Annotated in this window: 51 protein-coding genes and 1 pseudogene; 29 read left to right on the top strand and 23 right to left on the bottom strand. The window is 60.4% G+C overall.

The features are described 5' to 3' along the window. Positions 1 to 66 precede the first annotated feature (66 nt). On the top strand, positions 67 to 1,404 hold the full coding sequence (locus WAO69_RS05940; protein WP_422177133.1) for a helix-turn-helix domain-containing protein: 1,338 nt from the start codon (positions 67 to 69) through the stop codon (positions 1,402 to 1,404). 138 nt (positions 1,405 to 1,542) lie between these two features. Then, complete coding sequence (locus WAO69_RS05935; RefSeq protein WP_422177134.1) at positions 1,543 to 2,577, top strand: pyridoxal phosphate-dependent aminotransferase; 1,035 nt, start codon at positions 1,543 to 1,545, stop codon at positions 2,575 to 2,577. Positions 2,578 to 2,628: 51 nt separating this feature from the next. Here the strand turns inward: WAO69_RS05935 and WAO69_RS05930 are convergent, their stop codons facing one another. Both WAO69_RS05930 and WAO69_RS05925 read right to left on the bottom strand, forming a co-directional pair. Beyond that, positions 2,629 to 3,609, bottom strand: coding sequence for a 3-hydroxybutyryl-CoA dehydrogenase (locus WAO69_RS05930; RefSeq protein WP_422177132.1), 981 nt, complete (start codon positions 3,607 to 3,609; stop codon positions 2,629 to 2,631). A 1-nt stretch (position 3,610) separates the two neighbouring features. Next, positions 3,611 to 4,696, bottom strand: a complete 1,086-nt coding sequence (locus WAO69_RS05925) for an NAD/NADP octopine/nopaline dehydrogenase family protein (protein WP_422177131.1) — start codon at positions 4,694 to 4,696, stop codon at positions 3,611 to 3,613. A 248-nt stretch (positions 4,697 to 4,944) separates the two neighbouring features. On the opposite strand from WAO69_RS05925, the gene dctP reads away from it, so the two are divergent. The 3 genes from dctP (at position 4,945) to WAO69_RS05910 (ending at position 7,923) form a co-directional block, all read left to right on the top strand. Beyond that, positions 4,945 to 5,982, top strand: a complete 1,038-nt coding sequence (gene dctP, locus WAO69_RS05920) for a TRAP transporter substrate-binding protein DctP (RefSeq protein WP_422177130.1) — start codon at positions 4,945 to 4,947, stop codon at positions 5,980 to 5,982. 84 nt (positions 5,983 to 6,066) lie between these two features. After that, positions 6,067 to 6,567, top strand: coding sequence for a TRAP transporter small permease (locus WAO69_RS05915; protein WP_422177129.1), 501 nt, complete (start codon positions 6,067 to 6,069; stop codon positions 6,565 to 6,567). Between the two features lie 18 nt (positions 6,568 to 6,585). Further along, the gene (locus WAO69_RS05910; RefSeq protein ID WP_422177128.1) at positions 6,586 to 7,923 is read left to right on the top strand and encodes a TRAP transporter large permease; all 1,338 of its coding nucleotides are present in this window, start codon (positions 6,586 to 6,588) and stop codon (positions 7,921 to 7,923) included. On the opposite strand, the gene WAO69_RS05905 is transcribed toward WAO69_RS05910, so the two are convergent. Further along, complete coding sequence (locus WAO69_RS05905) at positions 7,920 to 8,693, bottom strand: aspartate/glutamate racemase family protein (RefSeq protein WP_422177127.1); 774 nt, start codon at positions 8,691 to 8,693, stop codon at positions 7,920 to 7,922. The genes WAO69_RS05910 and WAO69_RS05905 overlap by 4 nt on opposite strands. 266 nt (positions 8,694 to 8,959) lie before the next feature. Here WAO69_RS05905 and WAO69_RS05900 point away from each other — a divergent pair, with 266 nt between their 5' ends. Next, positions 8,960 to 9,910: a 2-hydroxyacid dehydrogenase gene (locus WAO69_RS05900; RefSeq protein ID WP_422177126.1), complete on the top strand. Its 951-nt coding sequence runs from the start codon at positions 8,960 to 8,962 to the stop codon at positions 9,908 to 9,910. On the opposite strand, the gene WAO69_RS05895 is transcribed toward WAO69_RS05900, so the two are convergent. Then, complete coding sequence (locus WAO69_RS05895) at positions 9,901 to 10,389, bottom strand: MarR family winged helix-turn-helix transcriptional regulator (protein WP_422177125.1); 489 nt, start codon at positions 10,387 to 10,389, stop codon at positions 9,901 to 9,903. The genes WAO69_RS05900 and WAO69_RS05895 overlap by 10 nt on opposite strands. Positions 10,390 to 10,468: 79 nt before the next feature. On the opposite strand from WAO69_RS05895, the gene WAO69_RS05890 reads away from it, so the two are divergent. The 11 genes from WAO69_RS05890 to WAO69_RS05840 all read left to right on the top strand — a co-directional run bounded on the left by WAO69_RS05890 (position 10,469) and on the right by WAO69_RS05840 (position 21,717). Continuing rightward, positions 10,469 to 11,410, top strand: coding sequence for a PDR/VanB family oxidoreductase (locus WAO69_RS05890; RefSeq protein WP_422177124.1), 942 nt, complete (start codon positions 10,469 to 10,471; stop codon positions 11,408 to 11,410). Positions 11,411 to 11,422: 12 nt separating this feature from the next. Further along, positions 11,423 to 12,757 (top strand): aromatic ring-hydroxylating dioxygenase subunit alpha, encoded by a 1,335-nt coding sequence (locus tag WAO69_RS05885; protein WP_422177123.1) that lies wholly within the window; start codon positions 11,423 to 11,425, stop codon positions 12,755 to 12,757. Further along, positions 12,754 to 13,236, top strand: a complete 483-nt coding sequence (locus WAO69_RS05880) for an aromatic-ring-hydroxylating dioxygenase subunit beta (RefSeq protein ID WP_422177122.1) — start codon at positions 12,754 to 12,756, stop codon at positions 13,234 to 13,236. Before WAO69_RS05885 ends, WAO69_RS05880 begins: the two co-directional genes overlap by 4 nt. Then, positions 13,233 to 14,855, top strand: coding sequence for an AMP-binding protein (locus tag WAO69_RS05875; protein ID WP_422177121.1), 1,623 nt, complete (start codon positions 13,233 to 13,235; stop codon positions 14,853 to 14,855). Before WAO69_RS05880 ends, WAO69_RS05875 begins: the two co-directional genes overlap by 4 nt. Next, positions 14,852 to 16,024 (top strand): thiolase family protein, encoded by a 1,173-nt coding sequence (locus WAO69_RS05870; protein ID WP_422177120.1) that lies wholly within the window; start codon positions 14,852 to 14,854, stop codon positions 16,022 to 16,024. Before WAO69_RS05875 ends, WAO69_RS05870 begins: the two co-directional genes overlap by 4 nt. A 44-nt stretch (positions 16,025 to 16,068) precedes the next feature. Beyond that, a complete protein-coding gene (locus WAO69_RS05865) occupies positions 16,069 to 17,274 on the top strand; it encodes an SDR family NAD(P)-dependent oxidoreductase (protein WP_422177119.1) in 1,206 nt (401 codons plus the stop codon). Beyond that, positions 17,271 to 18,044 carry a cyclase family protein gene (locus tag WAO69_RS05860; protein ID WP_422177118.1) on the top strand — a complete coding sequence of 258 codons (774 nt, stop codon included), beginning with the start codon at positions 17,271 to 17,273 and terminating at the stop codon, positions 18,042 to 18,044. The genes WAO69_RS05865 and WAO69_RS05860 overlap by 4 nt, the downstream gene beginning before the upstream one ends. Continuing rightward, a complete protein-coding gene (locus tag WAO69_RS05855) occupies positions 18,041 to 18,757 on the top strand; it encodes an SDR family NAD(P)-dependent oxidoreductase (RefSeq protein WP_422177117.1) in 717 nt (238 codons plus the stop codon). The genes WAO69_RS05860 and WAO69_RS05855 overlap by 4 nt, the downstream gene beginning before the upstream one ends. 107 nt (positions 18,758 to 18,864) lie before the next feature. Continuing rightward, a complete protein-coding gene (locus WAO69_RS05850; protein WP_422177116.1) occupies positions 18,865 to 19,896 on the top strand; it encodes a TRAP transporter substrate-binding protein in 1,032 nt (343 codons plus the stop codon). A gap of 6 nt (positions 19,897 to 19,902) precedes the next feature. Further along, positions 19,903 to 20,418 (top strand): TRAP transporter small permease, encoded by a 516-nt coding sequence (locus WAO69_RS05845; RefSeq protein WP_422177115.1) that lies wholly within the window; start codon positions 19,903 to 19,905, stop codon positions 20,416 to 20,418. A 6-nt stretch (positions 20,419 to 20,424) separates the two neighbouring features. Beyond that, the gene (locus WAO69_RS05840; RefSeq protein WP_422177114.1) at positions 20,425 to 21,717 is read left to right on the top strand and encodes a TRAP transporter large permease; all 1,293 of its coding nucleotides are present in this window, start codon (positions 20,425 to 20,427) and stop codon (positions 21,715 to 21,717) included. A 5-nt stretch (positions 21,718 to 21,722) separates the two neighbouring features. Here the strand turns inward: WAO69_RS05840 and WAO69_RS05835 are convergent, their stop codons facing one another. Beyond that, entirely contained in the window at positions 21,723 to 22,484 is a 762-nt protein-coding gene (locus WAO69_RS05835) for a 2-keto-4-pentenoate hydratase (RefSeq protein WP_422177113.1), read from the bottom strand. Positions 22,485 to 22,560: 76 nt separating this feature from the next. Between WAO69_RS05835 and WAO69_RS05830 the strand changes: the two genes are divergently transcribed. The 3 genes from WAO69_RS05830 to WAO69_RS05820 are packed head-to-tail and all read left to right on the top strand — an operon-like array spanning position 22,561 to position 25,848. Continuing rightward, the gene (locus tag WAO69_RS05830) at positions 22,561 to 24,282 is read left to right on the top strand and encodes a dihydroxy-acid dehydratase (RefSeq protein WP_422177112.1); all 1,722 of its coding nucleotides are present in this window, start codon (positions 22,561 to 22,563) and stop codon (positions 24,280 to 24,282) included. Further along, positions 24,275 to 25,150: an NAD(P)-dependent oxidoreductase gene (locus WAO69_RS05825; protein ID WP_422177111.1), complete on the top strand. Its 876-nt coding sequence runs from the start codon at positions 24,275 to 24,277 to the stop codon at positions 25,148 to 25,150. The genes WAO69_RS05830 and WAO69_RS05825 overlap by 8 nt, the downstream gene beginning before the upstream one ends. Further along, a complete protein-coding gene (locus WAO69_RS05820) occupies positions 25,147 to 25,848 on the top strand; it encodes an aspartate/glutamate racemase family protein (RefSeq protein ID WP_422177110.1) in 702 nt (233 codons plus the stop codon). Before WAO69_RS05825 ends, WAO69_RS05820 begins: the two co-directional genes overlap by 4 nt. 52 nt (positions 25,849 to 25,900) lie before the next feature. Here the strand turns inward: WAO69_RS05820 and WAO69_RS05815 are convergent. Next, positions 25,901 to 26,196, bottom strand: a pseudogene (locus tag WAO69_RS05815) (NAD-binding protein); the annotation flags it as partial. Positions 26,197 to 26,382: 186 nt separating this feature from the next. On the opposite strand from WAO69_RS05815, the gene WAO69_RS05810 reads away from it, so the two are divergent. Together WAO69_RS05810 and WAO69_RS05805 are read left to right on the top strand one after the other, a co-directional pair. Next, positions 26,383 to 28,848: a penicillin acylase family protein gene (locus WAO69_RS05810; RefSeq protein ID WP_422177109.1), complete on the top strand. Its 2,466-nt coding sequence runs from the start codon at positions 26,383 to 26,385 to the stop codon at positions 28,846 to 28,848. Next, positions 28,845 to 29,303: a DUF3237 domain-containing protein gene (locus WAO69_RS05805; protein WP_422177108.1), complete on the top strand. Its 459-nt coding sequence runs from the start codon at positions 28,845 to 28,847 to the stop codon at positions 29,301 to 29,303. The genes WAO69_RS05810 and WAO69_RS05805 overlap by 4 nt, the downstream gene beginning before the upstream one ends. Positions 29,304 to 29,363: 60 nt before the next feature. Here the strand turns inward: WAO69_RS05805 and hflX are convergent, their stop codons facing one another. From hflX to trkA, 4 genes are all read right to left on the bottom strand, one after another. Further along, positions 29,364 to 30,638 (bottom strand): GTPase HflX, encoded by a 1,275-nt coding sequence (gene hflX / locus WAO69_RS05800; RefSeq protein WP_422177107.1) that lies wholly within the window; start codon positions 30,636 to 30,638, stop codon positions 29,364 to 29,366. Further along, on the bottom strand, positions 30,638 to 30,877 hold the full coding sequence (hfq, locus tag WAO69_RS05795; RefSeq protein WP_008204623.1) for an RNA chaperone Hfq: 240 nt from the start codon (positions 30,875 to 30,877) through the stop codon (positions 30,638 to 30,640). Before hfq ends, hflX begins: the two co-directional genes overlap by 1 nt. Positions 30,878 to 31,032: 155 nt before the next feature. Further along, positions 31,033 to 32,568, bottom strand: a complete 1,536-nt coding sequence (locus WAO69_RS05790) for a TrkH family potassium uptake protein (RefSeq protein WP_422177106.1) — start codon at positions 32,566 to 32,568, stop codon at positions 31,033 to 31,035. A gap of 3 nt (positions 32,569 to 32,571) precedes the next feature. Continuing rightward, on the bottom strand, positions 32,572 to 33,948 hold the full coding sequence (gene trkA, locus WAO69_RS05785; RefSeq protein WP_422177105.1) for a Trk system potassium transporter TrkA: 1,377 nt from the start codon (positions 33,946 to 33,948) through the stop codon (positions 32,572 to 32,574). A 114-nt stretch (positions 33,949 to 34,062) separates the two neighbouring features. On the opposite strand from trkA, the gene WAO69_RS05780 reads away from it, so the two are divergent. Further along, a complete protein-coding gene (locus WAO69_RS05780) occupies positions 34,063 to 34,524 on the top strand; it encodes a hypothetical protein (protein ID WP_422177104.1) in 462 nt (153 codons plus the stop codon). A 32-nt stretch (positions 34,525 to 34,556) separates the two neighbouring features. On the opposite strand, the gene WAO69_RS05775 is transcribed toward WAO69_RS05780, so the two are convergent. The 5 genes from WAO69_RS05775 to dusB all read right to left on the bottom strand — a co-directional run bounded on the left by WAO69_RS05775 (position 34,557) and on the right by dusB (position 41,806). Then, positions 34,557 to 35,969 (bottom strand): sigma-54-dependent transcriptional regulator, encoded by a 1,413-nt coding sequence (locus tag WAO69_RS05775; RefSeq protein ID WP_422177103.1) that lies wholly within the window; start codon positions 35,967 to 35,969, stop codon positions 34,557 to 34,559. Next, positions 35,962 to 38,208 (bottom strand): ATP-binding protein, encoded by a 2,247-nt coding sequence (locus tag WAO69_RS05770; RefSeq protein WP_422177102.1) that lies wholly within the window; start codon positions 38,206 to 38,208, stop codon positions 35,962 to 35,964. The genes WAO69_RS05775 and WAO69_RS05770 overlap by 8 nt, the downstream gene beginning before the upstream one ends. Positions 38,209 to 38,372: 164 nt before the next feature. Beyond that, positions 38,373 to 39,740: a response regulator gene (locus WAO69_RS05765; protein WP_422177101.1), complete on the bottom strand. Its 1,368-nt coding sequence runs from the start codon at positions 39,738 to 39,740 to the stop codon at positions 38,373 to 38,375. Between the two features lie 6 nt (positions 39,741 to 39,746). After that, positions 39,747 to 40,826, bottom strand: a complete 1,080-nt coding sequence (locus WAO69_RS05760; protein WP_422177100.1) for a two-component system sensor histidine kinase NtrB — start codon at positions 40,824 to 40,826, stop codon at positions 39,747 to 39,749. Further along, positions 40,823 to 41,806: a tRNA dihydrouridine synthase DusB gene (dusB, locus tag WAO69_RS05755; protein WP_422177099.1), complete on the bottom strand. Its 984-nt coding sequence runs from the start codon at positions 41,804 to 41,806 to the stop codon at positions 40,823 to 40,825. Before dusB ends, WAO69_RS05760 begins: the two co-directional genes overlap by 4 nt. Before the next feature lie 180 nt (positions 41,807 to 41,986). On the opposite strand from dusB, the gene WAO69_RS05750 reads away from it, so the two are divergent. Genes WAO69_RS05750 through WAO69_RS05740 form a run of 3 tightly spaced genes read left to right on the top strand, consistent with a single transcriptional unit; the run spans position 41,987 to position 44,087 of the window. After that, positions 41,987 to 43,126, top strand: a complete 1,140-nt coding sequence (locus WAO69_RS05750) for a bifunctional 2-C-methyl-D-erythritol 4-phosphate cytidylyltransferase/2-C-methyl-D-erythritol 2,4-cyclodiphosphate synthase (RefSeq protein ID WP_422177098.1) — start codon at positions 41,987 to 41,989, stop codon at positions 43,124 to 43,126. After that, a complete protein-coding gene (locus tag WAO69_RS05745; protein WP_422177097.1) occupies positions 43,123 to 43,617 on the top strand; it encodes a phosphatidylglycerophosphatase A in 495 nt (164 codons plus the stop codon). Before WAO69_RS05750 ends, WAO69_RS05745 begins: the two co-directional genes overlap by 4 nt. Next, entirely contained in the window at positions 43,614 to 44,087 is a 474-nt protein-coding gene (locus WAO69_RS05740) for a CinA family protein (RefSeq protein ID WP_422177096.1), read from the top strand. Before WAO69_RS05745 ends, WAO69_RS05740 begins: the two co-directional genes overlap by 4 nt. On the opposite strand, the gene WAO69_RS05735 is transcribed toward WAO69_RS05740, so the two are convergent. Then, complete coding sequence (locus WAO69_RS05735) at positions 44,084 to 44,539, bottom strand: type II toxin-antitoxin system RatA family toxin (RefSeq protein ID WP_422177095.1); 456 nt, start codon at positions 44,537 to 44,539, stop codon at positions 44,084 to 44,086. The genes WAO69_RS05740 and WAO69_RS05735 overlap by 4 nt on opposite strands. A gap of 76 nt (positions 44,540 to 44,615) precedes the next feature. Here WAO69_RS05735 and hpt point away from each other — a divergent pair, with 76 nt between their 5' ends. After that, positions 44,616 to 45,158, top strand: a complete 543-nt coding sequence (gene hpt, locus WAO69_RS05730; RefSeq protein ID WP_422177094.1) for a hypoxanthine phosphoribosyltransferase — start codon at positions 44,616 to 44,618, stop codon at positions 45,156 to 45,158. Between the two features lie 17 nt (positions 45,159 to 45,175). Here the strand turns inward: hpt and WAO69_RS05725 are convergent, their stop codons facing one another. The 3 genes from WAO69_RS05725 to prfA form a co-directional block, all read right to left on the bottom strand. After that, positions 45,176 to 45,739, bottom strand: coding sequence for a DUF4167 domain-containing protein (locus WAO69_RS05725; protein WP_422177093.1), 564 nt, complete (start codon positions 45,737 to 45,739; stop codon positions 45,176 to 45,178). Between the two features lie 226 nt (positions 45,740 to 45,965). Beyond that, positions 45,966 to 46,814, bottom strand: coding sequence for a peptide chain release factor N(5)-glutamine methyltransferase (prmC, locus tag WAO69_RS05720; RefSeq protein WP_422177092.1), 849 nt, complete (start codon positions 46,812 to 46,814; stop codon positions 45,966 to 45,968). Further along, positions 46,811 to 47,866, bottom strand: coding sequence for a peptide chain release factor 1 (gene prfA, locus WAO69_RS05715; RefSeq protein ID WP_422177091.1), 1,056 nt, complete (start codon positions 47,864 to 47,866; stop codon positions 46,811 to 46,813). The genes prmC and prfA overlap by 4 nt, the downstream gene beginning before the upstream one ends. Positions 47,867 to 47,927: 61 nt before the next feature. Here prfA and WAO69_RS05710 point away from each other — a divergent pair, with 61 nt between their 5' ends. Next, positions 47,928 to 48,245, top strand: a complete 318-nt coding sequence (locus tag WAO69_RS05710; protein ID WP_422177090.1) for a hypothetical protein — start codon at positions 47,928 to 47,930, stop codon at positions 48,243 to 48,245. Here WAO69_RS05710 and WAO69_RS05705 read toward each other — a convergent pair. From WAO69_RS05705 to WAO69_RS05690, 4 genes are read right to left on the bottom strand one after another with little or no spacing between them, the layout of a single operon-like run. Then, the gene (locus WAO69_RS05705) at positions 48,171 to 48,587 is read right to left on the bottom strand and encodes a DUF1499 domain-containing protein (RefSeq protein WP_422177089.1); all 417 of its coding nucleotides are present in this window, start codon (positions 48,585 to 48,587) and stop codon (positions 48,171 to 48,173) included. The genes WAO69_RS05710 and WAO69_RS05705 overlap by 75 nt on opposite strands. Positions 48,588 to 48,641: 54 nt before the next feature. Beyond that, positions 48,642 to 49,589 carry an agmatinase gene (speB, locus tag WAO69_RS05700; RefSeq protein WP_422177088.1) on the bottom strand — a complete coding sequence of 316 codons (948 nt, stop codon included), beginning with the start codon at positions 49,587 to 49,589 and terminating at the stop codon, positions 48,642 to 48,644. Then, a complete protein-coding gene (speB, locus tag WAO69_RS05695) occupies positions 49,586 to 50,545 on the bottom strand; it encodes an agmatinase (protein ID WP_422177087.1) in 960 nt (319 codons plus the stop codon). Before speB (WAO69_RS05695) ends, speB (WAO69_RS05700) begins: the two co-directional genes overlap by 4 nt. Before the next feature lie 46 nt (positions 50,546 to 50,591). Beyond that, complete coding sequence (locus WAO69_RS05690) at positions 50,592 to 51,755, bottom strand: M20 aminoacylase family protein (protein ID WP_422177086.1); 1,164 nt, start codon at positions 51,753 to 51,755, stop codon at positions 50,592 to 50,594. A gap of 63 nt (positions 51,756 to 51,818) precedes the next feature. Between WAO69_RS05690 and mazG the strand changes: the two genes are divergently transcribed. After that, positions 51,819 to 52,643 (top strand): nucleoside triphosphate pyrophosphohydrolase, encoded by an 825-nt coding sequence (gene mazG, locus WAO69_RS05685; protein WP_422177085.1) that lies wholly within the window; start codon positions 51,819 to 51,821, stop codon positions 52,641 to 52,643. The last annotated feature ends 390 nt before the right edge of the window (positions 52,644 to 53,033 follow it).

The following is a 53,033-nucleotide window of genomic DNA, read 5'->3' as shown; positions in this document are numbered from 1 at the left end:
CGCCTACTTCAGACCATCACCAACTTTCGGGCATAACTCCGCACGCATCGCGAGACACAGGCTCGCATGGCGGAAAGACTGGGCATCAGCCCGGCCTATGTAAATCTTCTTGAAAGCAATCAGCGCTCACTCTCCGTTCCCGTTCTTGTTGCCATTACAGAGACTTACGGCGTGGACTGGCGAGATCTCCTGCGCGACGGCGAGGAAAATCGCGTGCCCGAGCTGCGCGCGGCCATGCGCGATCCGATCTTTCCCGGCGAGCCACCAGACATACAGGAATTGCGCGCAGCCCTTGATCACGCACCGCGCGTGACCGAACGGTTCTTGCAGCTGTATCAAAGCCACACCTCCCTTACGGATCGCTTGAACCGCATGTCCGGCAGCTCGGAAGCGGCAGATTTTTTCGCCACGACGCCAGAGACCGCAATTCACGACGTGTTTCGCGATCACGGCAATCACTTCAATTCGCTGGAGCGGGTGGCCGAGGATTTCCGCGGACGGATCGGAGGGGCGGCAGATGACATGTATGCCTCGCTCAAACGATTTCTGCGCATCGAAATGGGGCTGTCCGCACAGGTGGTGCCCCCTGAACAAATGCCTGACAGCCTGCGTGTCTTTGATCGTGAAAGGGGCGAGGTCTTGCTCTCTCAGGCGCTGGATCACACCAATCGCGTGTTTCAGCTGGCCCATGTGCTGGGCTTGCTGGTGTGCACCGATCATGTGGATGCCATCGTAAACGCAGCCCCCATCCGCGACCCGGACACCAAAGCCCGCCTGGCGGTTGAACTCACGAACTACTTCGCCGGCGCGCTGCTGATGCCTTATGACGCCTTCCTCGAATCAGCCGAGACCACACGCTATGATCTAGACCGGCTGGCAGCGAGTTTCGGAGTAAGTTTCGAGCAGGTCTGTCATCGTCTGACCACCCTGCACCGTGAAGGCCGGCGCGGGATTCCCTTCTTTTTGCTGAGAGTGGATCGTGCCGGCAACGTGACCAAACGGTTCAACGCTACACCCTTTACCCTGGCCGAACGCGGCGGCTCATGCCCTGTCTGGGATATTCATCATGCCCTGCGCACGCCCGGCGACATCATCCCGCGGTTCGTCGAGCTTCCCGATGGCGGGCAGTTCTTTACGCTGTGCCGTTCGGCAAATCGCCCCGTCTTCAGCCGTGACACGCAGGACAGGCGTATGGCCCTGGCACTGGGGTGTGAGCGCGCGCATGCGGACAAGATCTGCTACGCCGAACCGTTCAACACGACCGACCCCGCCATCTTCCGCCAGATCGGGATTTCCTGCCATGTCTGCCCGCGCAAAGCCTGTTCGCAACGCGCCCACCAGCCGCTGAATATTCAGTTGGGCATTCATGCGGACCGGCGCGGGCGCACCCGATACGAAAGCTGACTTGCGCGTCGCCGCGATTTGCGACCAACTGCGCACAAGACGAAAGGGACAGTGATGCGACCACAGGCTTATCTCGAACCGATGCAGATCCGCGGGCGCATTGCCCGTGCGCAACCGCTGGGCCTGCCCGTTGTGAACATGGGTTTCAACGAACTGCCCTACGGCCCCTCTCCTGCTGTTGGCGAGGCTTTGCACAACGCAGCCGGCCGCGTGCAATCCTATGGCAGTCCACATTGCGACGGTTTGCGGGATGCGATCGGCGCATCAAACGGAATTGATCCCGAACATGTCATCTGCGGCAATGGTTCGGAAGAATTGCTGGACGTGATCGCCCGCGTCTTTGCCCGTCCGGGCGATGAGATCCTGATCACCGAATATGGCTATATCCAATTCGCCCTGACCGCCAACCGGGTCGGTGCCGACCTTGTCAAAGCTCCCGAGCAGGATTTCACCACGGATGTGGATGCCCTGCTTTCGGCGGTGACGGCGCGCACGCGGGTGCTGTTTCTGGCCAATCCGAACAATCCGACAGGAACTCTGGTGGACACCAGGGAATTGGCACGTCTGGCGGATGCGCTGCCGCCACAGGTCCTGCTTGTTCTGGACCTGGCCTACGGCGAGTTTGCGACCCCCGAGTATTGCGCCGGGGTTCATGCGCTGGTGCAAGGTCGCGAGAATGTGGTTGTCACGCGCACCTTCTCAAAGGCCTACGGTTTGGCGGGCGCGCGCGTGGGGTGGTGTCATGGGCCAGACTGGATGATTCCGCTGCTCTATGCGGCGCGCGGGATGGGTACGGTGAATGCGCTGGCGCAGGCCGCAGCGATTGCAGCGCTGGGGGATATGGCAACGGTGCAAACCCGGGTAAGCGAAATCAAGGCCGAGCGTGCCCGGATGAGCGCCACGATGCAGGCGCTTGGGTGCAGCGTTTTGCCCAGCCATACGAACTTCCTGCTGCTCAGCCCACCAGATCAGAACCCCGATACCACCGAGGCGATCGTGGAGCATGTCTTTGACACGGCCGGCATCATCGTGAACCGCACCCGCGAGGCAGGTCTGGAGCATTTCCTGAGGGTGTCGGTCTCACTGCCTGCGCATAACGATCTGTTTCTTGGCGCCTTGGAGGCGTTTCTTGCCGGCGCATCGCCCGGGACAGCCACCGCAACAGGCTCTTGACGGCAAGCACACCTGTTCGATCCCAGGCGAAGCAGCGTCAAGAACCGCCTGTCACCCTTTGACCGGCATTTTGTCCAGATGGCGCAGCATGGAGGCAAAGGCATCCAGCCGGCCGCGCTGATAAGCGGCAACATCCATGCCTTCATAGTCAAGAAACCCCTGTCCGTCGCGCAGACCTGTCCGCCCTTCGGCCATATTGGCCTCGATGATATCCGGAGCCTTGAAACGATCTGCGCCAGTAGCTCCGGCCATATAGCGGCTGGCGTAATACAGGATGTCACCACCGCCCCAGTCAATGAACTCCAACAGCCCCAGCACCGCAAAGCGAAACCCAAAGCCGTATTTGGTCGCCTTGTCGATGTCTTCGGCGCTGGCCACCCCCTCCTCGACCATGCGCGCGGCTTCGTTCATCGCAAGGATCTGAATGCGCGGAACGATGTATCCGGGGCTTGCGGCACAGATAACCGGAACCTTGCCGATACGCTCAAGCAATTCCTTGAGAGCGGCGGTGGTTTGCGGCGCAGTTGCATCGCCCGGAGACAATTCGACCAGTGGCACCAGAAAGGCCGGGTTCAGCCAATGCGCGTTCAGGAACCGTTCTGGATGGCTCACCAGAGGCTGGAGATCATTGGACAGGATCGTTGAGGTGGTCGAGGCGATGATCGCATCCGCAGCCGCAACAGCGCAAACGCGTGCAAAGGCATCTGTCTTGGCCTCCATCGTTTCAGGCACGCCTTCAAAGATAACGCGCACGCCAGCCAGAGCTGTTTCAAGCGCGTCATTCGAGAAATACCGGACGCGGGCAGCCATCTCGTCGATTTCTGTTTCTTCCAGCAACCCGAACCCTGCCATCATGCCAAGCGTGGCGCGAATTTCGGCCCCCGCCTCCTGCGCCAGTCGTGCGGCGTCTTCCGGCGTGCGTGGCTTGGCGTCGATCAGATGGACAGGGTGCCCCGCATAGGCAAAGGCAACCGCCATGCCGCGCCCCATCCGCCCGGCGCCAACGGCTGCGATAATCTCTCTTTCAGCCATATCAGAGTCCGTCGCGCAGCATGGTCTGCAACTCGAACCGGCTCATGCCGGACAGGCCTAGTGATTCAAGCGTCCGGCCGGATTGGCGAAAATCATCGTCACAGATTGCTGACCCCATCGCCAGGATGCCCGTCGCGGTCGGTGCCGCCACTCCGGCCCAGTCGGCGACCGACACCAGAAATGCCAGCCCCATTGCCACATCCTCGCGCATGTAACGATGTTCGGTCAGGACCAGATACTCGCGCCAGTCCCCGCTATCGGTCAGCTTTTCATGCGCGGCGTTCCCATACATCCACTCTTCGGCATCGTTGTCATAATGATCCGCAAGCGGAAAATGCGGCGCGCCATATCCCAGCGCTTCGCGCACCGCGATCCTCTCCTGATCAAGCCGCGTGGTGACGCGGCGAATCGCAGGCTGTGTGCCCTCATTGTGGATATCCCAGTGATCGAAATGTTCGATCGGACCGGCGTTCATCGTGATCAGCGGCGGGTGAATGATCGGCCCAGCATTCATCAGAGCCCCGGACAGCGCATCATCGGCGCGCTCGACCGAAGGATAGGCCGATGCCAGAACCGCGTGAGCGTGATCTGCATTGCGATACGGATAGACCCCGGTGGGCAAGCGCGTGGCGCGCGTCGTGATTGCGACGGTATCAACGCCGTGCATGCGCGTGAGATAGGGCAATGTCCCCGCCTCGGCCCAGCTGACATCAGCCGGATTGCCCGCGCGGCGCACGATATCGGCCATGATCCAGCTGCCAAAACTGCCCGGCGGAAGGAAAACAACTTGTCCATCGCTCAGATACGGAGCCATCGCGCGGGCAATATCCTCCTGAGCAGTTGCAGGAGTCGGACACACAATCAGATCAGCCCCCTGCAGAGCCTCGGCGATATCCGAGGTGACCACGCCAATACGAATGGGCCGTTCGCCCTTGGCATCCTTCAGCGTCAACATGTTGTCACGCGCCCGCAACGCCTCCTGCGCCTGGGCATTGCGGCGCCAGAAACGCACATGATGGCCCTGCTCAGTCAGATCTACGGCTGCGGCGGTCGATCCATTGCCGCCACCCAGAACAGCTATTTGCATGGTTTACCCTTCCCGGATCTGTGCAAACGATGCCAAACCCAATTACATGAAATTTCATGTAATCAGATTTTCATCGCTTTTGTGACATGGTCAAGCTTTTCATATGCAAATGCATAGAAATTTTGATAGGGTCCCTTGCAACCCCTGCAGAGGGGTGCAAGATGCCTGCGTCAAAACTGCCTTTTTTGGCGACGTTTGGTCACGATAAACGTTTGGTCACAATAAGAAGACACACAGGGAGACGACGAATGTCCTTTTTCACCCGCCTTTCCACCAAGGCAACTACCGTCCTGCCCGCGATCGGCCTTGCGCTGTCGCTGGGTGTAACATCGGCCCAGGCCGAAGACCGCGTGAGCGCGGTTCACGCCTTCCCCGAATTCCTGGTTTACACCAAGACCTTCCTTGCGATGGTCGCAGACATCAACGAACGCGGCAAAGGCATCGTTCAGATTGATGTGCGTGGTGGTCCCGAAGCCATCGGCATGTTCCAGCAACCCGCAGCCGTGCGCGATGGTGTCATCGACATGGTGCATACGCCGGGCTCGTTTTACGGAGCCAACGTTCCTGAGATCGACGCGATGGTCGCAGCCCGCGTCACCCCGATGGAAGCGCGTGCCAACGGCGGTGCTGCCATCATGGACGCAGCCCACCAGGAGCGCTTCAACGTTCGCCATCTGGGTTGGATCGATGGGGGCATCAAGTTCCACATCTTCATGAACTCCGAACCCAAGTTTGACGAAAACGGCGTTCTCGATCTGACCGGTGTCAAACTGCGCGACAACCCGATCTACAACGCGTTTTTCACTGCGCTGAACGCCACCACCGCATCCATGCCGGCCACCGAAGTGTATTCGGCGCTGGAAAAGGGCGTGGTTGACTCTGCTGCCTGGACGGAGATCGGCATTCCCCAGCTGAAATGGAACGAGTTCCTCTCCTACCGTGTTGATCCGATGTTCTACAACACGGATATCGGCGTGATCTTCAACGTTGATGCCTGGAACGCCCTGAGCCCGGAAAGCCAGGAACTGATCCAGAGCGTGGTGATCGAGTGGGAAGAGAAATCCTTCAATGATCGTCAGGCCGACGTTGTATCCGACAACCAGATCCTGCTGGATGGCGGCATGACATTCGTCAGCCACCCAACCGAAGAAGCCGGTGCTGCCTATCAGAAACTGGCTGATGATGCGGCCTGGGCGCGTATGTACGAGCGCATTGACGGTGCAGGTGCAGGTGCGGAAACATACCGCCTTCTGCGCCAGTACTACGCGCTGGACAACGGATCCTGATCACACAGAGCGCGCCACCCTGTTGCGGGGTGGCGCGGCACGCCCCCGACAAGAGGGGCCTGAGGCAACCGCAGGGGAAACCAGATGCGCGTGATTGATCGCATATGTGATTTTCTGGCCATCCTGGCCGGGATTTATTTGGTTGCGATCATGCTTGGGATCGTAATCAGCGCGGTGGCGCGCAGCGTGAACCTGTCCGGGCAATGGTCGAGCCATGTGTTCACATTCGCCGAGTTCGGCCTGCTGTATATCGTGATGGCAGCCTCCCCCTGGCTGGTACGTCACAAAGGCCATGTGTTCATCGAACTTCTGAGTGCCGCCCTGCCTAAATCCGTGCAACGCCCATTCAGCCGGGCTGTATCGGGTCTGTGCGTGGTGATCTGCGCGATCCTCGTCTGGTACACCTTTCAGGGCACGCTAAAAGCCTATCAATTCGGCGATGCGGAAATGCGCAGCCTCGATATGCCCAAATGGCTGCTGTTGGGCGCGATGCCCATCGGGTTCGGACTGATGGGCATTCAGTTTGCCCGCTTCGTCTTTGGCCCGGAAACCCTGCATTCCGGCCAAGCCGGCGTGTATGAATAAGCGTTAGGTAGCATCGCGATGGAATGGTTCGAAGCGCTTTTCTTCCTGCTGGGAATGATCTTGTTTTTCATGGTGCTCGGCGTACCCGTGGCTCTGGCCTTTCTGGCCGCCAACGTCATCGGTGCTGCCTATTTCATGGGGGGACGGGGCGATATCCTTGACCAGATGGCGCGCGGCATAGGCCAGTTGGCCAATAACGCGATCCCCACGATCACATCCTTCAACCTCATGCCGGTGCCGATGTTCCTGTTGATGGGCGAGATATTCTTTCACACGGGGTTGGCAAACCGCATGTTTGGGGCGGTCGATCGTCTGATGGGCAAATTGCCCGCACGGCTGTCATTTGTCACCGTTGCCGGCGGTACGGCTTTTGCGACGTTGTCGGGCTCATCCATGGGATCCACGGCACTTTTGGGCTCGCTGATGGTGCCTGAGATGCAAAAGCGCGGATACAAGAAACATATGTCGATCGGCCCGATTCTGGGGACCGGGGGCCTGGCAATGCTGATCCCGCCCTCGGCGCTGGCGGTTCTTCTGGCAACGCTGGCCGAACTGGATATCGGAGAGCTGCTGATTGCAGGCATTCTGCCGGGTCTGTTGCTGGCGATCATGTATGCGGTGATGATCCTTGGCATGGCGCTGTATGATCCGTCCGCAGCCCCTGCCTACGAGCTGGAAAGCACCTCCTGGCGCGAGAAACTGCGGCTGTTCTTTTTTGATATCCTGCCCATGGTCTCGATCGTGATCGGTGTGATCCTGGTGATCATGTTCGGCATTGCGACCCCGTCCGAAAGTGCGGCGTTTGGATGCCTTGGCGTGGTTGTCCTTGCGGCTCTCTACCGCTCGCTCACATGGGAGGGGATCGTCAAATCCGTGACCGGTGCGCTCAAGGTCACGACGATGGCGCTGTTGATCATCTTCGGATCGGCAACATTCTCGGCGCTGCTGGCCTTTTCGGGGGCCTCTTCCGGCCTGATCCGCTGGGCCACCGGGTTTGATCTGGATCCGATCACCATGCTGCTGATCATGTTTGGCATCCTGCTGGTACTGGGCATGTTCATGGACCAGTTGTCGATGATGCTGCTGACGGTTCCGATCTTCTTCCCGCTGGCACAAACGCTGGGCTTTGATCTGATCTGGTTTGCGGTGATCGTCCTGCTGGCTTTGGAGATCAGCTTTACCACGCCGCCGTTCGGACTTTTGTTGTTCGTGATGAAGGGCGTCTCTCCGCCCGACACCAAGATGCGTGATATCTATCTGGCCGCCCTGCCCTTTATCGGCTGTTCGATCTTTCTGGTCGTCATGCTGATCTTCATTCCGGGCATTGCGACCTGGCTGCCAAGCCTTGGAAACTAAAGCCCTTTGGGGTGGGTGAGGAACTCTTCGATCACCTCAGGGGGAGCTTTGGCATAATCTCCCACGCGGCTCACGCCCTGACCGGTGTGGCGCTTGAGATTGACCGCCATCTCGGCCATCTGCACGGCGATGGGTATACCGTTCACAACCGGAGCCCCGTCGATCTGATGGTCATGAAACTGTGAGAACAAAAGCATCGGAATGCCGCCGCCGGGAATGAGCACATCTGTTCCCTCGGCAACCATGGGGCGTCCTTGTTCTTCAAACAGCTTCTTGACCTCGGCCGCCTTTGCAGGATCGCCATAGGCACCGAGGATCTGACCGGGTTCGAAACTCATCGAGTGGACACCGCTGACACGATCGCGCAATCCATACTTGCCGATCTGATGGTGAAACCATGGGATAAAGCGCGGGTTGATCGTCACGATTCCCAGACGCTGGCCCATCTGGCAACACCACAGCATCGTCGCTTCGCCCAGTCCGATCACCGGGATATCGACGACCGAGCGCGCCTCATAAAGACCGGCATCCTGAAAGTGGCCGACGATGAACGCGTCATAGCCTTCGCGCTCGGCCTGGATCGCATTGCAGATCATCTCGCGTGCGCAGCGAAACTCCACCAGAGGGTGCGCGTAGCTGTCATAGGGCGTGATCCCGCGAATATCCACCTGCGTATCCGGGGAGGACACCGTATCAAGATGCGGTTGCAGCATATCCCAGTAAGATGCGCCGTTTTCGTAATCAACGTATGATTGGTACCAGAGTTTCATGGCTTGTTCTCCGTTTTGTAGGGGGGCTTTGGCCCCTCACCTGCCGCGCCGCGCCACGGTTCTGACAACCCGAAGACGAAAAAGAGAGGTCCTGTTGGCGGCAGATGTGCTGTGCTGGCGCGCCGGTTCAAAGCAAGTGTGAGATTCGAGGCCGCGCTTGAATTTTCATATGCAAATGCAAGTAATCTGTCCAGCACCTGTTGCCCACTGGAAGACAGGTCCGGAATATGTCACCCCTAGCCCATCACGCCGAGGAGCCAAATCCCATGACCATCCGCGTTCTTGCCCTGCGCCAACCTCCCCCACCGGTTGTCACTGCATTGCCAAAGGATATCACCCTGGAGGTGATCGATGATCCGTCTGCGGACTGGCAGATCGACAGGCCAGAAGACATTCGCGGGGTGATCAATTTTGCCGGTGCCCTCAGCGCAGATGTCATGGACAGGCTGCCCAATCTGGAGATCATCTCGCATATGGGGGTCGGCTATGACGGGGTGGATGTGCAGGCTGCCCGGGCGCGCGGCATCGTCATCACGCATACCCGCGACGTGCTGAACGCGGATGTGGCGAATTTTGCCTTCCTGATGCTTTTGGCGGCAAGCCGGGAATATGTGCGTCAGGACAGGCATGTGCGCAGCGGAGCCTGGGAGAGTGGGCAGACACCGCTGACATGGTCGATCGAAGGACAGACCGTGGGCATCGTCGGCCTTGGGCGGATCGGTCGCAATCTGGCGAAAAAGCTCGAGGCGTTCAATGTCACCGTGCTTTATCATGGTCGCAGCCGTCAGGATGTAGCCTATGAATTCTGCGCCGACCTCGAAGAGATGGCGCGCAGGTGCAGGGCGCTTGTGCTGCTGTTGCCTGGCGGCTCGGACACCGATGGGCTGATCACCGCATCGGTGATTGACGCGCTTGGACCTGAATCCGGCCTGATCAACGCGGCGCGCGGGTCCGTGGTGGATCAGGCGGCGTTGATCGCGGCGCTTGAGGCGGGGCGGCTGGGCTGGGCCGCTCTGGATGTGTTCGAGGACGAACCGCATGTCCCGCAAAGCCTGCGCGATATGCAGAATGTTCTTTTGAGCCCACATGCGGCCAGCGCCACGCGCGAGACGCGCGGTGCCATGTTCGCGCTGGTGGCCGAGAACATCCGCGCGCATTTTCACGATGGGGCCGCTGTTACCCCGATCCCGGAATGCGCGGATATGGTTCAGCGCTGATCGTCTTCCAGCCGCGCAAGCAGCGCCTTGAGAACCGGTTTGAGCACGGCTGCCTCCTGCTCGGTCAGCAAAGCCAGCAGGCCTTTTTCATGGGCCTGCGCGTCATCGACAAGGCGCGTGGCCAGCGCGCGGCCGTGCCGGGTCAAAAATACCCGCACGCGGCGCGCATCGGCGGGATCGGCCCCACGACTGACCAGCCCTTTGGCGGCCATCTGGTCGATGATCCTGGTCAGACGCGATTGCTCAAGCAGGGACAGCCTGGCCAGTTCGGTGACCATCGCGCCGTCCTCGTCGCTCAGGCAGGCAAGGACCCGCCATTCAGGTACCCGCAGGCCGTCCAAGCGCACATGGTCGTGAAACTGGCCACTGGCCCGGTCACTGACAGCCGCCAACAGATACAGCAGATAATCGCCAACAAAACTGGGCGAGTCCTGCACGGACGGTTCATGCCTCAGGGGCTGAACGGCATTGTCTGACATGCGGCGCTGACCTTTCAAGATTTCACTTGACCCAGTTTATATGAAATTTCATGTTAATGCCAACAGGGGGAAAGCACCGATGACTCTTTCGCTGAGTGTTACGGCGATCCGGGACGAAACCGATCACATCCGCGTCTTCGAACTGACCGCGTCGGATGGTTCGGCGCTGCCTGCCTATACCGCCGGGGCGCATCTGGTGTTTGATCTGGGTGAAACCGGCACGCGGTCCTACTCGCTCATCGACTGGCCGGGTGAAAACGATGCAAAGACCTATACCATCGCCGTTCAGCGTGAAGATGCCGGCGATGGTGGATCGCGCCAGATGCACAGGCTGCGTGTCGGAGACGTGGTGAAGGCGCAGGCCCCCAAAAACGATTTCGAACTGCGCGATCACGGCGGTCCTGCGCTTTTGCTGGCCGGAGGGATCGGCGTCACACCGATGATCTCCATGGCGACAGAGCTTCAGAAAGCCGGTCGCGCCTATCGCTTTGTCTACAGCGCCCGCTCGGCACAGGTCATGGGTTTTGGCAAGGCCCTGAAGGGCGCGTTTGAAGACATCGCCCTGCATCATGACGACACCAACCCGCTGGATCTGACCGCGCTCATGTCCACCCTCGGTGCCGACACGCATGTCTACATTTGCGGACCCAAGGGCATGATCGACGCGGCCCGCGCGGCTGCCATTCAGGCGGGTATGAGCGAAGACCAGATTCACATCGAACTGTTCACCTCGGCGGCCGTGGCGGATGGCGATACGGCCTTTGAGGTCGAAATTCACGACACCGGCGAAGTCTATATGATCCCGCCGGGCAAAACGATCATCGAGGTGCTGGAAGGGGCCGGTCTTGATCTGATGTATGATTGCCAACGCGGCGATTGCGGAATTTGCCAGACAGATGTGATCGCAGGCACGCCAGACCACCGCGATGTGGTGTTGTCGGATGCGGAGCGCGCAGCCGGTGAGGTCATGCAAATCTGCGTCAGCCGCTCCAAGACACCCCGCCTTGTGCTCGATCTGTAGAGAGGAACGCCAATGCCCGCCTACACCTTGGACACCGCCCGCGCTCTGGTTCAGGGCCATCAGGTCCACCGGGATATCTATACCAGTGAAGACGTCTACCGGCTGGAAATGCGCCATGTGTTTCGCAACACCTGGGTGTTTGTCGGTCATGACAGCCAGACACCCAACAAGGGCGATTACTTTACCACGCAGGTTGCCGATCAACCCGTGATTCAGGTGCGCCATTCGGATGGCGAGATCCATGTGCTCTATAATCGCTGCCCACACAAAGGGACCAAGATCGCCATCGACCGGCAAGGCAATACCGGCAAGTTCTTTCGCTGCCCGTATCATGCGTGGTCGTTCAAGACGGATGGCTGTCTTTTGGCCATCCCGCTGAAGAAAGGGTACAAGGATACAGGTCTTGATCAGACCGAGAACGCACGGGGCATGAAGGCTGTGGGGGCCGTCGTGAACTATCGTGGTTTCGTGTTCGCGCGCCTGGCCGAGACCGGTATCTCGTTTGAGGACTTTTTTGGCGACAGCCTGTCGTCGATCGACAACATGGTCGACCGGGCACCTGAAGGGCGGATGGAGGTCGCAGGCCCGCCGCTGCGCTACATGCACCAATGCAACTGGAAGATGCTGGTCGAGAACCAGACCGATACATGCCATCCGATGGTGGCCCATGAATCAAGTGCCGGCACCGCCGTGCGCCTGTGGGGCGAGATGGGCAATCCCGAACCCCGCCCCGCAGCCATGCAGATCATCGCGCCCTTCATGTCGGCCTATGAGTTCTTCGAAGACATCGGCATCCGCACCTGGCCCAACGGACACGGTCACACCGGTGTCAAAGGTTCGATCCATTCCGATTACGACGGCATTCCGGGTTATTTCGAAGCCATGACAGAGGCTTACGGAGAGGAGCGCGCCAAAGCGATCCTGGATGAGAACCGCCACAACACGGTCTATTTCCCCAACATCATGGTCAAGGCTCCGCTGGGCCAGCTGCGTAACTTCATCCCGCTGGGTGCAAACAAGACATTGGTGGAATCCTACGTTTATCACCCCGTGGGCGCACCGCGTGAGCTGACCGCGCGCTCGGCCATGTACAACCGCATGATCAACGCGCCCACCTCGATCGTCGGGCATGATGATCTCGAGATGTATGAACGCGCGCAGGAAGGTCTGATGTCGGATGGTCTGGAATGGGTGAACATCCAGCGTCTGTATCAGGATGACGAAGACTTTGATTTGGAAGCGGTCGAGAACGGCACCACCGAGCGTCAGATGCGCAATCAGTTTCATGCCTGGGCCAAGTTCATGCATGAAGAGCCAGAACCCGCGCGCGCCGAGGCTGCCGAATGAGTGTTCCTTCAAAAGACGATCTGATCGATTTCATCTATGCCGAGGCACGTATGCTGGATGAAGGACGCTTTGGCGAATGGCTGGCGCTGTGGATGCCCGAGGGGCATTACTGGATGCCGCTGGATTACAAGCAGGATGATCCGGTCATGACCACATCTTTGCTGTATGAAGACAATTTCATGCTGCGCCTCAGGGTCGAACGGCTGGAGGGCGAGCGGACATTCTCGCAGAAACCCAAAAGCCGATGCAGCCATGTGATCCAACGCCCCTTTGTGGATGGATACGATCCCGAGGCGAACCGCTATGTCACCAATACATCCATGCATTATGTCGAGACCCGGCTGGATGATCAGCAATTGCTGGCGCTGACGGCGCGCCATGAGCTGACGGTGGTGGATGGTGCGATCCGCATCGCCAACAAACGTGTCGACCTTCTCAACTGTGATGCCGCGTTCGGCAACATACAGCTTTTGCCATGAGCCTGACCGATCTCCCCTCGATCCACGATGCCTTTCTGGCCGCCGCGCGGCGCTGGCCGGAACGCGCCATTCTGAACGTGCTGCCGGGCACGGCGGATGTCTATGGTATCGATCCGGGGGAAATCACCTATGGCGCGGCCGAAGCCAAGATCGCCTGGATGGCAGAGGTGTTTTCCGAAGCAGGCTATGAACCGGGCATGCGCGTGGCGCTGCTGCTGGAGAACCGCCCGCGGTTTTTCCTGATCTGGCTGGCGTTGAACCGCCTCGGGCTGTCGGTGGTGCCGATCAACCCCGACCTGCGCGCCTCGGAACTTGAGTATCTTCTTGGCCATTCCGAGCCCGCGCTGGTCATGTCGATCGCGTCGCGTTTGGCAGATCTTGCCGGTGCCGCGCGGGCAGCAGGCCTTGATGTCCCCGTTATCGGTGAAGACGATACGGTGCCGGCACCGCGACCTCACTCCATCGTTGCCGAACCGCTCGAGGGCTCTGCGCGCGAGGCGGCCGTGCTTTATACGTCGGGCACCACCGGCAAACCCAAGGGATGTGTGCTGTCCAACACCTATTTCCTGATGGCGGGGGACTGGTACCGCGATCTGGGCGGCATTGCCGATCTGAGCGATGAGGGCGACAGGATGATCACGCCCCTGCCCGTCTTTCACATGAATGCGATGGCGGCCTCGTTCATGGGCATACTGTCGGTGGGCGGGTCCTTGACGGTCCTGGACCGCTTTCATCCCAAGACCTGGTGGCAGGATGTGCGCGATGCCAAGGCGACCTGTCTGCATTATCTGGGCGTGATGCCCTCGATCCTGATGAAGATGCCCGAAGCCCCTGAGGACCGCAGCCATTTTGTCCGTTTCGGTTTTGGCGCGGGCGTTGATCCGAAGCTGCATGCGGCCTTTGAGGCGCGGTTCGGCTTTCCGCTGTGTGAAGGCTGGGCGATGACCGAAACAGGTCTTGCGACGGCCATCACCAATAATGCGCCGGACCGACTGATCGGACAGTCCAGCCTTGGCCGACCCGGACCAGAGATGGAACTGCGCATCCTGACCGATGCCGGCAAGGATGCAGCACCCGGCGAGCAAGGCGAATTGCTGGTGCGGCGCAGCGGAACGACTCCCCGCGCCGGCTTCTTCACGCAGTATTACAAGGACCCGGCTGCCACCGATGAGGCCTGGAAGGACGGCTGGTTTCATACCGGCGACATCGTGCGCCGCGACGCCGAGGGCCGCGTGTTCTTTGTGGATCGCAAGAAGAATGTGATCCGCCGCTCTGGCGAAAACATCGCGGCCGTCGATGTTGAATCGGTGCTGATGAACCATCCCGATATCACCGCAGCCGGTGTTGCCCCGGTGCCTGACCCGATCCGGGGCGATGAGGTCTTTGCCTGTCTGACGGTCGCCAATCCGTCAGCTGAAACCGCGCTGGCCATTACCCGCTGGGCGTTGGATCAGATGGCGTATTACAAGGTGCCCGGCTATATCGCTTTTGTCGACGCCCTGCCCCTCACCCCGACCCAGAAGATCCAACGCGCCTCGCTCAAGGAGATGGCGGCGACTCTGCTGGCCAGCGGCAAGGCCTTCGATGTCACCCATCTCAAGAAACGGCAGGTGACATGATGGGGCGCGCTCGGCAAAGCTATGACGGCGTTGTGCTGACCTGCCCGATCTCGGTGCCTTATCAGCGCTATTCCATCGACACGGCCCACTGGTGGATCGCCACCGCGCTGCGCCAGGCACTGAAGGCGGCAGGCGTCTTGCCAAAGGAACTGGACGGGTTCTCGGTGTCGTCCTTCACGCTGTTTCCCGACACGCCTGTGGGTCTGACCCAGCATCTGGGCCTGTCGCCGCGCTGGCTGGACATAATCCCCATGGGCGGCGCTTCGGGGGTGGTCGCGCTGAGACGTGCGGCGCGCGCCGTGCAGGCGGGTGATGCCGATATCGTGGCCTGCGTGGCCGGAGACACCAATCACATCGACAGTTTCCGCAGCCTGCTGTCGTCCTTCTCGCGCTTTGCGATGGATGCGTCCTATCCCTACGGTTACGGCGGACCAAATGCGAATTTCGCTTTGCTGACGGACCGGTACATGCAGGAATACGGCGCGACCCGCGCCGATTTCGGACGCATATGCGTCGCACAGCGCGCCAATGCGCTGAACTATCCCGCGGCGATCATGAAAAAGCCCCTCACATTGGAGGCCTATCTCGAAGCCCGCCCGATCGCGGATCCCATCGCGTTGTTTGACTGCGTGATGCCTGTGGCCGGGGCCGAGGCTTTCCTCGTGATGACCGAAGACGATGCGGTCAGGCGCAACCTGCCCTTTGCCCGTATTGGCGGTGCCATCGAGCGCCACAACGCCCATTCGGAAGATCCCATTCAACTGCGCGGCGGCTGGACCGTGGATCTGGACCAGCTTTACGGCATGGCCGGATCCGCGCCCGAAGACATGGACCTTGTGCAGACCTATGATGACTATCCGGTCATCTCGATGATGCAGATCGAGGATCTGGGTTTTTGCGCCAAGGGCGAAGGTGCCGATTTCCTGCGCAACAAGGACATGACCATCACCGGGGACTTTCCGCATAACACAAATGGCGGGCAACTGTCGGCCGGTCAGGCCGGTGCGGCAGGCGGGTTCATCGGTCTGGTCGAAGCACTGCGGCAAGTCACGCAACAGGCCGGGCCAACGCAGGTCAAAGGTGCCCGAAAGGCGCTTGTTTCAGGCTTTGGCATGATTAACTATGACCGGGGCGTGTGTTCATCTGCCGCCATATTGGAGGCCGCATGACGCAGCCCCTTCAGCCCCCACCGAAGAAAGATCCCCAAAAGCGCATGGACACGCCGACGCGCCCGCCCGAGAGGCGCTCGCGCGCCTCGCTTGGTCTGAGTGCCGCGGCTGCCGAGGGGCGCTTTGCGCTGCAAACCTGCGCCGAATGCCGGACCGTGCAATATCCCCCGCGCGATGCCTGCCAGACCTGTCTGTCCACCGATCTGCCCTGGAAAGATGTCTCGCCCAAAGGCAGGCTTTTGGCCGAAACGACGATCCGCACCTCGACCAACCTGTTTTTCCGCGCGCGCATGCCCTGGCGCACCGGCACGGTCCAGTTGGATGCCGGGCCGATCATCATCTGCCATGTGCACGGAGATTGCGCGCCGCGATCCCCTGTCATGCTCTGGAACCTGCTGGATCGGGCAGGCCAGGCCACCCTGCTTGCCGTTCCGCAAGAAAGAACCCCACTTATGGAAGACGACCCGCAATTGCGACAGATGACAGCCGACCCCAAGCACCGCCGCGTGATGATCACCGATGGCCGACACCCCGGCACGCCAGCGCTGGTCAAGGCGCTCAAAGATGCAGGGGCGGCCCAGATTCATGTCGGAGAGGCCGAGACATGGCGCCCCTACCCCGGACGCGCGGCGTTGGAAAATCTGGGCGTTGATCTTCAGCCGCTGGATCTGACCGACACGGCCAGCGTGCAGAAACTTGCCGCGGAATATGGTGGCAAGACCGACATCATGATCAACAACGCCCGTTTCATGCGCCCGGGCGGCGTGTTGGCGCGCGGCGATACGGCCTTTGCGCGCGATGAGATCGACGTCAATTATCTTGGTCTGATGCGCCTTGCCCAGGCCTTTGGACCGGCCATGTGCGCGCGCGCATCCGATGGTGTGAATTCAGCCGTTGCATGGGTGAACATCCTGGCTGTCGAAGCGCTGTCAAACGCCCCCGATTACGGCTGTTTCAACGCCTCGAACGCGGCGGCCTATGCGCTGAGCCTGTCCTTGCGCGCCGAGTTCCGCGCTTCGGGGCTGCGGGTGATGAACGTCTTTACCGGCCCGACGGAGGATGACTGGTATGAGCCTTTGCCGCCGCCCAAGGTGACGGATACGGCGCTGGCCAAGTCCATCGTCAGCGGGCTGCAACGGGGTCTCGAAGACGTTTATTGTGGCGATATCGCCCAGGATCTGTACGAACGCTTTCGGCGCGACCCCAAGGTTCTGGAGCGCGAACGCACGATGGCCGGAGACATGGCATGAGCACGCTGGCAAATCTGGCCAGCGCTCTGGCTGCGGGCCGGATCGAGGTGATTGACCTCACCCATACGCTGGATCCGGATTTTCCGGTGATCATCCTGCCGCCCGAGTTCGGCCAATGCGCGCGTTTCCGCATGGAGGAAGTCAGCGCCTATGACCATCGCGGTCCGGCATGGAAATGGAACAATATCTCGATGTCCGAGCACACCGGCACGCATTTTGACGCGCCATCGCATTGGATTTCGGGGCGCGATGTGCCGCTGGGTTCGGTTGACGAAATCCCGGCTGAAAACTTCGTGGGCCCGGTTTGCGTCATCGACTGTTCCGCCGAAACCGCCCAGGACGAGGATTTCCTGATGACCCCTGCGCATATCGAGGCCTGGGAAGCAAAACATGGTCCGATCCCGGCAGGGGCATGGGTGCTGATGCGCACGGATTGGTCCAAACGCTCGGGCGCGGCCTATCTGAACATGGCGCAAGACGGCCCCCATTCTCCCGGTCCAAGCGCCGAGGCGATCCGCTTCTTGATCGACGCGCGCGATATCACGGGCTTTGGTACCGAATGCGTCGGCACGGACGCCGGGCAAGGCATGCATCTGTCGCCGCCGTATCCTGCGCATTTCATCCTGCATGGCGCGGGCAAATACGGCCTTCAATGCCTGGCCAATCTGGACAGGCTGCCCCCTACGGGCGCAGTGCTGATCGCGGCACCATTGAAAATCAAGAATGGCACCGGCAGCCCCTTGCGCGTGCTGGCGATGGTCGAGACATGACCCTGACAGCCGTCATAACAGGTGCCAACAAGGGCATTGGCGCGGATCTTGCCGGATGCCTTCTGGATCGCGGGTATCGTGTGATCAACATCTCGCGCACGACCTCGGATAATCCGAGCATTCACAATGTTTTGTGCGATCTTCTTGATGCAAGCGCAACGGCTGAAGCCGCCGCCGAGATTGCCGCCGCTCATGAGGTTACGCATTTCATCCACAATGCAGGCCTGATCTGGCCCAACCTCGTGGAAGAGGTCAGACCAGAAGATCTGGCCGGGCTGACCCAGTTGCACCTCGCGGCCCCCTTGACTCTGTTGCAAGCCTTTCTGCCCGCGATGAAGGCGCGCCAGTTCGGTCGCGTTCTGTTTAATGGTTCACGCGCAGCCCTGGGCGTGCCCACACGCACCGCCTATTCCGCGACCAAGGCCGGGATCATCGGCATGGCGCGCACATGGGCGCTGGAGCTTGCTGCGCATGGGATAACCGTCAATGTCGTGGCTCCGGGACCGGTGCGAACGGATAACTTCTGGTCCATCATCGAGAAAGACAGCGATCAGGAGGCCGCTCTGGCCAAACGCATTCCCGTGGGCCGCCTTGGAGAGACCCGCGACATATCGAATGCCTTTCTCTATTTTTGTGACCCCGAGAACGGCTTTGTCACCGGACAGACGCTCTATGTCTGCGGTGGCGCAAGTATCGGGACCTTGCAGCTGTGAGTGGCCCGGGGATGCATTGAAAGACAACAGTTTAACGAGAGGCGAGAGTGTGCAACGGTGAAACAAAAAAAGATCACAGCAACAGATCAACCAAAAGGGAGACCAACATGTTTCAAAAATTGATCACCACCACGGCTGCAGGTGTTACTGCCGTCGCCATGACTGCTTCGGTCGCATGGGCCGAAGTCGAACTGACATATTCAAGCTGGCTGCCCTGGTCGCACCCGGTGAACGAAAACATCTACATCCCGTGGATGGACGCGATCGAGGCTGAAAGCGAAGGCCGCATCAAGTTCAACCGGCTGCCCAAACCTGTCGCAGCACCCCCCGCACACCTGGATGCGGTCCGCACGGGCCAGGCCGATGTGGCGTTTTCGGTTCACGGGTATACGCGCAACCAGTTCACACCCTATCTGTTCGGGGAATTCCCCTTCCTTGGCGAAAGCGCCGAAGCGACTTCGGTGGCCTTCCAGCGCACCCATGACAAGTTCATGGCCGATCTGGACCTCTACAAAGGTGTCCTCGTAATCGGTGTGAACCTGCACGGCCCCGGTCAGGTGCACCATTCCTCGAAGACCATGCAAACACCTGCCGATTTCGAGGGTCAGAAGTTCCGGACCGGCGGTCCGATCCCTCTGGCGATCGTCGAGGCCTGGGGCGGTGTGTCGATCCGCCAGCCCGCGCCCAAATCGTTCGAGATCCTGTCTTCGGGCATCGCGGACGGCATTCTGTTTGTCTGGGAAAGCCTGCCCTCGTTCAAGATCACCGAACTGGTGCCCTATTCGACAACGATGCCGGGCGGCTGGTACAACTCCTCGCATTACCTTGTCATGAATGCGCGGGCCTATGACAACCTACCTGACGATCTCAAAGCGATCATCGACAAGCACTCGGGCGAAGCCTATGCGCGTATGGCCGGTCAGGGTTGGGATACCATCAACAAATGGGGTTATGAAACGGCCCTCGCTGCTGGCAACACCGTTGTCGAAGCCTCGCCCGAATTGCAGGCCGCATTGCAAGAGCTGAACACCCAGTTCACTGCCGACTATATCGAAGCCGCCAAGGAATTCGGTGTTGACGGCCAAGAGGTCATCGACTTCTTCATGGGCGAGGCGAAAAAAGCCGCCTCGTCGATGTAAAGTCGGATGGATCCGGTTCCAGCAACCTCGGCCGCGGTGCATATCCGCGGCCTTACCCCGGCCAGCAATGTGCTGGCCGGGATTGCCTGCATCGTTCTTTTTTCCATGATGCTGTTGACCTTTATCGACGTGATGGGCCGCTATGTATTTCTGGCCCCTTTGCCTGCAGCCTATGAGATGATTTCCCTGATGATGCCCGCCATCATCTTTTGCGCGCTACCAATGAGCATGCTGCGCGAGACCCATGTAACAGTTGATCTGCTGGATTCCTTTGTCCCGAGCGCTCTGGTGCGGGTGCAGGGTGTGGTCGTCAATCTGGTGAGTGCGGCGGCGCTTGCGCTGGTGACATGGCGGCTGGCCATCAAGACCCGCGACGATTTCGAATTCGAATCCGTCACAGATGAATTGTTGCTGCTTTTATGGCCCTTTGGGTTGGGCATGACGGTGCTGTGCGCCATTGCCACTTTTGCAGCTGTGATCAACGCCTGGACCTATGCGTCCGGTGCCAAGACAAGGGCATAACCTGACATGATCGAAGCTTTGGTTGGCCTTGCTGCCCTTTTGATCCTTGCATTCATGCGGATCCCGATTGCGATGGTGATGATCATTGTCGGCTTTCTGGGCATGACTTACGTGCTCAACCCCATCGGGGCACTTTACAACGTGGGCCAAACCGCGTTTGACGCAGCGATCAATTATGAGCTGTCCGTTGTGCCGTTGTTCGTGCTGATGGGCAACCTTGTGGCCCGCGCCCGGCTTGCCTCGGAACTCTACAACGCCTCCAACGCCTTTCTTGGTCACCGCAAGGGCGGGTTGGCCATGGCCACGGTCGTTGCCTGCGGAGGCTTTTCGGCGATCTGTGGCTCGTCTCTGGCAACGGCCGCGACCATGTCGAAGGTCGCCATGCCGTCGATGCGCAAGTTCAATTATTCCGACACGCTGGCTACAGGCTCGATCGCCGCGGGCGGCACGCTTGGCATCCTGATCCCGCCGTCGGTCATTCTGGTGATCTACGGCATCCTGACCCAGCAAAGCATCGGCAAATTGTTCGCAGCCGGTCTGATCCCCGGCCTGCTGGGTGTGCTTTTGTACCTGGCCGCTGTGCGCTATGTCACATGGCGTAACCCGGCCGCCGGCCCCGCGGCCGAGCGTCAGGACTGGAGCCAGCGCCTGTATGCGCTGCGCAACGTCTGGGGGGTGTTGGTGCTTTTCGGCATCGTGATGGGCGGTATCTATGGCGGTGTCTTTTCCCCCACCGAAGCTGCCGGCATCGGGGCTTTCGGTGCCTTCCTCTTTGCGCTGTTTCGGGGCGCTCTGACCTGGAAGGTCATGATGGAGGTGCTGATCGAAAGCGTCGAAACAACCGCGATGCTGTTCACCGTTCTGATCGGTGCGCTGCTGTTTGCAAACTTCATCAATTACACCGATTTCCCGCAGGCCCTGCTTGGCTTTGCTCAGCAGTTTTCCGACACGCCCTGGCTGGTGATCCTGGCGATCCTGGCAATCTATGTCGTGCTTGGCTGCGTGTTCGAGAGCCTGTCAATGATCCTGCTGACGGTGCCGATCTTCTTTCCGCTGGTGCGGGATCTTGGCTATGATCCGATCTGGTTCGGCATCGTGGTTGTTGTCGTCACCGAGATCAGCCTGATCACGCCGCCGGTCGGCCTGAACGTCTTTGTTCTGAGGGGCGTGTTGCCGGATGTGAAGACAAGCACGATCTTCAAAGGCGTCACGCCCTTCTGGTGCGCGGATCTGGTGCGACTGGCGCTGATTGTGGCCATACCCGCGCTTTCGCTGTGGTTGCCAAGCTTTGTCGTCTAGCGATGCTATGCGCCAAGCGAAAACGACACCGCGCCCAAGCCCGACATGGTGATGGTGATGTCGCGCACATGGTCTTCCAGATGGCGGATCGGAATATGTGTGCCGCACATCACCACCATGCCGGGGCTCAGTGGCACACCGCGCGCTTGCAGATGATTGACCAGCCACATAACCGCCTCGACCGGATCCTGCGGCGGCGTGCCGGTGGTTTCGCTCACCACAGCGCCGTCCAGCTCCAGCGTTACATGCATGTTGGGAAGATCAAGCTGATCGGGCGCGACAGAGGTCTCTCCCAGAACGATACCGGCATTGAACACGTTCAGCGCGACCGCCTGAGACAGTTTGAGCGTCGGCATCGCGACCCCGCGCTGGTCGATCACTTCGATCGAGGCGTGAAACCTGTCGATCAGCGCCATGGCACCGGCGCGGTCCACGGGCCCGCTCAGATCGCCCACTGCTTCGCCCAGAATGGCGCAGAGCTCAGGCTCGACAGACACGGACATGAAGCCCGCCAAGGGCAGAACCACACCGGTCTGATAAATCTCATCAGCAAGGATTCGGGCACAAACCGGCTCGGTCACGGCGAAATGCGCCATCTGAGGCGCGCCGTTCACCGCCAGTTTGAAGCCGCCCACAATGCCCGGAACTCCGGCGATGTAGGCGTCCTGCAAGCGATAGGCCTCGGCCATCTCGGTCACTTCAGGCATGTCGAAAACGCCCACACCAGCCCGCGCGCCAACCACGGCGTCTACCCAATCCTGATCCATCTTCACTCTCCTGTGCATCTGCCGGCGCACCTTGGCAAAGCGCGCGGGGGAAATCCACACCTCAAAGGAGCTTACCATGGCTGACCGCAAGAAACTGAGATCGCGTATCACGACGGACGGGCTTGACCGTGTGCCGCACCGCGCTTTCATGCGCGGCCAGGGTCTTGACGATGATGCGATTGCGCGTCCGATGATCTGTGTGGTCTCGACCCAATCGGAAACCTCGCCCTGCAACATGGGCCTCGGGGCACAGGCGCAACATGCCTATAAAGGCGTGCAGGAAGCAGGCGGCACCCCGCGCGAAAGCACGACGATATCGGTGTCCGACGGTCTCAGCATGAACCATCAGGGCATGAAGGCTTCGCTCATGTCGCGCGAGTTGATCGCAGATAGCGTAGAGCTGCTGATGCGCGGACATGCCTATGACGGCATCATCGGCTATGGCGGCTGCGACAAGAACCTGCCTGCGATGATCATGGGCATGGTGCGCATGAACGCGCCTTCGGTGTTTGTATTTGGCGGCTCGACCCTGCCGGGCATGTACAAAGGCAAGACGATCTCGATCCTTGATACCTACGAAGGTGCCGGGGCCGTCATGTCAGGAGATCTGTCGCACGAAGAACTGGATGAGATGGAGCGCGCCGCGATGCCCACCATCGGCGCCTGCCCCGGCCAGTTCACCGCCAATACAATGGGCATGATCTCGGAAGTGCTTGGCATCGCGCCGCTCGGCTCGTCCCTGATCCCGGCGGTCTATTCCGAACGGGCCGCACTTGGTCGCAAGGCGGGCCATCTGGTGATGGAGATTCTCGAGCGCGGCGGCCCGCTTCCCCGGGACCTCGTGACACGCGAGAGCCTTGAGAATGCCTGTGCCATCCTCGCCGCCACGGGCGGGTCGACCAATGCCGGGATGCACATCTGCGCCATCGCCAATGAGGCGGGAATTCCCTTTACGATGGATGATGTGGGCACAGTGTTCGAGCGCACCCCGCTGATCGGCAATCTGCGCCCGGGTGGGCAGTACTACGCGCTGGACGTGCACCGACTGGGCGGCGTGCCGGTGATCATCAAGGAACTGATCAAGTCGGGGCATATGCACGGGCATACATTGACACTGACCGGAGAGACGCTGGAAGACGCAACACGGGATGCTCCTGACCCGGACGGTGACGTGATCCGACCTGTGTCGAATGCCATAGACAGCTCTGGCGGCGTGATCGTGATCAAGGGCAACCTTGCCCCCCAAGGGGCCTTCATCAAGGTCGCCGGTCTCAAGCGCCGCATCCACGAAGGCCCGGCCCGCGTGTTTGACAGCGAGGAAGAGGCCATGGCCGTCATCCGCAAGCGCGGCTATCACGAGGGCGAAGTTCTGATCATCCGCAATGAAGGCCCCAAAGGCGGACCGGGAATGCGCGAAATGCTTGGCCCGACCGCCGTGATCTATGGCCAGGGCATGGGGGAAAAGGTGGCGCTGGTCACCGATGGCCGCTTCTCGGGAGCGACGCGCGGCATGTGCATCGGCTATCTCTCGCCCGAAGCCGGGGCGGGTGGCCCGCTGGCGCTGGTGGAAACCGGTGACATCATCCGCATCGACACCACGGAAGGCGTGCGCGCGATCGATCTGCATGTCGATGACGAGACGCTTGCCAGACGCAGGGCGGCCCTTGCGGCAGCCCCGGCCCGCAAACTGTCGGGCGCGATGGAGAAATATGCAAACGCGGTCCAGTCGGCCTATTTCGGCGCAATCACGCATTCGGGAAATGCCGAATGGCCGTTCGAGGATGCTCAGGATGACTAAGCCTCGCATCGGGTACCTGGGTACGGGCCTGATGGGCCTGCCCATGGTGATGAACCTGCTGAAGGCTGGCTATTGCGTCACGGTCTGGAACCGGACCGCCGACAAGGCCGCCCCGGCGGTCGATGCAGGGGCGACGCTGGCCGCCACCCCCGCGGAACTGGCGCGCACATCCGATATCGTCATGTGCTGCCTGACCAGCGCACCGGCTGTCGAAGCGGTCGTGTTTGGTGCAGACGGCATAGCCTCGGTCACCGGTCCGCAGATCCTGATCGACTTTTCCTCGATGGATCCGGGGCTTACCATCACTTATGGCGAACGACTGCGCGCCGCCAATGGCATAGGGTGGATCGATGCCCCCGTATCAGGCGGCACGCCCGCGGCGAGTGCAGGCACGCTCACCGTCATGACCGGTGGCACCGAAGAGGACTTCAAGACCGCAGCCCCGCATATCGAGCCGCTGTCCCAGCGCGTCACGCATATGGGGCCTGCCGGGGCCGGACAAATGACCAAACTGGTCAATCAGATCCTGTCGGGCGGCATAATGGCGCTGACAGCCGAAGCCGTGAATTTTGCCAAGGCCACAGGCGTCGACGCGGGCAAACTGACCGAGGCCCTGGCGGGCGGATTTGCCGATTCCAAACCTTTCCAGCTTCTTGCGCCCCGTATGGCGGCGGAAAATTTCGCGGATCCGCTGGGCACGGTCGCGATGATGCTCAAGGATCTGGACACCGTGGCCGCGGTGGCCGCGAACCGCGCCGCCCTGCCCCTCACCACGGCGACCCGCAGCTTGATGCGACAAGCCGTCGATATGGGCCACGCCGAAGATGACATTTCAACCATCGTTCTCCCGCTCAAGGGGCAGACATGACAACCATCGGCATGATCGTGCCCCCCGAGGACGGTGCAGTGCCCCCTGAACCGCCGGTGCTTTACCCCGACATGCGCTTCATCGCCCGTGGTCTGGGCCTGCCTGAACTCACGCCAGAGGGATATGACTCTGTCATCGACCATACCGCCGGCCTGGCGCGTGAGTTGAAAGACCAGGGGGCCGAGGCGATCTCTTTCATGGGCACCTCACTCAGTTTCTATCGTGGTGCCGCCGGGAATGCGCAGGTGATCGAGGCGATGACAGCCGCCACCGGGCTACCCGTCACCACAATGACGGATTCGGTGCTGGATGCCTTGCGCGCATGTTCGGCCAGACGCATCGCGGTCGCGACCGCCTATACCACGGTGGTAAACGAAGCCCTGCGCGACTACCTGGAGCGGGAAGGCCTTGAAATTCTCAGTCTGGAGGCGCTTGAACTGACCGATGTGGCGAGGATCCAGTCCACCGCATCGCAAGATCTGATCGCCCTGGGCCAGCGCGCCGCCAAAGCCGCGCCGCACGCGCAGGCGCTGTTCATCTCATGCGGCGGTCTCAGAACGCTTCCGGTGATCACCCCGTTGGAAGACATGCTGGATATTCCTGTTGTCAGCAGCGCCACGGCCGGGGCTTGGGGCGCTGCGCGTCTGACCGGTCACAGCGGGCGCGCCACGGGACATGGCCGACTTTTTACCCTCTGAAACGCGAAGCGGCCCTACCCATGCAAAGCCGTTTCACTTTGATTACAGCAACTTAAACGGCGCTTTTCAACCTTATGACAAGGCTTGATACATCCTGGCACCCGCCTCCCATCTTCTGCACATTCTTGTAAAACTGATCCACCAGAGCCGCTACAGGCAGGCTCGCTGCGATCTCATCGCTGGCATCAAGGCAGATCCCCAGATCCTTGCGATTCAATCCACGGCGAATCCGTGTTCAAAGTGATCATCCAGCATCGTCTCATGGCGATTGACCATCTTGGTCAACTGCCCCGAGCCGCTTTCGCCAAGGCGCACGCATTTCCTGGCAAAGGCATCAATCACCGGCTTTGTCGTGGGAATTGTTGACCGTGACCTCATGGCCCTTGGCCAGCAGGTGCCCGCTATCGGATAGCCCATCACGCCCAATCCAGGAAACGCCAGTTTCGCCATCTGCTTTCTGCCCGTTTTCACTTGATTTACTGTCGGCCCTGTACCTAACAGGCATCCGGAAGACGTCAAATCAAAGGGGCGGACATGCGCATCGCATTCACATGGCTGATACGGCTTACCGGAGCGGCAATCCTTCTGGTTCTGACGGCCGTCATTCTTGCCTATTACCTGGCGGCAGGTTCTTTGCCCGACTATGACAAGCGCGTCAGCGTTGACGATCTGACCAGACCGATCGAAATCGTGCGCGACAATGCCAATGTCCCCCACATTCTCGGAGCCACGGATCAGGACAGTTTTTTCGGCCTTGGCTATGCCCATGCGCAGGACCGCCTTTGGCAGATGACGATCCTGCGGCGCACCGCGCAGGGACGGCTTTCGGAAATCTTTGGCGCGCGCACCCAACGCATCGACACGCTGATGCGCCGCCTTGATCTCTATCGGCTGGCGCAGCAATCGGTGGCGGTTCAGGATGAGTATACGCGCGCAGCCCTTGAGGCCTATGCGAAGGGCGTCAATGCCCGCCTCGATGAGATCAACCGCGACGCCTTGGGACGCGGAGCGCCCGAGATGTTCTTCTTCAACGCACCTGTCGCCCCTTGGGTTCCGGCGGATTCGCTGGCCTTGATCAAGATCCTCGGCGTGCAGCTTTCGGGCCATTTGCAGGCCGAAGTCCTGCGGGCGCGCACCGCGCTGGCGCTTTCGGATCCCGCGCGCCTGGCCGATATTCTGCCTGATGCGCCCGGCACCGGAATCGCGGCCCTGCCCGAATACGCCAGCCTGTTCCCCGACCTGCCGCGCTTTGCTCAGGCCGAGCCGATGCCCAATGACCCGCTCTCACCTGTTCAGCCTTTGAAACTGGCCGGTGCATCCAACGCATTCGCTGCCGCCCCGGACCGCTCCGCTGCCGGAGGCACGCTGCTGGCCAGTGACCCGCATCTGGGCTTTTCCGCCCCGACCATCTGGTATCTTGCGCGCCTGAAGCTGGAGAGCGGAGACGTGATCGGGGCCTCTTTCCCGGGCGTGCCTGCCATCATGTTCGGGCGCAGTGACCGTCTGGGCTGGGGACTGACCTCGTCCTATCTGGACGATCAGGATGTCTATATCGAACAGCTCAACCCGCAAAACAACGAAGAATATCTGACGCCCACGGGCTTCAAGCCCTTCCAGACGCGCCAGAGCATCATCGAGATAAAAGACGAAACCCCCATCACCATCACGCTGAGGTGGTCCGAAAACGGCCCCGTTCTGCCGCCCAGCCAATATGCGCTGGGAACGGTCACGCCGCCCGGGCATGTGGCCTCGGTCGCCTGGACGCTGCTGACCGGGGAAGACACCAGCATGACCGCGGCCATGAACATCATGCGCTCGGATACAGTACAAGAGGCCATTGCCGCCGCCGAAGATTTCATCGCCCCCAGCCAGATGCTGACATTGGTGGACAGAACCAGCATCGGCATGAAACTGATCGGTCTGGTCCCGCGCCGCGACGTTGCACATCAAAGCCTTGGCCGATTGCCCTCTCAGGGTTGGCGGGCCGAGAACCGCTGGCAGGGACGGATGCCCTATGACTCCAACCCTGTTTTCGTGGACCCAAGAGGCGGCATTCTGGGCAATACGAACAACAAGGTGGTCGAGCGCCCCTTCCCCAATCACCTCTCGTATGAATGGGGCGACACGCAACGCGTGAACCGCTGGCAGCGCCTGATGCAGTCGCGCGAAGTCCACACCCGCGACAGTTTTATCGAAGCCCAGCTTGATCCGGTGAGTTTTACGGCCCGCTCGCTGCTGCCACTGGTCGGCGCGGATCTGTGGTTCACCGGTGAGGCCGCGCCAGACGGCACCACCGCACGTCAGCGCCAGCGCGCATTGTCCCTGCTGTCTGAATGGAACGGCGAGATGAACGAACATCTGCCCGAACCCTTGATCTATGCCGCCTGGCTGCGCGCGCTTCAGGATCGCCTGATCCGCGATGAACTGGGTCCTCTTGCGGATGCGTTCACCCATGTAGAGCCGCTGTTCATCGAGCGCGTCTATCGCAACATCGACGGAGCCGCCATCTGGTGCGACGTGGTCCAGAGCGCACCACAAGAAACCTGCACAGACATTGCGCGTCTGGCATTGGATGATGCGCTGATCTGGATCACCGAACGCTATGGCAGCGCGCTTGAATCCCTGCGCTGGGGTGATGCGCATCAGGCCACACATGACCACCCCACCCTTGGATCGGTGCCGGTGCTGCGCTATTTCATGAACATTCGCCAATCGACCTCTGGGGGGGACAATACCTTGCAACGCGGTTTGACCTCGGGCACCGACCCTGATCCGTTCTTCAATGTGCATGGGGCGGCCTATCGCGGGGTCTATGATTTTGCCGATCCCGACAGTTCGGTCTTTATCACCTCAACCGGCCAATCAGGGCATTTCCTGTCGCGTCACTATGATGACCTGGCCCAGCTCTGGCGGCGCGGCGAGTATATTCCCATGAGCCTCGATCTTGATCTTGCGCGGGCGGGTGCCGTGGGCATCACCATATTGGAGCCTGCCCAATGACGCCGCCCATCCTCAACCCTGTCTGCGAGTTGCGCGTGGATCTTGATCCGATCATGTCACTGGGAGAAGGCCGCGCCGGCCTGCGCAGGATCATCCCCATTGTGGGCGGCACGGTGCAGGGCCCCCGGTTGCAGGGGCGAATCCTCGATCTGGGTGCCGACTGGCAAACAATCTGGACGAACGGCACAGCTGAACTTGATACCCGCTATGCGATGCAAACCGATGACGGCGCTATCATCGACATCCGCAACTATGGCTATCGCCATGGGCCCGCAGACGTCATGGCCGCCCTCGCCCGCGGTGAAGACGTGGCACCGTCTTCCTATTACATGCGCACCCAGGCCCGACTTGAAACCGGCGATCCGCGCTATGCCTGGGTGAACAGCACGCTTTTTGTCGGAACCGGGCAACGGCAGTCCGCGCAGGTCATTCTATCGCTCTTTGCGATCGACTGATCCGCATTGCTGACGGTCAGACCGGGCTGCAAGAAAGGCGCGCGGCGCGCCTTGCGGTCCTCATGTCAGGCTGTTGAACTGTGCCTTTTGCCGATCGGTCCAGATGACGCTCAGATGGAAGCCCGCCTCATCCTGCTTTTCTTCCTGAACCACATCCTGCTGAAACAACCAGGCCCGCTTGCGACCGTCCTGAAAGCCCAGATGCAGCTCTTCTTCGCGTCGCACACCCTGCAGCAGGTGACCAATGGCGTCCAGCAACTCGGGCAAGCCCGTCCCGTCCAGCGCCGAAATCGCGAACACCCCCTCTTCGCGCGCCGCACGCGCCACGGCGGCCTCGCGTTCTTCTTCGGGCAGCAAGTCGATCTTGTTCCACAACTCGATGCGCGGACGGCTCTCATCCACGCCCAATGACGTCAGGATCGCTTCGACATCCTCCGCCTGGGACACCGTGTCGGCATGGCTGATATCGCGGACATGGACGATGAGATCGGCCGCCAGAACCTCTTCCAAGGTGGCGCGGAATGCCGCCACCAGCTGGGTCGGCAGATCCGAGATGAAACCCACCGTATCCGACAGGATCACCTCTGGGCCATCGGGCAGTTCCACCCGCCGCATGGTGGGATCCAGAGTGGCGAAAAGCATGTCCTTGGCCATGACATCGGCCCCGGTCAAGCGATTGAAAAGCGTGGATTTTCCGGCGTTGGTATACCCGACAAGCGCGACGATCGGATAGGGCACCTTGGCGCGCGCCTTGCGATGCAGTTCGCGGGTCTTCACCACCTTGTCGAGCTGTCTGCGCAAGCGCACAAGCTGATCGTCGATCGCGCGCCGGTCTGCTTCGATCTGGGTCTCGCCGGGACCACCCACGAACCCCAGGCCACCGCGCTGACGCTCAAGGTGGGTCCAGGCACGCACCAGCCGCGTGCGTTGATAGGACAACGCGGCCATCTCAACCTGCAGCACGCCTTCGCGCGTGCGCGCACGATCCGAAAAAATCTCGAGGATAAGCCCCGTGCGATCCAGGATCTTGACCTTCCACTGTTTTTCCAGATTGCGCTGTTGAACCGGCGTGACTGCGCCGTCGATCAGGACCAGTTCAACATCATCCGCTGCAAAGCGCGCTTTGAGCTCTTCGATCTTGCCTGAGCCAAAGAGAAATCCGGCCTTGGCGCGGTCAACACGCACGATCGTGGAGCCGACGACATCCAGATCCGGGAGCGCCCGGGCCAATGACACGGCCTCTTCCAACGCAGGAATCGGGTCCCTGCGCGCAGAATCACTTTTGATATCGGGATGCAGCACCCAGGCCCGGGTGCGGCTCCGCTCATGCTCCATCAAGAGGCGTCTTCACCCTCATAGAGAGAGATCGGCTGAGCGGGCATTATCGTGGAAATCGCATGCTTGTACACCAGCTGCGATTGACCATCGCGGCGCAAAAGAACGCAAAAATTGTCAAACCAAGTGATAACGCCCTGCAGTTTCACACCGTTGATCAGAAAGATCGTGACCGGAACCTTTGTCTTGCGCACATGGTTCAGGAATGCGTCCTGCAGGTTCTGTCTGTCCGAAGCCATTTTAAAATACTCGCCGTTATTCTTGCTGCATACCGCATATCGGCACGCCCTATGCGTGGAGTATGTCGCGCCGCGATGGGAGATTCCACCCCAAAAAACAGTCCTTTACGCAACCACGCGCCAAACCGCGCCCAGAGCCCTGAAAGCGCTTGAATTCAACGCCGCCATGTGTCCGCACTGACAAGCGCGATAATCGCCAAGGTTTCGAACCGGCCCAGCACCATGGCGAAGGCCAGAACCAGCTTTGCGCCATCCGCAAGTTCCAGCAGGTTGATCGGGTTCTCGCTGGCCACTTCAATCAAGGGACCTGTCGTCGACAAGCTTGCAACGCTCATAAGGATCGCATCCTCAAAGCTGACCCCGAAAAGGGTCAGCAGAACCGTGATCGCGGCAAGGCTGAGCGCAAAGAGCATGAAGAATATCCATGATATGAAGGCTCCACTGCGATGAATGCTCCGCCGCTCGGTGCCTTCACTGCCCACAGAGGACGGATGGATCAGCCGCTCCATTTCGCGCAGGCCGTTGACATAAAGCACATAGACCCGCAGCAGTTTGACGCCGCCCGCCGTGGTCGCCACCCCGCCTCCGATCAGGGCCAGACCCATCAGGATCAGCCCCGGCGTGCCCAGACCTGACCACATCTGGGTCTGGCCCCAATCTGCGCTGACAAAACCGGTGGTCGACAGAAAGGACAAGACGGTGAACACGCTGCCCCAGAGGGCACTGACCGCCTCGACCCCGGGTTCGACCTGATCCACGCTATATGCGCCCAGCCAATGACGCAGGAACAGGATCAAGGGCACTGCTATCACCAGCAAAACACCGATACGGAATTCGGGATCGCGATCCAGGCGCGCATTGCCCTTGGTCACCGTATCACTGGAAAAGGTCAGTCTGGAGAGGGCAAAAACCATGAACAGCGCCATCACGACCTCGCCCGGGACGCCGGCCTGCGCGTTCTCGACCCCACCAAGCGGAGAGATACCGCTTGTCGCCATCACGGACATCGCATGGCACAAAGCCACCAGGGGCCGGTCTCCTGCAACCAGAAGCGCGACCCACAGAACAAGCGTGAGCCCGCTATAGATCGGCACCAAGGCCTGGGTCGAGCGCAAGATGCGCTGACGCGGACTGGCCGCTTCCGCCGCGATCTCACCGCGCCCACCGCGCCCCGGTTGGCCCTTGGCGGTGACTTCAAAGCCCCCAAGGTTGAGCGGCGCAAGCACGGCAGAGGCCGCGATCCACATCATCAGCCCTCCCATCCACGCCACCTGCGCTCGCCAAAGGTGAAGTGTGTCATTCAACCGATTGGGATCATTGAAAATATCAGCGCCGGTTGTCGTCAGTGACGACACCATGTCGACATAGGCGTTCAAAAACCGGGTCGTCCCCAGGGCATCATGAAACGGTACCGCCAGAAACAGCGGAACAAACACGAACGCCGCTAGAAGTGACAGAAGCTGCCCGAATGCCCCATGCCGCCCCGTGCGCGAAGACAGCACGATGGCAATCAGCATCACCACGATCAGCCCAAGCGTGCCTGCATAGAAAAACGAGCGCGAAGTGGGGTGATCATCGCGGATAAGCGCATGGGCTGCCGGCACATACATCGACAGCGCCGATATCCCCAGCAACAGCACGAACAGAGGCTGCCCGCCCCAAAATCCACTCTGCTGATCTCTGCGCGCCATACCTCAGAAAAAGTCGATCGAGACCTGCATCAGCCGCTCGACCTCTGGCACGTCGTCTGACATCGCGAAAATGGCGACCACATCGCCCTCGTCGATGCGCGTGCCGCCCACCGGGCGCACGACCTCGCCCTGTTTCATCACGGCACCGACCAACACGCCTTCGGGAAAATCGATGTCGCGCAGGCGCTGCCCGGCCATGGGCGACGTCGAGAGTACCTCGGCTTCGATCACCTCGGCCTCGGCATCCCCGATGGAATAGACCTGCCGCACCCTGCCATGGCGGATATGGCGCAGGATCGAACTGACGGTCGTGGCGCGCGGGTTGATATAGGCGTCGATGCCCAAGGGGGCCATCAAGGGCACCAGCGTCGGATCATTGATCAGCGCAATCGCCATCGGGCAGCCTTCGGCCTTGGCGCGCACAGCGGCCAGCATGTTGGTCTTGTCGTCATCCGTAACAGCCAGCATGGCATCTGCGCGCTTGATGCCGGCCTCGTTCAACAGGGCAGCATCCAGCCCGTCGCCATGCAGCACGATTGTGCGCTCCAACGCCTCGGCGGCACGTTCGGCGCAACTGCGGTCGCGCTCGATTACTTTGACCCGGATGCGGCTTGCCTGATCTTCCAGCGCCTTGGCGACGGTCAGACCGACATTGCCCCCCCCAACAATCACGACACGTTCCTGTTTTTTCTGGGTCTTGCCGAAGATTTCCATGGTGCGTGCAACATCATCGGCATGGGTAAAGAGGTAACAATCATCCCCAACGAACAACTGATCGCCTGCTTCCGGAGCAAACAGCGTGCCATCCCGGCGGATCCCCACGACGATAGTGCGCAGCGTTGAAAACAGGTCGGTCAACTGGCGCAGTGCTGTGTTCACGATCGGGCAGTCTTCGGCGATACGCACTCCGAGAAACTGCGCTTTGCCCTCCATGAAGGTTTCGATGTCAAATGCCGCCGGTGCCGACAGGCGCTGCATCGCAGCCGCCGCCACTTCGCGCTCGGGACTGATCACCACGTCGATCGGCAGGTGATCGCGGCGATAGAGGTCGGAATAGATCGCATTCAGATAGGACTGGCTGCGCAAACGGGCGATCTTGCGATTGATGGAAAACACCGAATGAGCCACCTGACAGGTGACCATGTTCACCTCGTCCGAATAGGTTGCCGCGATGATCATGTCAGCGTCGCGCGCCCCCGCACGGTCCAGCACATCGGGATAGGAGGCAAAGCCCGCAATACCCTGCACATCCAGCGTATCGGTCGCGCGACGCACCAGATCCGGGTCGTTATCCACCACAGTGACATCGTTCAGCTCGCCCGACAGGTGGCGTGCGATCTGCCAGCCAACCTGGCCGGCCCCGCAAATGATGACCTTCATCTATATGGTCCCAGCTTGGGCAAATTTACTGAGCCTTTTGAATGGCAGATGCCCCCGGCCCGGTCAAATCAATTGTCAGCCGCACGAAGCTGAGTCACTATTGCCACCATGCGCATGACCATGATCCTTCTTGCCACATTGCTTGTTTCGGGCTGTCAGCCCTTGTCGCTCTATTATCGCCCCGGTGTCACGGTCGCCAAGATGGAGGACGACCGTCTGACATGCCGTGTCGCGGCTCTCAAGGATGCTCCAGTGGCCAACCAGATACGGCGTGATCCCAGCATCTACATTCCGCCGCGACAGTATTGCAACGCCGCTGGGGCCTGCACGATCCGCGGTGGATATTGGGAACCGGGGCTCATCTACGAGGTGGATGTGAACGCCCAGCTCCGAGGCCAGCTGGCCGATCGCTGCATGGCTCGGCTTGGCTATACCCCGGTTTCGCTGCCAGCCTGTCCGCAATCCGTGGCAAATGCCGCGCCGCCGAGCGCGACCACGAGATTACCGGCACTCACGCCAAACAGCTGTGCGATCCGCAACGACGATGGCAGCTTTCAGATCGTGAACCGGGGTTAACAAAAGGCGTCAGGCGGTCATCACGGCGCGGATCATGCGGATTCGGCCTCTTCATCTTCAAGATGCGCAATCCGCGAGCCTGCCTTGTTCGAGGTCACAACTCCCAATGACTTCAGCTTGCGATGCAGCGCACTGCGCTCCATCCCGACAAAAGACGCCGTGCGGCTGATGTTGCCACCAAAGCGGTTGATCTGGGTAAGCAGGTATTCCCGCTCGAAGGCCTCGCGTGCTTCGCGCAGCGGCAGCGATGCCATGATCCCGGACAGAACGACCCGCCCCTCTTCGCCATCGCTGTCTCCGTCCGAGGGCAATTCCCGCGCCTCGATCGGACCGGTGCCATCGCCAAGGATCAGAACCCGTTCGATCAGGTTCTTGAGCTGACGCACATTCCCCGGCCAGACCATCGTCTGCATCAGTGCTGCGGCCTCTTCCGAGATTGTGCGCATCGGCAGTCCCTGGGTTTCGATGCACATACCGATGAAATGTTCCGCCAGTACCGGAATATCCTCGCGCCGCTCCTCAAGCGCGGGCACCGCGATCGGCACGACATTCAGGCGATGATAGAGTTCCTGACGGAAACGCCCGGCTTCGATCTCGGCGGCCAGATCCCGGTTGGTCGAAGAGATCACCCGCAAATCCACGCGAATCCTGTCATTGCCGCCAACACGCTGAAATTGCTGGTCGACCAGAACCCGGAGGATCTTGGACTGGGTGCCAGACGGCATATCCGCGACCTCATCGAAATAGACCACTCCGCCATGGGCCTCTTCCAGCAGGCCCGGCTCGACGCCACGGTCCGAGCCTTCACGGCCAAACAACACTTCTTCCATCCGATCCGGTTCGATCGAGGCGCAGTTGACCGTTACAAACGGTCCCGAGGCGCGATTGGAATTGGCGTGGATATAGCGCGCTGCGATCTCTTTGCCGGAACCGGCGGGCCCGGTCAGCATCACACGGCCGTTGGACTTGGTGACCTTGTCCAATTGGCCGACCAGGGCACGAAACGAGCCGGATTGGCCAACCATCTGAGCCGTGCCACTGTCGCGGCGTTTCAGGGACAGGTTCTCGCGACGCAGGCGTGACGTTTCCATCGCGCGCCGGATGACAACCAGCAACTGGTCGATATTAAAGGGCTTTTCGATGAAGTCATAGGCACCCTGTTTGATCGCAGCGACCGCGATCTCGATATTGCCGTGACCGGAAATGATGACCACGGGGATATCCGGATTGTCCCGTTTGACGGCCTTGAGGATGTCGATGCCATCCATATTGCTGTCTTTCAGCCAGATATCGAGGATCAGCAAACCGGGTGGTTCCGCACTGACCTGCGCCATCGCCTCATCCGAGGTGCCTGCCAGCCGGGTGCTATATCCTTCATCTTCCAAGATATCCGAGACCAATTCGCGGATATCGCGTTCGTCATCTACAATCAGAATATCACTCATCTTGATCCTGCATCTTTTGGGATTGGATAAAATTTTCGCCGGCCACGAGGGGCGCAGCAGAGGACACGGGCAGCTGAATCACTGCCATCGCACCGAAGTGGGATTGACCTTCAAACACAGGGGCATCTTCCAGCGCGAGGGTGCCGCCATGTTCTTCGATGATCTTCTTCACGATCGGCAGGCCCAATCCGGTTCCTGCGTCGCGGGTGGTTACATAGGGTTCAAACAGCCGGGCCCGGTCTTCGGGCAGGCCGATGCCATTGTCTGATATGGTAATGCGGGCGCGCATCTCGTCCGCATCCAATGCGATGCGTATTTGCGGTACATGATCGTCCGGCGCGCCTTTTTTCTGCAGGGATTCAATGGCTTCTCCTGCATTCTTGATCAGGTTCGTCAGCGCCTGACTGATCATGGTGTCGTCGATATCGGTCGTTACCGGATGATCCGGAAGCTCGACCGAGATGGCGACATCAGGCTGTCCGGTCTGTTGCAGCAACACGGCATCACTGAGCAATTGAGTGAGGTCTTCGACCTTTCGATTGGGTTCCGGCATACGGGCGAATTTCGAAAACTCATCAACGATGCGCCGCAAGTCATTGGTCTGACGCACAATCACGTCTGTCATTTGTTCCAGCTTGTCGCGATCGTCACCCACTTGCGGTGCAAACTTGCGTTTGATGCGCTCGGCGCTCAACTGGATCGGGGTCAGCGGGTTCTTGATCTCATGGGCGATCCGACGTGCCACATCGCCCCAGGCCGCCATCCTTTGGGCACTGACCAGATCGGTCACGTCATCAAAGGCCACCACATAGCCTTCAAGGCGGCCATCCTCATTGCGCCGCGTTGCCATGCGCACCAGCAGATTCTCTTGTCGTCCATTGCGCGTCACACGGATCTCGTCCTGCGCGACCTCCTGGGCACCGGTTTTCAGCTGGTCGAACATCTCGCCGAACTCGGGCACTGCGACTTTGAGGACCAGGGACTGTTCGGTTCCCCTCCAGTCCAGCAGACGTTCCGCCGAGCGGTTCACAAAAGTCACCCGACCATCCGAATCCAGCCCCACAACACCTGATGTCACCGAACTGAGCACGGAATCAAACAAGCGGCGACGGCGTTCGATCTGGCGGTTGTTGTCCAGAAGCGTCTCGCGCTGACCCTTGAGCTGGCGCGTCATCTGGTTGAAATAGCGGCCCAGCATGGCGATCTCGTCATCGCCCTCTTCTTCGATGACCTGCACATCCAGATCACCAGCGCCCACCTGTTGCGCCGCCCCGGCAAGCCGCCCCACAGGGCGCGACAACCGTTCGGCAAACCACAAGCCCAGCCAGATCGCCGCAAGAATCAGAATGACGGCAAAACCCAGGTAGAGAAGGCCGAATTCGAACAGCACCCGCCCCCGCTCGCTTTCCAGCTGTTGATAGAGCCGCACGGTTTCCTGCGTATCATCAAGCAGGTTCAGGATTTCACCATCCACCACTCGGCTGACGTACAGAAAGCGATCCACAAAGGCTTCAAGCCGCACCAGCGCGCGAAATTCGTTATTGTCCCAATCCTCGATGATGGTCAGCCCGGAGTCACTGGCGGCGGCGATCTGTTCCAGTGACGGTTTCTCGAAATCAAAGAGATAGGAACCCTCGCCCCGGGCGCGGATTTCACCGGTGCCATCAATCACATAGGCTTCGCGCAAACCCCGCTGGATTTGCGACTGGCCGGTTCCCAGAACCTGCCGGATCTCTCCGTCATTCATGAAGAACGTGTTCGTACGACTGGCGTCGATGTAGCGGCCCAAAGCCCGCGCATCCTCGGCCAGATCCTCGCGCTGCTCTGACTCGTAAGCTTCGGCCGCGGCCAGAGAAGACCCGACCACCCGGCTGACCCTGTCCGAGAACCAGCCTTCAAGACCGACATTCACGGTCAGAACCGCGAAAATCGCCACCGTCACTGTGGGAATCAGCGCCAGCAGCGCAAACACACCTGTCAGTCGCAGGTGCAGACGCGAGCCCGCCGATTGCGCCCGACGCGCCGCGACAAGACGCGCGACAGAGCCAAGGACAAGCGTGGCCACCACCAGCACATAGACAAGATCGGCCAAGAGCACGAGGCGCAGGCTGAGTGCAGAGGCACCCTGATCAAACGGCCCCAGAACCAGAAAGGTCGCCAGCGCAAGCAAGGGGCCCAGCAGCACAAGACCCAGCGTGCCTGCATTGCGCAGCCGCCGCGTCTTGCTGACGCGCCTCATTCTCTGGACCCAATGATTACCTTGTGCCCGGGATACCACCCGATGCCCTCACCTTGATGCGCCGCTCGATGCGACTGACCGCCATATATCGTGGTCTTGCGCAGCACTCTCACAAGATAAGGTCCTGCAAATTGAGGCTACGCCGCCACGGTTATGTGGCGAATTTACATCAATTTGCGGCGCCGTGTCACCTGTATATCCAGATCAGTGATCTTTTTCCTGAGGGTATTACGGTTTATACCAAGAAGTTCAGCGCATTTTGCCTGATTACCGCCTGTCGCATCGAGGGCGATCTCGATCAGAGGCATCTCAACCTCCCGCAAGATTCGCGTATACAGCCCCGGAGGCGGCAGCATGTTGCCATGCAGATCAAAGTACCGCCTGAGGTGGCGCGCCACTGATGCAGACAGCTTTTCCGCATCGCCAGAGCCCAGAACCGGTTCCATCTCGGGTTGAGAGCCCAGCACGCCTTCGACCTCACTGCGCGCGATTTCCTCGGCGCGGCTGGTCAGCACAAGACGACGTACCGCGTTTTCCAACTGGCGCACGTTTCCGGGCCAGCTATAGGCGCGAAACAGCTCACCCGCCTCGGCACTCAACCGGCGAATGGGCGATCCGTCGCGTTCTGCGCGGGCCAGAAAATGTTCTGCCAAAAGCGGAATATCATCCACCCGTTCACGCACGGCAGGCACGTGGATCGTCGCCCCCGACAAACGGTAATAGAAATCCTGCCTGATATGTCCGGAGTCCATCGCATGGGTCAGATCGGTCTGAGAGGTCGCCATGAAGCGCGGCACATGATCGCCCGGTGCATCCATCATGCGCACGATCCGCGCCTGCAATTCATCTTCGATGTCGCCGATCTCATCAATCAACAGCGTGCCGCCCTTGACCCGCGCCAGCACCCGTGCAGGGCCTTCAAGGTCGCGGATATCCGCCGCCGTGATGGTGATGAACGGCAATGTGCGCCGGTCCGAGAAGTCATGGATCGCCCGTGCGATCAGGGACTTGCCCGTACCGCTTTCCCCCGAGATCAGCACCGGCAGGTCCGTGTTCATCACCCGCGCCACCAGCCGGTAAAGCTGCTGCATGATCTGCGTGCGTCCCACCAGAGGCAGGTCATCGGGTCGCTCATCGACTTCGCGCTGCGCCTCCGAGGGCGTGCGGCGCTTCATCTCCAGCGCACGCGCGGTGCGCTTCATCAGATCGGGCAGATCAAACGGCTTGGGCAGGTAATCATAGGCCTCGGCCTCTGCGGCCTGAATGGCCGTCATGATCGTGTTTTGCGCCGAGATTACGATCACCGGAAGACCGGGGCGGTCCTGGGCGATCTTCGGCAGCATTTCCAGCCCGTTTCCATCGGGCATGATGACATCCGAGATCACGACATCGCCCTTTCCCTCTGCCACCCAGCGCATCAGCGTGGTCAGAGAGCTTGTGGCATGCACCTTGCACCCAGCCCGGGTCAGAGCTTGGGTCAAAACGGTACGAATTGTGCGATCGTCGTCAGCAACCAGAACGGTCCCATCCATGCGCGTCTATCCTCCTAAAGCCGCCTCACCGCGCGGAGCGCGCGGCAAGGACAGGCGAAACACGGTGCGCCCAGGTACGGACGTCACGGAAATCCAACCATCATGGTCAGAGATTATCTTGCTCACCAAAGCCAGCCCCAGCCCGGTGCCATTTTCCTTGCCCGACACGAACGGATCGAAAATGTCAGCCTTGATGGCGTCAGGCAGGCCGGGGCCATCGTCGATTATTTCGATCTGAAGCGGCAATGAATGCCCCGATCCGTCGCTGCGGCGCAGGCGGAACGAGTGCTCGAAATAGGTGTGGATGCGGATATCGCCGCCAACATCCCCGGCCGCTTCCGAGGCGTTCTTGAGCAGGTTCAGCACCACCTGCAGCAACTGGTCCGGATCACCATAGGCCAGCGGCAGCGAGGGGTCATAGTCTTCGATGATGCGCATATGCGCCCCGAACCCCAACAGCGCCGAACGGCGTGCTCGGTCCAGCACATCATGAATATTGACAGGCTTCAGGTCAGGAGCCGAGAGGTTTCCAAACTGTTCGACCTGCTCCAGAAGCTTCACGATGCGGCGGCTCTCGGCCACAATCAGATCTGTGAGTTCAAGGTCTTCCTGACTGAGGCTCATGCTGAGAAGCTGTGCCGCGCCGGTGATACCAGCGAGGGGATTCTTGATCTCATGGGCCAGCATTTCCGCCATGCCGATCGCAGACTGCGCGGCGGATTTGACCGAATGACTCTGCGTCATCCGACCGGCCAGTTCGCGCGGCGAAATCATCAGGATCATCATGCCCGGATGATTGACGAGCGGCGCGATTTGCAACGCGCATTGCAAGGGAGCCCGGTTCCCGGTGCCCACATCCACATCGTTCACAAACAGCGGCGTGCCATTGAGGCGCGCGCGCTGCAATGCTTCCTCCAGAGGGGCATCAACGGCAATCAGATCCCAGACCGGCACGTCCTGCACAGAGCGTGCAGAGGCATTCAGAAACCCTTCGCCGGCTGAATTCACATCCGTGATGCGGTCATCACTGTCGATCAGAAAGGCCGGGATCGGCAGAGAGGCCCAGATGGACTTGTCCGAGTTCATGCAGCAACCTCATCCGGCCGGGCAACCGCGTCGGGCAGCAACCGCAACACCTCTTGTGGATCCCGCGCCGTCAGGATCGCGCGGCGAAGCCCCGGGTCGGTACCTGCGTCATCCATGTACCAGCCCAGATGCTTGCGCGCGACGCGCAGACCCAGGTCCTGTCCATAAAACATCAGCATTGCCTCGTAGTGATCGCTGATCATGCGCACCAGATCGGCACCGGTCGGGATTTCGGGGGCTGGCGTGCCATGAAGCGCGTGGGCCACCTGTGCCAGAACCCACGGACGCCCCTGCGCGCCCCGCCCGATCATCACACCCGCTGCACCGGATTGATCCAGAGCGCCCCGCGCTGTCACGGCATCGACGATATCACCATTGGCAATCACCGGAATATCTACCGCCTCGACCACCGGGCGGATCGCGGCCCAGTCAGCGTGCCCCTTGTAAAACTGGCATCGGGTGCGGCCATGAATCGTTATCATCTGCACCCCGGCATCTTCTGCCCGGCGCGCGATATCGGCAGCGTTCAGACAATCATCATCCCATCCCAGCCGCGTCTTGAGCGTCACCGGCACGTCGACCGCCTCGACAACGGCCTCGATCAGGCTCAAGGCGTGATCCGGCGTCTTCATCAACGCCGAGCCGGAATAGCCATTGGTCACCTTCTTGGCCGGGCAACCCATGTTGATGTCGATGATCCGCGCGCCGTTCGCCGCCACCTGCCGCGCCGCCTCGGCCATCCAATGGGCCTCGCGCCCGGCTATCTGCACCGACGTCCCCGCCACATCCGCGCCGATCTCGGCGCGTTCGCGCACGCCCGGTTTGGACTGAACCATTTCCTGGCTTGCCACCATCTCGCTCACAACAAGGCCCGCACCGAACGACGCGACCAGATCCCGCGTGGGGCGATCGGTAATCCCCGCAAGGGGTGCCAGGAAAACCGGCGGCGTAAGCTTGGTTGTGGAGAGGTGAATCGGCACGGGCAAAAACCTTGTTTGTATGTCTGTGCTAGTGCGCAGAGCACCGGCTCTCAATGGAGACGTGGGGCTGAATGGTGCAAAATCCAGCGCCCGCCTAAAAATTAGGCAATCCCACCTGGGGATTGTCCCTTTCGCGCCTGCAGCCTACACAAGACGCGATACGCAAATTCGGACGCACCCGTGCCCAAGACCACAGCCGCCATCATCGTTGCCGCCGGACGCGGCACCCGCGCCGGAAGGGGCATGCCAAAGCAATGGCGCGCTCTTGCGGGACAGACGGTTGTAGCGCATACGCTCGCCGCCTTTCACAACCACCCGGACATCAGCCATCTGGTTCTGGTCGTTCATCCCGATGACTTGGAAACCGCCCCCTGGCCCCAGGACACAGGCCTTGAGATCGTGACCGGCGCACAGACGCGGCGTGGCTCGGTGCTGGCGGGGCTGGAGGCGCTGGAGGGGCGGTTCGATCAGGTCCTCATCCACGACGCTGCCCGCCCCTGCGTCAGCCGCGATGTGATCGACGGCGTGCTGAGCGCGCTGAAAAGCGGTCCAGCCGCAGCACCTGCACTGGCGGTGGTAGACGCGCTTTGGCAAGGACAGGACGGGCGCGTAGCGGGCACTTGCAACCGCGAGGGTCTTTTTCGTGCACAAACCCCGCAGGGCTTTGACCTTGAAGTCATCCTGAATGCGCACCGCCGCTTTGCCACTGACGCCGCGGATGATGTTGAGATCGCCCGCACCGCTGGCGTTACGGTCACGATCACGCCCGGCGATGAGAACAACCTGAAAATCACCCGCGCCGAGGATTTTGACCGGGCGGCACAGATACTGGGACGGAACATGGATATCAGATTGGGCAATGGCTATGACGTGCACCGCTTTGGAGAGGGGGATCATGTGATGCTCTGCGGCGTACGCGTGCCATTCGACCGCGGCTTGCAGGGGCATTCGGATGCGGATGTGGGCATGCACGCCGTCACAGATGCGATCTATGGCGCGCTGGCGGATGGCGATATCGGCCAGCACTTCCCGCCTTCCGATCCACAATGGAAAGGCGCTGCAAGCGAGATATTCCTGCGCCATGCCGTAGAACTGGCCGTGACGCGCGGCTATCGGATCAGCAACGTGGATTGCACGCTGGTCTGCGAGTTTCCCAAGATCGGACCCCATGCGAGTGACATGCGCCGTGAAATGGCGCGGCTGATGGGTCTGGACATGGGCCAGATCTCGGTCAAGGCGACGACGTCCGAGCGGCTTGGCTTTACGGGACGCGGAGAAGGTATCGCCTCGCTCGCCACCGTCGCTTTGGTTTCGGCATGATTCCCCGGCTTATCGCCACCGTCTTTGGCGTGGGCACCCTGCGCCCCGCTCCGGGAACCTGGGGATCGCTGGCCGCCCTGCCGATGGCATGGGGCCTGCACATGGTTGGGGGCTTTGCCTTGCTGGCCGCCGCCACGCTGGTTGTATTCTTTCTGGGCTGGTGGGCAACGGCCGAAGCGACCCGAGGCATGGACGATCACGACCCCTCCGAAATCGTAATCGACGAAGTCGCCGGGCAATGGCTCGCGCTTTGGGCGCTGTCCTGGCCTGCAACGCAGCACGAGATCGCCATCACGGCACTCTGGCCCGGCTGTATTGCCGCGTTTGTTCTGTTTCGCGCCTTCGACATCTTCAAACCCGGCCCGGTGGGCTGGGCCGACCGGCGCAAGGACGCGTTCGGAGTCATGCTGGACGATGTGATCGCCGGCGCATTGGCAGCGCTCTGCGTGGCGGTTCTGGCCGGACTCTACCATGGGTTTCTTGGCTTATGAACGCCGCACAAATTATTGATAGCGCGAAAGAAAAACACGTCATGATCGCCACAGCGGAAAGCTGTACTGGCGGAATGGTCTCTGCCGCCCTTACCGACATTGCCGGGTCATCTGCGGTCGTGGATCGAGGCTTTGTCACCTATTCCAATGCCGCCAAAGAGGCGATGCTGGGGGTTTCATCCACGACACTCTCCAGTTTCGGCGCTGTCTCGCAAGAAGTGGCAGCAGAAATGGCCGAAGGAGCCATGAGAAATTCCGATGCGCAGCTTGCCGTGTCCATCACCGGCATCGCTGGTCCCGGCGGCTCCGAGCACAAGCCCGAAGGTCGGGTATGCTTTGGCCTTGCCACGCATGGCGCGCCAACGCGCACGCACACGGTCGAGTTCGGCGCATTGGGGCGCGAACGCGTGCGTATGGCGGCGCGCGATCATGCACTAAAGATGCTCGGGGATGCGCTGAACAGTCTCTAGGCCGCGCCGCGCCCGTAAAGATCATTCGCCCGGCGTTCGAAGGCACGCACGATGCGCTGCATCGCCTCGTTAAAGACAACGCCTATGATGCCTTGCAAAACAGCATTGCGAAACTCGAAGTCGACAAAGAAATCCACCTCGCACCCACCCTCGACATCGCGAAAGGCCCAGGTCGACTTCATGTATCGAAATGGCCCGTCCAGGTATTCGGTGTCGATCCGCTTCTGCGCGTCATGCAAGATCACCCGGCTGCCAAACTTCTCGCGAAATACCTTGAACGAGATCACCAGATCAGCCTCCATCCTCCGGGTATCTCCTTCCGGCACGATCCGGCGGATGCGCGCGGCTGCACACCATGGCAAGAACTCCGGATAAAGCGCCACATCCGCCACCAGATCATACATCTGCTGGGCGGTGTAAGGCAGGCTGCGCGTCTCGGAATGTGTTGGCATGGAAAAACATAGCTTTCTTCACGTGACTTGGGGCGCTCATGTCTTATGGTTGGCCCGCAAAATCAAGAGGTAAGCCATGCCAGAGCGGCCATATGTCATCGACACACTGATCTCGGCCAAGTCAATCGCCGCACGGATCGAAGAACTTGGCCGCGACATTCGCACCGAATTCGCCGATACGGACAAGCTGATTGTCGTCGGCCTGCTGCGGGGCAGCTTTGTATTCATCGCCGATCTGGTGCGTGAGCTGGATCTGCCGGTCGAGGTCGATTTCCTTGAGGCCTCGTCCTATGGCGACGGGATGGAAACCAGCCGGGAGGTCCGAATCCTCAAGGACCTGCGCGGTGCCATAGAAGGCCGCGACGTGCTGGTGGTCGAAGATATCGTGGACACGGGATTCACTCTGGCCCATGTGACGCGCCTGCTGCTCAGCCGCAAACCTGCCAAACTGCGCACCATTGCCCTGCTGGACAAACCGTCGCGGCGCGAGGTCGACATTCGCGCCGACTGGATCGGCTTTGAGATCCCGGATGAGTTTGTCGTGGGCTATGGAATCGATTTTGCCCAAAGAAACAGAAACCTGCCCTTCATCGGCAAGGTTCGCTTTACTGACGCGTAAGCAGTCAAATCAGGCGCTTACTCGGCTGCTTCAGAAGATCCACCGGGTGCAGCTTCGGCCTCTGGACCTGCTTCGGATGGTTTGCGGCGCGGTTTGCGGCGCTTTTTCGGAGAGGCTTCGGGCGTTTCCACCAACCCGCTATCACCATCCGAGCTGTCCTCATCGGCCAGTTCCAGACCGGATGAGCCTTGCTCGTTCTCGGACTGGGGCTGAGACTGAGCCTGGGGTTGATGTCCATCGCCGTCACGATCCGGGCGATCCGGGCGGTCGCGATCGCGTTCCGCCTGGCGTTCGCGGTTATGCCGCTCCTGCTCTTCCCGGCGGCTGTCCATCTCGCGCTGCGCCTCGCTCAGCAAGCGCAGGTAATGCTCGGCATGTTGCTGAAAGTTTTCGGCCGCGACCCGATCACCCGCACGCTGGGCGTCGCCAGCAAGCTGGTTGTACTTGTCAATGATTTGCTGCGGAGTCCCGCGCACTTTGCCTTCGGGACCGGAACTATCAAACACCCGATTGACGACGTTGCCGCCAGAGGGTCGGTTGCGGTTCGACTTTGTCCGCGAGCGTGACTTGGAAGATCTCATGTAACTATAGTCAGCCTTATGTGAACTGTAACGAAACCCGATTTTGTCGCGTTCCTTGCGCTTTGATCAGCCACGACGATTGCACGACTTTTCGGATTAGGTGGTCTGCCCGCGCGCCAGAGGCGCTGCGTTGGCGAACATCCCTGAGTAAGCATGTCCTGACCTTTCAGACAAGAGCCCAAAAGCATTTTTCAGTGAAAAGTCGCGCAAATCGCTCTTTTTCCTGTCACTCACGCATATCTTTGCCGATCCGGGCCACCACAACCCGGTCGCGACGATCCAGATCCTGCAGGCAATTGAGGTCCGTGAACCCCGATCGAGCAAGGATTTCCATCACCTGCGCGCCCTGTGTGGGCCCGATTTCAACCAGCAGCCTGCCACCCTGAGCCAGATGATGCGGGGCTGACCTCGCGATCTCGCGATAGGCACTCAGACCATCGCCGCCATCGGTCAGGGCCATTTCCGGTTCATGGTGGCGCACTTCCTCTTCAAGGCCGGGCATTTCTTCCGCCGCGATATAGGGCGGGTTCGACACGATCAGATCAAAAGATCCTGATACCGCACCAAACCAGTCAGACTGCAGGATTTCGGCTCGCGACTGAACACGGTGCAGCACCGCATTGGCTGCCGCCTGCAGACAGGCCGCTTCGCTCAGGTCGATGCCCAGCCCCGTGGCCTCGGGGTTTTCCGCAAGAAGCGTTACCAGAATAGCCCCCGAACCGGTGCCCAGATCCAGCAGGCGGGTAAAGGGTTGTGCCAATGCGGCCTCGATCAAAGTCTCTGTTTCTGGTCTGGGATCAAGTACTTCGCGATTGATCTTGAACCTGCGGCCATAAAAATCCCGCTCCCCCAACAGATGAGAAACCGGCACGCGCACAGCGCGCAGTGAGATCAGCTGATCATAGCGTTCCTCGATCTCGGGCTCCAGATCCTCGGGCGCGATCAACGTCACGCGCGACGCCTCGATCCGGGCCGCATGCGCCAGCAGAACCCGCGCATCCCGCGCCGGGTCCGAGACCCCGGCCGCCCTGAGGCGCGCTGTGGCCGCAACCATGGCCTCGGCGGCGGTCGTCATGATTGCATATCCGCCAACAGACGCGCCTGAGCATCTGCGGCCAGCGCATCGATCACCTCGTCAAGATCACCCTGCAGGATCTGGTCCAGCTTGTAGAGCGTGAGGTTGATCCGGTGATCGGTCATCCGTCCTTGCGGGAAGTTATAGGTGCGAATCCGTTCCGATCGGTCACCGGTGCCGACTTGCGCGGCGCGATCTGCCGAGCGTTCGTCATGCTGACGCTGCCGCTCAAGATCAAAAAGCCGGGTTTTCAGAACATCCATCGCGATCTCGCGGTTGCGATGCTGGGACTTCTGCGAACTCGTCACAACGATTCCGGACGGGATATGCGTGATGCGCACCGCCGAATCGGTGGTGTTCACATGTTGCCCCCCGGCCCCGGATGAACGCATCGTGTCGATACGGAGATCATTGGCGTCGATCTGGATATCCACCCCTTCCGCCTCGGGCAACACAGCCACGGTGGCCGCCGAAGTATGAATGCGCCCGCCGCTTTCAGTGCTGGGCACACGCTGCACGCGATGCACGCCGGATTCGTATTTCATGCGCGCAAAGACGTTCTCGCCCTTGATCTGCGCAATGACTTCCTTGACCCCCCCGAGTTCCGTCATCTGTTCTTCGATGATCTCGACCCGCCAGCCCCGGCGTTCAGCATAGCGATGATACATTCGCAAAAGATCCGCCGCGAACAGCGCCGCCTCATCGCCCCCCGTGCCGGGCCGGATCTCAAGAATCGCGGGTTTCGTATCCGCCGCATCCCGAGGCAGCAACGCAAGCTGTAATGCATGCTCCACCTCGGGCAGACGCGCGGCCAACTCGGGCAATTCTTCTTCTGCCAGGGCCTTCATGTCGGGATCATCCAGCATGGCCTTGGCGTCCTCGATATCCCGGCGAATCTGCTGCCAGGTCCCGATCTGATCCACGACCGGCTTGAGATCGGAATACTCGCGCGCCAGCGTCGCAATATCCGCGCCATCCGTGCCGGCAGCCATCTTCGCCTCCAGAAACTGGAACCGTTGAACAATCTGCATAAGGCGGTCTTCGGGGATCATGCGGCCTTCTGAGCAGTTAAGGGGGTTTGGTCAAGTGCGCGGGCTGTGGTAAGATGTCGTCATGAAAGGGATCGCTGTTCTATCTGTTGTTTTGACGGTCACCGGCTCGGCTGCCTGGTCCGATGTGGTTGGGCCCGGCGGAAAGACGATTGACTGCTATTGCACCGACACCGGCGGTGCGCGTGTCGAACTGGGAGAAACGATCTGCCTGCAGGTCGATGGCCGCATGTTCATGGCGCAATGCCAGATGTCGCTGAATGTCCCGATGTGGCGCGAGGTGTCCCAAGGCTGTCTCAGCTCTCAGCTAGCTCCCGGTCTGGACCTGTTTGAGCTGCGCAAGCCACTGATCAACACGGGCTCGGTTCACTCCAATATCTGATTTTCCAAAGCGCAACCGCGCATGGATCTTGATTGAATCGCCGTCGGCCTGGATCGTCGTGTAATCGGGAAACCCCATGATCCGGCTGCGCGTGATGTAGGTGATCAATCCCTCGTCCAGCGATCCTGCAAGAACATGCGTGCGCGGTGTGGCGCGGATGATTGCATCCAGCTGGCCAAGCGTTGCCGGCTCGGCCTTCAACAGCCGCCTGACGCCGCTTGGCATATCCACGTTCTCGGTTACATCCGGGGCAACATTCCAGCGCGCCACATCGCTGGGCGCAAGCCGGATGTACCCCATGGCGACCACGATCACGGCCACCAAAACCCAAATTGCTGTCATGAACCGTCCCATCTGCCTGTCCGCACCCGATTTTGTGCGTCAGGTGCGCCTTTATTATCTGTATGTTGCGCCAGGGAGCACACAGAGCAGCTCGAACAGGAGGTTTGCCGCCGTCAGGGCCGTGTTGCCAGACGGGTCATAGGGCGGAGAAACCTCTACCATATCGCAACCAACGATGTTCAGGCCCCTGAGCCCGCGGATCAGTTCCATCGCCTGTGGCGTGGTCAGACCGCCGATCTCTGGCGTCCCGGTCCCCGGCGCAAAGGCCGGGTCCAGGCTATCAATATCATAGCTCACATAGGTTGGCCTATTGCCGATATCGCGACGTATTTCCGCACCCAGTTCCACCAGCGAGCGATGCCACAAATCCGGTGCCAGCCACATCTGAAAGCCCCAGCCCTGTGCTTCGGTGAAATCGGTAGCCGAATAACCGGTTCCGCGCAAGCCCACCTGATAGGTCTTGGTCGGCTCGATCAGCCCCTCTTCCCAAGCCCGGCGAAAGACAGTGCCATGGGTTTCACGTTCGCCGAACATCTCTTCGTTCACATCGGCATGCGCATCCACATGCACCAGCGCAACAGGGCCGTGCTTTTTGGCAATCGCGCGCAAAATCGGCAGGGTGATCGAATGATCGCCCCCCATGGCAACCGGAATGGCAGGATTGGTCAGGATCCGCCCATAGCTTTCCTGGATGATCCGCAGACTGTCTGACAGTGAAAACGTGTTGATCGCCAGATCGCCGATATCAGCCATGTTCAGGCTGTCGAACGGGGCCGCGCCGGTCTGCAGGTTATAGGGGCGGATCATCGCACTTTCGGCGCGGATCTGCTTGGGCCCGAACCGCGTGCCTGACCGCCAGGAGGTGCCGATGTCCATCGGAATCCCCAGTATCGCGACATCCAGCCCGTCCAGCGCCGTTGCCTGTGGCAGGCGCATGAAGGTGTTCGGCCCCGAGAACCGCGCCAGATCATTGCCGCTTATCGGTTGGTTCGGTTCAGTCATCGCAGATGCCATCCCAGCAGGCACAAGAGTTCAGTGGCCACATGCGCCCCCGCAATGGCGGTGGCACCGGTGGTATCGAAGGGAGGCGATACTTCGACAATATCTCCACCCTTTATGTTTATTCCGGCAAGATCACGCAGAATCGCCGCCGCCTGCCAGGAATGCAGCCCGCCCCAGACCGGCGTGCCTGTCCCCGGCGCAAACGCCGGATCAAGACCGTCTATGTCAAAGCTCAGATAGACCGGGTGATCTCCGACAATCTCCTTGATCCGCATGACAGCCGCCGCAGGTCCGTTTTCATGCACCCAGCGCGCATCCAGAGTGGGCACACCCAGATTGTCTTCGTTGGTCGTGCGAATACCCACCTGAACCGACCGCGCAGGGTCCACGAGCCCCGACTTGACGGCCTTGTAAAACATCGTGCCGTGATCGATCCGGTCCATGTCATCATCAGCCCATGTATCGGAATGGGCATCAAACTGGACAAGAGACATCGGCCCGAATTTTTCGGCATAGGCCTTGAGGATCGGGAACGAGATATAGTGATCCCCGCCCAGGGTGACACTGGCCACATCTGCTGCAAGAATTCCGCGGATATGTTCGGTCAGTGCCGCCGGAAACGCCGGAATGTTGGCATAGTCAAAGGCTAGATCTCCGTAATCGATGATCGCGCAGGTCTCCATCACATCAAAGGGCCAGCCATAGGGAGGATCAAACGCCTGCAACGCCGAGGCTTCACGGATCGCCCTTGGCCCCAATCGGGTGCCAGGCCGGTTGGTCACAGCCTGGTCGAACGCGACACCGGTGATGGCGATATCTACGCCGGTCAGATCCTTTGTATACCGCCGGCGCAGGAAAGAGGTCGCCCCGCCAAAGCTGTTCTCGAAGCTCGCCCCTTTCAGATCCTCTCGCGTAAACGCCTGATCGACCTGTTTCCTTGCATCTTCCAAAGCCATATCGGGCCTGTCCTTTCAGAGAATTGGGTAGGGTTGGCGCAACGCGTCACCGCAATGGCTGCGCGCGTTCGACAAGACGGGCGAAGAAGGATGCGCCCACGGGCGCGATCTCATCATTGAAGTTGTACTTCGGGTGATGCACGCCAGCCCCCTCGCCCTGACCCAGCATCAGATAGGCCCCGGGCCGCGCCTCGAGCATATACGAGAAATCCTCGGCTCCCATGACCGGCTCCTTGTCGCCGACAACGCGGTCTTCGCCAGCAATCTCGGCCGCGACACCCAGCGCAAAGACGGCCTCGTTTGCCGTATTGATCGTGGGCGGATATCCGTATTCAAACTCCAGCCGCGCCTCCAGCCCGAAAGAGGCCGCCTGCCCGTCCACGATCTCTTGCATGCGTCGCACCACCATGGCCTGCACCTCCTTGTCAAAGGTGCGCACCGTGCCGTTGATATAGGCTGTCTCGGGGATCACGTTATCGGTGGTACCCGTGTGGATCTGCGTGACCGAGATCACCAAGCGCTCGGCTGGTTTGAGGTTTCGGCTCACGATCGTTTGCAAGGCCTGAACCATCGAACAGGCCGCCACCACCGGATCAATGCAATCATGGGGGCGCGCACCATGTCCGCCCTTGCCGGTCAGATGAATGTGGAACGTATCCGCCGCCGCCATGATGGGGCCGGGATTGGTGTGAAATGTCCCCGTTTCCAGCAGCGGAGCATTGTGCATCGCATAGACCTGAGACACATCAAAGCGATCCATGATGCCCTCCTGCACCATGACTTCGCCGCCACCGCCCGCCTCTTCTCCGGGCTGAAAGATCAACGCCACGCGGCCGGAAAAATTGCGCGTCTCGGCCAGATACCTGGCGGCACCAAGCAGCATGGCCGTATGTCCATCATGCCCACAGGCATGCATCCGGCCCGAATGGGTCGATGCATAGGGCACGCCGGTTTCTTCGGTGATGGGCAGCGCGTCCATATCTGCGCGCAAGCCAATGGTCGGCCCCTCGCCCTGCCCGTTGATGATCGCCACGATCCCTGTCTGTGCGATGCCTTCATGCAGCTCATCCACTCCGAACTCGCGCAGTCGATCTGCAACGAATGCGGCTGTCTTCGGGCACTCCAGCCCCAGTTCGGGGATCGTGTGCAGGTGCTGACGCCATTGTGCCATCTCAGGGGCAATGGCAGCGATAGAGTTGATCACGGGCATGGGGTGGACTCACGGTTGAGGTTTGCGTCACATGCATCTGACACCAGACCGAGGCCACCCGCAATGCCCGACGACCCTCTTATCCACGACCAGGACGCCGGTATCGAACGGCTGCTTGAAATCATGCGCCGCCTGCGTGACCCCGATACGGGCTGTCCCTGGGATATCGAGCAGGACTTTGCCTCCATCGCGCCCTACACCATCGAGGAAGCCTATGAGGTGGCCGATGCCATCGAACGCGCGGACTGGGGCGAGTTGGAAGGCGAATTGGGCGATCTGTTGCTGCAGACCGTCTATCACACCCAGATGGCAGAGGAAGCCGGCCGCTTCAGCTTTCAAACCGTGGTGCGTGCGATTTCGGACAAGATGGTAGCGCGCCATCCGCATGTGTTTGGCGATGAAAGCCGGGACAAATCCGCAGAACAGCAGACCCGCGACTGGGAGGCGATCAAGGCCGCCGAGCGTGCCGGAAAAGCCCAGAAAGGCACGCTGGACGGCGTGGCCGTTGGCCTGCCCGCCCTGCTGCGCGCCTACAAGCTGCAAAAACGCGCCGCGCGGGTGGGCTTTGACTGGCCCGATGCGGGCGATGTGCTGGCCAAGATCACCGAAGAGGCCGCCGAGCTGGTCGAAGCGCGCGACAGACTGACGACGGACAAGGTCGAAGAAGAATTCGGCGATCTTCTGTTCGTTCTCGCCAATCTGGGTCGCCATCTTGGCGTCGAGCCCGAAGCCGCCCTGCGCCGCACCAATGCAAAGTTCATCCGCAGGTTCGGGTTTGTCGAAACCGCATTGGCGCAACAGGGCAAACGTCCCGAAGACAGTACCCTCGATGAGATGGACGCACTGTGGGACGCGGCCAAAGCTGCCGAACGCAATTCAGATCGCTGAGCGCCAGGCTTCGGGCACCTGCAGGATTCGGTGCTTTATTGAGGAAATGTGCATATTGAGGTAAAACTTTTTCGTTTTGACTAACCCGAGGTGGGGTTACGGTCAAAATCACGTCCGTGTCGTCCATGCGTCGTCTCCTTGTCTTTGGCGCGGGGCAGTCGCTAGTCGCACCCCGCACCTCGCTTTCTGCGCATACAGGCCCTTGCCCAGTCGACCTCACCATCAATCGCTCCTCGGCCCACCCCGATTGAAACCGGGGGCTATTTCTGAGAAAAAGCCCGCGGGGGTGCCGCCACCGCGCAGGGGGGAAAGGAGCATAGCCGATTGGTCTAAGTTTTCGCCGCTCAACAAAAGTATTTATTGATCTGGCATTTTGTAATAACTTTTCGT

It is taken from the genome of Aestuariivita sp., assembly GCF_049276915.1.
In the GTDB taxonomy this organism is placed as follows: Bacteria; Pseudomonadota; Alphaproteobacteria; order Rhodobacterales; family Rhodobacteraceae; genus Aestuariivita.
This window is presented reverse-complemented; position numbering and strand designations above follow the sequence as displayed.

What these genes read in the sequence shown, in the direction of transcription:
- WAO69_RS05875 (WP_422177121.1), top strand. Translation starts at nt 13,233, where the DNA reads ATGAGCCTGACCGATCTCCCCTCGATCCACGATGCCTTTCTGGCCGCC.
- WAO69_RS05940 (WP_422177133.1), top strand. Translation starts at nt 67, where the DNA reads ATGGCGGAAAGACTGGGCATCAGCCCGGCCTATGTAAATCTTCTTGAA.
- WAO69_RS05830 (WP_422177112.1), top strand. Translation starts at nt 22,561, where the DNA reads ATGGCTGACCGCAAGAAACTGAGATCGCGTATCACGACGGACGGGCTT.
- WAO69_RS05910 (WP_422177128.1), top strand. Translation starts at nt 6,586, where the DNA reads ATGGAATGGTTCGAAGCGCTTTTCTTCCTGCTGGGAATGATCTTGTTT.
- WAO69_RS05765 (WP_422177101.1), bottom strand. Translation starts at nt 39,740, where the DNA reads ATGGATGGGACCGTTCTGGTTGCTGACGACGATCGCACAATTCGTACC.
- speB (WP_422177088.1), bottom strand. Translation starts at nt 49,589, where the DNA reads ATGACTGAACCGAACCAACCGATAAGCGGCAATGATCTGGCGCGGTTC.
- trkA (WP_422177105.1), bottom strand. Translation starts at nt 33,948, where the DNA reads ATGAAGGTCATCATTTGCGGGGCCGGCCAGGTTGGCTGGCAGATCGCA.
- prfA (WP_422177091.1), bottom strand. Translation starts at nt 47,866, where the DNA reads ATGATCCCCGAAGACCGCCTTATGCAGATTGTTCAACGGTTCCAGTTT.
- WAO69_RS05740 (WP_422177096.1), top strand. Translation starts at nt 43,614, where the DNA reads ATGAACGCCGCACAAATTATTGATAGCGCGAAAGAAAAACACGTCATG.
- WAO69_RS05845 (WP_422177115.1), top strand. Translation starts at nt 19,903, where the DNA reads ATGGATCCGGTTCCAGCAACCTCGGCCGCGGTGCATATCCGCGGCCTT.
- speB (WP_422177087.1), bottom strand. Translation starts at nt 50,545, where the DNA reads ATGGCTTTGGAAGATGCAAGGAAACAGGTCGATCAGGCGTTTACGCGA.
- WAO69_RS05835 (WP_422177113.1), bottom strand. Translation starts at nt 22,484, where the DNA reads ATGGATCAGGATTGGGTAGACGCCGTGGTTGGCGCGCGGGCTGGTGTG.
- WAO69_RS05855 (WP_422177117.1), top strand. Translation starts at nt 18,041, where the DNA reads ATGACCCTGACAGCCGTCATAACAGGTGCCAACAAGGGCATTGGCGCG.
- WAO69_RS05805 (WP_422177108.1), top strand. Translation starts at nt 28,845, where the DNA reads ATGACGCCGCCCATCCTCAACCCTGTCTGCGAGTTGCGCGTGGATCTT.
- WAO69_RS05895 (WP_422177125.1), bottom strand. Translation starts at nt 10,389, where the DNA reads ATGTCAGACAATGCCGTTCAGCCCCTGAGGCATGAACCGTCCGTGCAG.
- WAO69_RS05865 (WP_422177119.1), top strand. Translation starts at nt 16,069, where the DNA reads ATGGACACGCCGACGCGCCCGCCCGAGAGGCGCTCGCGCGCCTCGCTT.
- WAO69_RS05760 (WP_422177100.1), bottom strand. Translation starts at nt 40,826, where the DNA reads ATGAACTCGGACAAGTCCATCTGGGCCTCTCTGCCGATCCCGGCCTTT.
- WAO69_RS05710 (WP_422177090.1), top strand. Translation starts at nt 47,928, where the DNA reads ATGAAAGGGATCGCTGTTCTATCTGTTGTTTTGACGGTCACCGGCTCG.
- WAO69_RS05930 (WP_422177132.1), bottom strand. Translation starts at nt 3,609, where the DNA reads ATGGCTGAAAGAGAGATTATCGCAGCCGTTGGCGCCGGGCGGATGGGG.
- WAO69_RS05775 (WP_422177103.1), bottom strand. Translation starts at nt 35,969, where the DNA reads ATGAGTGATATTCTGATTGTAGATGACGAACGCGATATCCGCGAATTG.
- WAO69_RS05745 (WP_422177097.1), top strand. Translation starts at nt 43,123, where the DNA reads ATGATTCCCCGGCTTATCGCCACCGTCTTTGGCGTGGGCACCCTGCGC.
- WAO69_RS05900 (WP_422177126.1), top strand. Translation starts at nt 8,960, where the DNA reads ATGACCATCCGCGTTCTTGCCCTGCGCCAACCTCCCCCACCGGTTGTC.
- WAO69_RS05890 (WP_422177124.1), top strand. Translation starts at nt 10,469, where the DNA reads ATGACTCTTTCGCTGAGTGTTACGGCGATCCGGGACGAAACCGATCAC.
- WAO69_RS05735 (WP_422177095.1), bottom strand. Translation starts at nt 44,539, where the DNA reads ATGCCAACACATTCCGAGACGCGCAGCCTGCCTTACACCGCCCAGCAG.
- WAO69_RS05915 (WP_422177129.1), top strand. Translation starts at nt 6,067, where the DNA reads ATGCGCGTGATTGATCGCATATGTGATTTTCTGGCCATCCTGGCCGGG.
- WAO69_RS05790 (WP_422177106.1), bottom strand. Translation starts at nt 32,568, where the DNA reads ATGGCGCGCAGAGATCAGCAGAGTGGATTTTGGGGCGGGCAGCCTCTG.
- hpt (WP_422177094.1), top strand. Translation starts at nt 44,616, where the DNA reads ATGCCAGAGCGGCCATATGTCATCGACACACTGATCTCGGCCAAGTCA.
- WAO69_RS05885 (WP_422177123.1), top strand. Translation starts at nt 11,423, where the DNA reads ATGCCCGCCTACACCTTGGACACCGCCCGCGCTCTGGTTCAGGGCCAT.
- WAO69_RS05880 (WP_422177122.1), top strand. Translation starts at nt 12,754, where the DNA reads ATGAGTGTTCCTTCAAAAGACGATCTGATCGATTTCATCTATGCCGAG.
- WAO69_RS05810 (WP_422177109.1), top strand. Translation starts at nt 26,383, where the DNA reads ATGCGCATCGCATTCACATGGCTGATACGGCTTACCGGAGCGGCAATC.
- WAO69_RS05690 (WP_422177086.1), bottom strand. Translation starts at nt 51,755, where the DNA reads ATGCCCGTGATCAACTCTATCGCTGCCATTGCCCCTGAGATGGCACAA.
- WAO69_RS05925 (WP_422177131.1), bottom strand. Translation starts at nt 4,696, where the DNA reads ATGCAAATAGCTGTTCTGGGTGGCGGCAATGGATCGACCGCCGCAGCC.
- WAO69_RS05905 (WP_422177127.1), bottom strand. Translation starts at nt 8,693, where the DNA reads ATGAAACTCTGGTACCAATCATACGTTGATTACGAAAACGGCGCATCT.
- WAO69_RS05820 (WP_422177110.1), top strand. Translation starts at nt 25,147, where the DNA reads ATGACAACCATCGGCATGATCGTGCCCCCCGAGGACGGTGCAGTGCCC.
- WAO69_RS05860 (WP_422177118.1), top strand. Translation starts at nt 17,271, where the DNA reads ATGAGCACGCTGGCAAATCTGGCCAGCGCTCTGGCTGCGGGCCGGATC.
- WAO69_RS05825 (WP_422177111.1), top strand. Translation starts at nt 24,275, where the DNA reads ATGACTAAGCCTCGCATCGGGTACCTGGGTACGGGCCTGATGGGCCTG.
- WAO69_RS05705 (WP_422177089.1), bottom strand. Translation starts at nt 48,587, where the DNA reads ATGACAGCAATTTGGGTTTTGGTGGCCGTGATCGTGGTCGCCATGGGG.
- hflX (WP_422177107.1), bottom strand. Translation starts at nt 30,638, where the DNA reads ATGGAGCATGAGCGGAGCCGCACCCGGGCCTGGGTGCTGCATCCCGAT.
- WAO69_RS05840 (WP_422177114.1), top strand. Translation starts at nt 20,425, where the DNA reads ATGATCGAAGCTTTGGTTGGCCTTGCTGCCCTTTTGATCCTTGCATTC.
- hfq (WP_008204623.1), bottom strand. Translation starts at nt 30,877, where the DNA reads ATGGCTTCGGACAGACAGAACCTGCAGGACGCATTCCTGAACCATGTG.
- mazG (WP_422177085.1), top strand. Translation starts at nt 51,819, where the DNA reads ATGCCCGACGACCCTCTTATCCACGACCAGGACGCCGGTATCGAACGG.
- WAO69_RS05850 (WP_422177116.1), top strand. Translation starts at nt 18,865, where the DNA reads ATGTTTCAAAAATTGATCACCACCACGGCTGCAGGTGTTACTGCCGTC.
- prmC (WP_422177092.1), bottom strand. Translation starts at nt 46,814, where the DNA reads ATGACGACCGCCGCCGAGGCCATGGTTGCGGCCACAGCGCGCCTCAGG.
- WAO69_RS05935 (WP_422177134.1), top strand. Translation starts at nt 1,543, where the DNA reads ATGGGTTTCAACGAACTGCCCTACGGCCCCTCTCCTGCTGTTGGCGAG.
- dctP (WP_422177130.1), top strand. Translation starts at nt 4,945, where the DNA reads ATGTCCTTTTTCACCCGCCTTTCCACCAAGGCAACTACCGTCCTGCCC.
- WAO69_RS05770 (WP_422177102.1), bottom strand. Translation starts at nt 38,208, where the DNA reads ATGAGGCGCGTCAGCAAGACGCGGCGGCTGCGCAATGCAGGCACGCTG.
- WAO69_RS05725 (WP_422177093.1), bottom strand. Translation starts at nt 45,739, where the DNA reads ATGAGATCTTCCAAGTCACGCTCGCGGACAAAGTCGAACCGCAACCGA.
- WAO69_RS05780 (WP_422177104.1), top strand. Translation starts at nt 34,063, where the DNA reads ATGACCATGATCCTTCTTGCCACATTGCTTGTTTCGGGCTGTCAGCCC.
- WAO69_RS05870 (WP_422177120.1), top strand. Translation starts at nt 14,852, where the DNA reads ATGATGGGGCGCGCTCGGCAAAGCTATGACGGCGTTGTGCTGACCTGC.